Below are 57,671 nucleotides of genomic sequence, written 5' to 3' on the forward strand. Positions count from 1 at the left end.
GCACGAAGACGAACGGCCGGGTCGGCTGCTTTGACAACTTCTTTCAGATCTGGAACGAGTGACTGCTCCAAATATCCCATCAGCACTTTGCCTGCTTCCGTCCGGTCTTCTGGCTTTTTCTCGTAAACATTTCGCTCATCGACCGAAAGTGCCGCGACCTTAGCAGCTTCAGCTTCTTCATAAGCTTTGCCCGTCAACTTGCGAAACTGCGCCAGTTTTTCTTTCCGCATCTCGGCCAGTTCGTCTAGCTGGCCCAGCTTGATTGTGAATCGTTCGGTGACCGCAGGAATACTCCGCTTACCAAATTCAGTCCAGTCTTCCGAAGCAAGTCGCCAAGCTTCCTGGGCATTGGAATCGAGCACACCTTCGCGTTCGATGGCTTCAGCGTGTTTGATTCGCCACTTCGGACCATCAACAAAGTAGTTGATCGGCGTTTGACGTCGAATCTGCACGCCCGAATCGTCGACCAATTGGTAACCACGACGAAGCCACAGACGCCCCACCAACCAATTATCAGGCTTGCCAAACGGACCGCGGGCCTCTGGGCTGTCGACTGCGATGCCTTCGTCCATCAGTGCTTTGTGCTGCACTTCGTCGTCGGAGAACAGACGGCGAAACTGTTCTTTTTCGTCGGACGTGCCGAGTTTTTGGCCGTAGAACCAACCGGTGTACCAAACCAAACGCGTCGCATTTTTGTTTTGACGAACACCGCGTGTCAAAAACTCGGTGCCTTCGCGGACCATTTCGTAGCGTTGGCGATAGTCATCGAATTCGACCGAGACGTTGTACGCCAAGTTGTGAGCCTGGTGCTCCCAAACTTTGTCGTAGTGCGGCTGCAGCAGAGCAATGTTATTGAGCGTCGCTTTCAAACGATCCCATTCGTGCATCACGCGATACTCGTGAGCTTTGTTCCACAGCAATGTCGCCGCGACACCACGGAGGCCCAGCGAAGCGAGCTTCATCGTCTCACTTGCGGGACTAATTTCGCCGAGATCACTCTCGGCCATGTTATAGGTGACGCGCATTTCCGTTAGCCGTCCACCCGCATCGCCACCACCACTAGATGGTTGACCAAGCAAGTACAGCGGCACCAGCATCCCCAAGAGGATAACTAGATAAACGATCTTGCGTCCAAAGACAGACGAACGATTCATGCCGCGATCTCACGCGATTTAAGGAAGAAATAGCTAATCAAAAAAGCGAGAATGCAGTATCCCAGGGTGGCGACAGTGTGCCGCCCAAGCAGTGCACCAAAAATGTCAAATCCACTGGCAGCGTATTCCGCCGTGCCGACCATTTTGGGCAAGTTAGGCAGGGCAGTCGCAATGGCATCCAGCATGTAAACAATGCCAGCGTCCAGTGTTTTGATGACTTTGCCGGCTACCGCTTCGACATCCAATTGCGTCGTCATGGCATCCTGCTGCAAGATGCGAACAAACGCTTCGATCGGACCTCCGCCGTTGGACATATTCGAATCGATCCAGTGACGCGTGTCGTAAATCTGTTCGGCAGAAAAACCAAGCAGAACACAGACCGACGTAGCCACCATCGCGACGGGGCCACTCAAAAACGTACTGAACATTACACCAAACGCGATCACCATCGTCATCTGAAGCCAAATCGACCCGTAGGCTTTGGTCAGGTTCCAAGCAAAAGTCGATTCAGCCGGACGCAGATAAACACTTGATTTGGTGACACCCAAGTACTGTTCACGATCTAAACATTTCAACTGGATCTGCACGTGTCCGTCATCACTGACCAAGTCATCAAAGAGATCCAAATCCATCGCTTCGCCGCTGGCATCCGTCCCTTTACGTGTCAGAGGGATGACTTTTTCGTCAACTTGATATTCGTCGACAACGAAGTCGATTGGGTCAAATTCGGCTTTGGTATCCGGATTGCGGACCGTCAACGTCCCCCGAATCCCCGATTCGATATCGCCTTTGTAAGAACGATAGGCTCGCACCGACAAATCGATTGGGATGCCTTCGGAGTAGCGTGATTGTGTGACGTCTTTGAACTCGAACGTTGCGACGGCAAGTGTCGCTCCTTCGATGTAACCGTGTTCGATTTTGCGAGGGCCCTTGGCGATACCCAGCACTCGCGAAACACCCGCGGTGCCGTAGCCGCGATTGATTTGTTCGGCCCCCACGTCGATGCCAGCTTCTTTGACATTGCCCGAGCGGTCCGTAAAGCTGACTTCGCCGTACGACGGGACCCTGGCACGCAAAGCTCCTTGAGGGGATCCGATGACGAATTTTCCATCCTCGGTTCGCCGCACCACGTGCTTGTGACCACGCTGAATATCGGTCAGCCCCAAGCCGTCTTCGGCATTGATCGTGAACGAGTGTTTGTGGAACTGAACGTAGTCGGTTTCACCAACAAGTTCACCGCGACCATTGTCGACCACTTCGGCGACTTCTAAATGCGTATGCCGGAGTCCACGTTTGACAAAGATGTAACTGGCCAAACCCATCGGGACCAGAATAAGCGTTCCCACGCCGACAAAACCAAGCATTCGGCCCAAAACGATTTCCGTGGGTCGCACGGGTTTGGTCACGATCGTGTAGATCGTTTTGCTTTTAATATCCATCGGCAACGAAAACGCACTGATGAACAACGCCAACGCCAAAACCAGGTAGTTGGTGGCCGTCAAGACAAAACTGATGTAGAGCCGTGCTGGATCGTCGCTTTTGGGATCCAAGTACCATCCGGCCAGCAGTAGGCCGACGACAAAAAGCCCAACAACGAACAGTACTTTGCGGCGAATGGCTTCCTTGAATGCCAAACGTGCCAGCGCCATGATACGTCGCGGCGAGGTTCCGGGCAGATCAAAACGAATCAGATCGCGGACTGTTCGCGCGACCGCATAGAAGCCTTCGACAGGTCCGTAGCGTGCTGCGGAAATGATGTAGCCAACCATCAAGCCCAGTACGATCGACAAGACAATCAGGACGACGCCCTGAAGTAAAGCGCTCTCTAGGAATGCGTCGGGTCGCAAGAGCCATTCGTTGAATGACCAGAAGTCTTCGGGTTGGAGGTTCACTGATCCGAACCCTCCGAATCACTCGCAGCGGAACTTGCCGCCGCATCCTGTGAACCCACTCGGCGAGCACCTGGACGAGCCTCACTTTCGCGAACGATGTTCAAGAACAAGTCTTCCATCGTGGCGGTTGGATTGTCGATCGATTTGAGATCGCCACCGTGACGCTTGATCACTTCGGCAATTTCGTCTTTCGCTTGGTCGCTCAAGCCACTGGCGTGAACTTCGGTGATGTCTTGGACTTTCAACAGGTCGGCAACACGCCCCAGTTCCTTCAATTCGCCTTGGTGCAGAATCGCAACACGATCGCAGACGTCCTGAACGTCGGCCAGTTGGTGACTGCACAGCAGCACGGTTTTGCCTTGGTCGCGAAGTGAAAGAATCAGGTCTTTCATCTCGCGGGTTCCAATCGGGTCCAAACCGGTGGTCGGTTCGTCCAACAGAACGAGGTCGGGATCGTTGATCAACGCTTGGGCCAGACCAACACGCCGAGTCATTCCCTTTGAATACTCACGAAGTTGACGGTGCTTGGCAGCTTCCAGACCGACCAGCTTGATCAGTTCGGAGACACGCTGCTTTCGGTGAGCACCGGACATGTCGAACAGGCGACCGTAAAAATCCAGAGTCTCTTCGGCGGAAAGAAACTTATAGAGATACGACTCCTCGGGCAGGTAACCGATTCGCTCGTTCTTTTTGGTTTCCGTGGCGTCTTTGTCGAATACCAAGACACGGCCACTGGTCGGGAACAAGAGTCCCAAAATCAATTTAATCGTCGTCGACTTGCCGCTACCGTTTGGTCCAAGAAGCCCAAAAATCTCGCCCTTGCGAACCTCGATGTCGAGCGACTTGAGGGCGTGAACTTTCTTTCGCCCCCAAAAGTCACGGTAAATCTTGCTGAGGTTCCGGGTTTCGATCACAACGCCAGAATCGGCGGAGGGTGAGGCGGTAGTCGCGGCCGCAGGGTCGGCGACCGCAGTTGAATCGTTATCCACGAGCAAACGCTTGGGTGAGGGACAATCGGGGGGATCATGTAGTCAGACGAGTTTTTGCGAAAACAAAGACCCAGTCCAAGATTTTTACGCTACGGCACTGCGGCGCGAAGTGTTCGTGTTTTTTGCTTTCCAAGCGTGAAACGTTATCGATTCTCGCTCCAGGGTGCTACTTCCCCACCGCGCAGCCGCAAAAGTGCTCACCACGCGGACGATCGAAAGCTCACCGCGGGCGACTGAAAGCTCACCCTGTGGCATCCCAAGGGAGGATGCCCCAGCAAAAGTCGAAGGTCCACGAATACCGAAAACCGCTCGCTCAGGCTAAAACGATAGCTGCGGCGACCTGGAGGAAAGGACGCAAATTCGATCATTCCCTTTTTCTGACGACCGGAAACGTTCTTGAGCCAATCCGATTCGCAATCACCATCGGATCCACCACGCACCGAAACGCGTGATTTGGACGCGCGTGATCTGAACGCCCGCTACCAGAAAGCGTTGTCGTTTCTGTACGACCGCATCAATTATGAAAAAATGGCCAGCGGGACGGCTCGATACCCGTTTCGTTTACATCGCACCGGCGAACTGCTGCGAGAACTTGGGCTGGATGGATTTCTGGCCGAATGTGTCGATCAGCCCCAAATCCCGATCGTTCACATCGCCGGCACCAAAGGCAAAGGCTCCACGGGTTCGATGGTGGCATCGATCCTGACCGCCTCAGGAATGGTGACGGGACTGTACACGTCGCCCCACTTGAATGACCTGGAAGAACGCTTTCGCATCGACGGCCAACCCTGCTCGCGAGAGCAATTGGCGGATTTGGTCGAGGAAATCGCTCCGGTCGCTCAGAAATTTGCGGACCAGGGCCACGGTGATCCGTCGTTTTTTGAATTGACAACGGCCATTGGTTTGCTGCACTTTCAAAAACAAAAATGCGATGCCATTGTCTTGGAAGTTGGCTTGGGCGGACGACTCGACAGCACCAACGTCTGCATGAGCAGCGTATCCGCGATCACTTCGATTGGCTTGGACCACCAACACGTCCTGGGCAACACCTTGGCCGAAATCGCCGCCGAAAAAGCCGGCATCATCAAACCGGGAGTACCGCTGGTCAGCGGAGTTCGCGGCGGTGAAGCGGCAGAGGTAATCGCTGCGAAGGCGACGAAGGCCAGGGCAAACTTGTTTCAACTGGGCAAGGATTTCGATTTTCAGTGCCAACCCGATTCGCAGTGGGGATCCACCCTGGATTACCGAGTGATTCCGCAAGTAGCCCCGCTAAAGGAAACGACCGACCGACCGCTGGATCCCGATACGAACATGTCGCAAGTTGAACTGGGATTGGACGGCGAACATCAAGCTCACAATGCAGCGGTCGCGATTACGATCGCGCGACAGCTGCAGCTACGAATCTTAAGAGATTCTTCCAAGACGCCCCCCCACACGATCAACGAACAAGCAATTCGCGATGGACTGCAAAATGTCCGATGCCCAGGACGAGTCGAGCGTTTTTGTTTGGCGAACGGCATCACGGCAATCGTCGATGCAGCCCACAACGACGATTCGATTGCGGCTCTGTGCCGATGCATCGAACAACGGCGGGGCGACCAGAAAGTCGCCGTTGTGTTTGGAACTAGCCGAGACAAATCAGCGGATTCGATGCTGAAACTGCTAGCCCCCGCGGCGGATCTGCTGGTACTGACGCAGTTTGAGGGCAACCCGCGATATCGCCCGACCGACGACCTTCTGCCGTTGGTCCCCCCGTCGGCGACGCGAAACACAGTCGTGCAAAGAACACCGATCGAAGCCTGCCAGGCTGGAATCGACTTTCTTGGCTCCGGCGGCACTTTGGTGATCTGTGGTTCGTTTTTCTTGGCCGCGGAAACGCGACCTTGGGTAGAATCGTTGTCCAACGAGACATCCCATTAGGAACGTGAGAACACACGGCCACGTGAGCGATCCCCAGAACACAGTAACGCTTTGGCATGCAACGACGTCGTCGGAAAAACCGGGGCGAATCGAGGCATGTTGCGAATCCTGGCTGGATCAAGACGAGATTGTGCGAGCCGATCGGTTTCGCAAATCGACGTCGCGCAACCAGCATGTGGTGGGCCGAGGAATGGCGCGGCGCCTGCTGGGCGATGAAGCGGTGACGCCAAACGAGATTCAGTTTGCGCACGCTGTTCACGGTAAACCGTACGTGGTCCGACCGGACGCGGCCAAACAACCTTTCAACGTGGCGCATACCGATGGGCTGGTGATGTGCTGCGTTGGCCAGGACCGGCACGAATTGGTAGGCGTCGATGTCGAACGATTGGGACGTCGCACGGATCCTGAATTAGCCCAACGCTATTTTTCGCAACCGGAAATCGATTTTCTGCAGTCAAAACCAGAAGGCGAAGTGCGGCGAGATTCTTTCTTGCGCATCTGGACACTCAAAGAGTCTTTCATCAAAGCGATCGGCACCGGATTGCAAACACCGCTTGCCGACTTTGCTTTTGTCGATATCGATTCGGATCAGCCGCGAATCGAGTTGCTTAATCCAAAGCTGCAGTCGGACATGTCATGGCAGTTCTTTTCCATCGAACCGCGCCAAGGATTCATCGGCGCGGTCGCGGTGGCTTGCCGACAAAACGCCGACGAAGTGCGAGTTGACCTGAGAAGTTTTGACGATTTGGTGGTTTGATTTGCAAGCCAAACTAGTTGCTCAAATCCCGCAAAAACGTCTCAAACACGGTGTTTTCGAGGATTCCACGCTCCTCGCCGAGCGTTTGCTTCGTCGGGACCGGCAAAGTTTTCCTGTTCAGAACGACTGGAATAACCAAATGCTCGCGATCAATTGTGCCGATAACTCCGCCTGAAGCGGTTGTTCTGAACGCATTGATCACAAAAACGATCAGGCCTAAGGACGATCTTGTTTCAGGAGCCACGCCGGGGGGATGGCTCGATGGGACGACCCAGTCGGTTGTCACTCGAGTCTTGGATGTGCAGTCAGCACTGCCGTTCATTCGTTGTCACGACAAAGTTTGTCGCATCAGCGCTCCCCGCAATTGTTAAAACCGGCCCAAGGTAGAAAGCGGCTGCGGCTGCGGAGACGTTTGCAATGCAACGAATGACTCAATCAAACAATTCGACCCGATTCCAACTCGTAGCGGGTCACCCAACTCGACTCCTGATGGCAGCCCTGGTGCTGTCGTTTGGTTCGCTCATGGCGAATACCCAAGCTCAGGCTCAAGTTGTCCAAGCCGACTACGATTTCCAAGCGAGTGGCTTCGTCACGCCAGCCGGTGTCAAACCGCCCGGAAGCTACAACGGCATTGCTCCCGTGGGTTACTACCCATCGGCTGATGCCGCCTCCGCTTGTGATAGCGGTGCCTGCGACAGCGGCGGCTGTGATTCATACGGCGGTGGATCAAGCGGCGACGTCTTCGGTGGCGGAAACGCTAACGCAGGCTGCGGCGGAATGCTTGGTCAACTCGGCGGCGGGGCAATGGCCTGCGGTGGCTGTGGTCGCAATGGCTGTGGTGCCTGCAAAGGCCTGTCAAATCTTCGACACATGTGTTTGTTCTGTCGCGGAGCTGGTTGCAGTGCTTGCCAGCTTTGCCAAGAAAACGGAATCTTGGGCCTAGGTGCTGGCGGACTCCTTGGAGCCCTCTCCAGCCTTCGCCCTTACAGCGAAGCTGGCCTGTGTGCACAACGCTGGTACGACCTTTCGCTAGAAGTGATGATGTTGGGTCACAACACTGGCTCGATGGGCGGACTCGGTGGCGTAACGTCACGCGGAGCCGGTGGTCCAATCGTGCTGGGCAGCGGCGACACGAGCGATGGTGGACTTGAGCCAGGCTTTCGGCTTTCGGGTGCCATCATGATGGGTGCCGGAGCCAACATCGAAGCAACTTGGGTCGGCGGTCATGAATGGGAAGACACCGCATCGGTAACCGATGCTGGATTTGGACTGTTCTCCTTCATCTCCGATTTCGGAAACACTCCCAACAACGGCTTCGACGACACAGACCGTTCGAGCGTCCAGAGCCTAACGACAACTAGCGAGTTTGATTCGGTCGAACTCAACTACCGACGACGCACAGTCTGGCCTTACTGCCGCTTCCAAGGTTCGTGGCTGGTAGGCCTTCGCTATGTCGGCTACGACGATGGCTTGGCCTACACGACTCGCGGCGACGTCAACAACGGCGGTGCAGGACGACTACGATACTTTCAATCGGACGACCAAACTCAGAACAGCATGTTCGGTGCTCAAGCTGGCGGTGACTTTTGGTGGAACATCGTCCCCGGTGTTTCGCTGGGTATCGGCGGCAAACTGGGTGTGCTGAAGAACGATATCGATGCACGAACCAATCTGCGAGCAAACTCACTGGGACTCAATGCCACTCCAGGCACTGCTCGCGGCACGTTTAGCGACAGCGACACGACGGCAATGGGCGAATTCGAGTTCAAGATGGTTTATCGACTATCGCATTCCTGGACCGTTCGCACTTCGTACTACTTGCTAGGCATCGAAGACGTCGCTTTCGGCTCAGTGGATCCGGTTGCCATCAACCAGTTCGTGCAATCCGCCGGCGGCTCAACTCCTGTTGTCATCGGCGAACGAGCGTTCCAGTTCGACTCACTGGTCAATCATGGTTTCTCGGTCGGTGCTGAATACGTTTGGTAAAGCAAACGCCTCGCATCAGAGAACCACAAAAGCCCGCCCGGCTGACCCAGGCGGGCTTTTTTTATGTTTGTCCGGCTGACCCTAGTGGGCTTTTCTTGTGTTCGCCCGGCTGAACGCTGTCTGGCTTTTGCTGATTCGCAGTCAGCGATTTCTACTCGTCAACGGGGACCAGAAAAACCACCGTGGTTGGCCCGCCAATTTGCGACTTGATTTCGACTTGACCGCCGACTAGCTTTGCTCGCCCTCTCATCGACCGGATACCGAAACGGTCCGCACTGACAGCACCAGGGTCAAAACCACTCCCATTGTCGGTAACTTTAACTCGAGTGGCGTCACCGGTGACTTTGATTTGACTGGCGTTTCCATGACGCGATCCGTTGCGAATCGCTTCGATGACAATACGATACGCGGCGCCAGCCACTAAGCTCGGGTAAAGATCACACTCAGGCGAAAGATCCCACTGAAGCTCGACGTCGCCGGACACCAACTGCGAGCACGCATACTTTGCTGCTGCCGTCCAAGTCGCCTGATCCAACTCGGGCGGATGCGTTTGCAACAACAACTGGCGGCCAACCTGAGCTGCCTGATCAAGCCAGTCAAAGGCCTGCTGCAGTTTTCTACGATCCGCATGGTCGGCCAAATCAGAGCCGAGATGGCTTTCCAATGCGGCCTTGGCGCCGACGATCAGCGGGAGCAATGCATCGTGCACCTCGTGTGCAATCTGAGCACGCTCGATTTCAATGGCCTCGATAGCCGACGAATCGCTGGCTGATGGATCGCTGGCGGTCATGAGATACGACTTAGCCGCCGAACCAGCCTTTTTTGTCGAAGCTGGCGATCGCTTTTTCTTCGCCTTCTTGGATGTCGAACAATTTGTTCAGCTTGGTGATCTTAAAGACTTCCAAAACGTTGGGCGAAACTTCGCAAAACTTCAGAGCGACTCCCTGAGCCTTGCAACTCTTATTGAGCATGACCAGCTTGGTGATCATCGCCGACGACATAAAAGAAACGCCACGGAAGTTCAGCAGGTACTTCTTGTGAATAGCTTGAGGCGTGATTTCTTGTAGTTCACGCCCAACCTGCTCAATTCGCTGGCTATCCAAAATCTTGCTGTCAGTGAATCCAACGATCAAAACTTCGCCGTTGGTTTGGGAGGTGGTAGCCGCCATGAGCGATGACTTTTTAAAAAAATAGACGATGAACGGGTTGGCAGAAAACAGAAGACGCCGGACATCTCTCAGCCCTTCGTCAACCCGAAACAGGTTATCAACACTGCGGCCGATTAGCAATTCTTGCATCGTCCCAAACCCGGATTTAATGGGCTTCGGCAAGGCTTAGGGATCCAGCAGGTCCAACTGATCCACGAGATCGTCCAAGTCCACGGGTGGCTTTCCGCTGGATTTTCCCCGCCGATCGTTCGGCGAATCCGGCGCAATGCCGTGATCCTTTGGCTCAATCGGCACGCCAGCCTGATGGCCATTCTGGTCGCCAGATACTTGCTCCGGAACGCTGGTTGCGGGACTTGCCGCAGACTGCCTGACCGAAACGGACTCTGGCGTGTCACCGGCCGATTGGCCCGAAGAAACCAACGCTGTTCCCAAGCCGCCGATCGAAACCGTTTTTATTTGCCGCGTGGCCAACAGACTTTGCAATGAAGTGCAGAGAAGCTTGGCATCGGAGAACCGTCTGAGGTCAAACGCATAGATTTTTCGACTGCCCGGACGCGACGGTGCCGCCTCCTGGTCTTCGGCATGGCGACAGCGATCTCCCCCAAATTCGATCTTCGCCAGCGTCTCCATCAGCTGCTCGGGCGATCTCCAATCCAGCACTGCCACGTCACTGCTGATCGACTCCATCGTCAGCATGTCCGTCGAAGTGGCCGCAGCCTGATCCAGCGAACCGACCAAAGTAACGTCGATGCCGGGCCGGCCGATTAGCTCGCCCACGACATCCTCTGCCAACTGCTGAGCCCCGGCTTTTGCCGGCGGCGAATGGACCATGATGACGTTTAGGCGAACAGCCATGAATTTTCGTCGACAACGCTGAGGAGAATTGATGTGAGTGAGCGACACACTCTAATCGAAGGATTGCGAACCTGCATCGACGTGTGAATCGTCCCCGCCAAGGCTCTCTTCGACTTCGGCAGCCCGATCATACATTTCAAACCAAAACTCCCGAACGTTTTGGACGCTGGAAAAATCTCGCTGCTGAATTTCAGACTTCAGGATCGACCTTTGCGATTCGGAAGCCCGGTCCAACAAGTCGTCTGTCAGCTGTTGCAAAATCCGCTGTTGAATCTTGGTGCGAAACACCGTTTCAAACGATCTAAGTTTTGCATGAGTCGTCACTAACAAAGCTTGCTGAGTGCCCTGGGCAACACGGAGAATTTTGCGGCGTGCAAACACCGAAAGCTGCTCGAATCCATCGACGATTAACAAGCGGGATTCGTTGCTGCTACCGCGACTTGCGAGGCCCTGCTGGGCATCATCAACAACACGGCGATTGTGAATATGTCGTCTTCGACGAACTTGCCAACGACTGCTCGATGGCGAATGCAATTGGACAAACTCAAGATGCGAATACGCTTCGCCGAGTCTCGGACGCAGCGATTCAAGCAAGGTCGATTTCCCCGTGCCATGCGGGCCGACGATTGCCGCGTATGGGGTTCGCACGATCGCCGCGACCAACACTTCTAGTGGGCGATCATTGGAATCAAGACCACGTGTCACATCGAATCGATACTCGATCGCGCCAGGTCGCACAAACCGAGTGCAAAAAGGGTTCGCTGCGAAAGACTGCGGCACCGGACGGGTCTTCGGAGTGCTCATCGATCGCTTAAAAGAGCAGCGACTTGATCACGGACTTGCGAGGTGTTTCGCCGGATGCCTGCTCGTTGACCACCGGCTGACTATCGTCCGAAATCTCGCTTTGGTCTGCATTTTCAGCCATCTCGCGACGACGTTCGGCGGCGACCTCTTCCGTCACCAAATGAAACGGTTGCTCCGAAACCACTTCACGGCCATCGGTCAAAAACAGTCGCAAGCGAGCACACCATCGCACACTGATCAGTCGACCGTGGTAGCTCAGCGGCGTAGCGGGCAAGCGGCACTGCAGGGATTGTTCGTCGATCAAGCCCGCGCGTCGGATCTGGTTTTCGTCCAACCGCAAAAAGTGGTGCACCTTCAGATCTTCGTCACCCTTGCCCTCGGTGTGCCAGAGAACGGACACTTCCATCGCCTGAACCTGATCCAGAGTCACGCGGCTTACGCGCCATTTGGCCGTCAGCGATTCGTTTCCCACATACGTAGCGTCTTCACGACACAACGTAACGTTCACCGCGGGCTGCGTTTCAGCGGAACGCCCGGTGGGTGAACGACGACGGGAAAACTTTGGCAGAACGATGGCCACGGACGGGCTTCTCCAGAAACAACAATCTTCCAACGGATCGCATTGTGTGATCCGACGAAGGAATGCATTGCGTTGGGGGGCAAATCAATCACCAATTGTTGCTCCCAGGGTGCCTGCGGGTCAACGCGAACATTTCCTTCTGTAAGGATTTCCTGCGTAAATGCCTCGTGGCGCTCGACTCTGACGTCTGTGCCTTGCCGATAAAATGTTTCTTCTTCGCAGGTTAGGCAAACCGACACCTTGCGTAATCGTAGCCGCCCGGCCTGTGAAACGAATAATCGATACTGTTGTCCAGGGATCAGTGGATGGTTACTGATTTCGACAATCGTTGGGCCAATGCCAGCAGTCTGACGAAGCTGCCGAACAAAACTGCGGAACGACCAAATCCCGATTCCGGCAAACGGAAATAATAACCCCATCAAAACCAGACGCGGTCGACCAAACCAAAACCCCGAAACAACCACCGCCAGCAAAACAAACCAGACGCTGTTCCAAAGCAACGCCAACACCGCCGGTCCCGCAATGTCACTGCCGTGGGGACGCTCTGGTGCCAAGCGATAAGTTTGTCGTTCACCTGGACTATCGGTCAACGATTGACCGCGCGGAACGGTCGGTAACTTCGGCAATCGATCGGGATTGGGGCCAATGATTTCGATTGCTTCGGCACGCCCCGCAATGGCGGATCGCCGTTCGCTACTGGTGCGCAATTGGCTTAGGCGATAGATCAATCCGCCAACTCCGCTACCGATCGCAGCGAGCGACAGCACGCCAAAAATCCAAAAGTTCCAACTGCCCGAAAGTGCTTGAGGCGAAACACTGACCACTCGGTCAGGCGCGAACCGGTTGATCAACACCAATGAGAGCAGGAAAACACCCGACAAGAAAAGTCCCGTGTAGAAAACGACTTCACCAGCGACTCCTCGCAGAGCCGTGCTTGCAAAACGCTTGCCCCGCTTTTTGCTCCAAGGTCGAGGGAAACGGGGCATGAATCGATGTCAGTTACAGCGGGAAGCGCAAACGGAAAGCCAGCAGGTATCTTACCAGCCCCAGGCGACCAAGGCATTGTGACCGACCGAGCGGAGCAGGACGAATCACTTTTGAAGATACGAGGCTAGTTTTTAGCGGAATGGCGCGAGCCATCCGATCTATGATGCGCCGGACGGCTCGCGCCGTTCCGCTAACCGTCGCACCGGTTTCAAAAGTGACTTAACCTGCAAACCTACTTGGGTGCCTTACGGCTGGGTCGATAAAAACCCAACTCTTCCAAAGCCGCATAGACTTCTTCCAAAGTCTTCTCGCCAAAGTTGCTGATCGCCAGCAGTCGGCGCGGCGTTGCGTGCAACAAATCACGCACTGTTAGAATGCCTGTTTCTTCCAAGCAATTGGTCGTACGAACCGACAGCCCCATTTCAGCGATACTCAGCTCAAGACGTTCCTGTTTCAAGCGAGCTTCTTCTTCGACGCGGCTAAGAGGGATCCGAGTTGACATGTGAAAATCCTTTTCGCGAGTTGGACCTGGAAGCGGGCGAGTTGGCCGCCGGCCATGATCGTGCCTAACGTCGAATCGTCCCTAAAACAACAGGGCAAAACTTAGGCGATCGGTCGCCAATTGCAACTAGCCAACCGTGACTTTTTCGCGGCAATTAGCGGCTTGCTAGCATTCCATCGTCGCAATTCCAAAGCCGCTCCAAGCGGAGACCGGACGCCCACAAACTGCTTCATTTGCTGCCCGCTGCCCCGTTGGTTGATCGCACTGCCGTGGACTGGCTTGCTCCGTATTACAAGCTTTGCGAAAGTGGATGGGACAAACGCAATCACGGCGACAACGCCCTCTGAGGCTTACTCGCTAACGCTCAATCAGCGAAATTACCGCCAAGTCTCTAGCATCCAATCGACGATCCGTTTGGACGCCAAACCGTCGCCGTAGGGATTGCTGGCGATCGATTGGTCGTCGGCTCGTCTGGCCGCCAAGGCTTCGCTGACTTTTTGGACGATCAACTCTCGATTCGTGCCGACCAACTCCGCCAGCCCCGCTTCGACAGCCTCGGGCCGTTCGGTTTTCTCGCGAGTCACCAATACGGCGCAGCCGAGCGACGGGGCTTCTTCTTGCACGCCACCGCTGTCGGTCAGCACCACCTTTGCGCGGTCCATCAGCCAAACAAATTCGGGATAGTCTGCCGGTGGAACCAAATGAATGTTAGGCAGATTCCCAAGTCGATCGTGTACAGGGCCCTTCACGTTGGGATTTAGGTGCACGGGATAAATGAACTGGGTATCGGGATGCGATTTGGCCAAATCGGCGATCGCGTCACAAGTATTGGCCAATCCGTCGCCAAAATTTTCGCGGCGATGACCGGTGATTAGCACAACACTATCGCCGGTCGCGGCAGGGTACTTCGCTCGCCACTTACTGTCGTCGGCGCGTTCTTGCTCGACTGTGTGTAGCAGCGCGTCGATCACCGTGTTTCCGGTGACTCGAATCTGCGAGTCCTGGACGTGTTCGCGGCGTAGAGCGTCAGCGGATTTTTCGGTAGGTGCACAATGCAGCTGCGTCACGATGCCTGCAACGCGGCGGTTAAATTCCTCGGGCCACGGCGCGCTAAGATCACCGGTTCGCAAACCAGCTTCGACGTGCACAATCGGAATCCGGTGATAAAAAGCCGCCATCGCGCTGGTCATCACCGTGGTCGTATCGCCTTGAACAACCATGCAGTCGGGTTTTTGGTCAACAATGACTTGGTCGACGGCTTGCAAGCAAGCCGAAGTCAGACCGGACAGAGTTTGCCCCGGTTTCATTAGTCCCAAGTCCATGTCGGGCACGATCGAAAAGTAGCCCAGCACCTGATCCAACATCTCCCGATGCTGTCCAGTGCTGCAAATAATGGGCGAAACCTGGCTCGGACGACGCTGGCATTCCAGGATCAACGGGCACAGCTTGATCGCTTCGGGACGTGTCCCAAAGACGATCAGGGGACGAAGAGGGATGTTTTGGTGGCTCGTCGAGCCGCCAGCGGAACCAGATTGGTCAGAATTGGTCATCAAAACGGGGATTTAGAGGCTTCGCCCTTGGGCGATAAATCGTCGAAGGCTATACATATAGTCCAACAAAGTACACATAAAACCCGTCAGGGCCATTTCCAACCCACCGTTGACCCAAATAGAGAACCCGGCAGCGGTCATGACTGGCCAAACTCTCCGCTCGCGAATCGAGCAGACTCACAGCAGCGACCCTGTTTTGTCCCTTTTTTACGGACGAACCCGACGCTCCCGTCAACGAGACGGTTTCGGTGAGTTGTGTTTTCAATTTTCCACTTAATGATCGAATGACCCTTTTATGAGCTCCGATAACTGGAACATCCTCGCCAAATTACTTGGCACCCCCGGCCCACCTCCAGCACCTAAGAAGAAACCTGCCGAAAAGCCCGCCGAAACAGTTTCCGAAAAATCAGATTCTGGCTCGCCCGATTCAAAGAATCCTGATTCACGGAACTCCGGCAAGCGAACCGCAGAACCAGCCTTGGAGATCGAATCGCCCAGGCAATCCACGGACGATGTGATCGAAGCGCTAACGACTGCCGTTCCCAAATCAACGCTGCCAGGATTTGGGGTCAGCGAATCGGATCCTGAACTAAGCGATTTGACCGCCGATGCGAACGCTCCCGCACCAGCTGCCGACAAAATCGATTTCGATCCTGTGGAATCGGAACCAGCCGAAACCGAATCAGCAGCCGCGGCCACGGTCACAGACGATGCCGAAGTCGAAGTCAAAGATGCGGCTTGGAATGAACTAGCGGGTGAACTGGGCGTTGACGCCAACTCCGGTCCGCCTCCACGGCCTGCAATGGATACGACAACACCAGAACGCTCCAGCCGCACAAAGGCCAAACGTTCGCCTCGTCAAAAAGACTCCGGCGATTTTGGCACCGGCCTGGGAATCGACTTGGGTCCCGAACCCGAAACGAGTTCGGACAGTCCTGCCGCAGAAACTTCGCGCGAACCAGCCGCTAAACGGGAATCCAAACCAGCGCGTTCGGAAACCCGCTCCAGCAGTCGTTCGACCAAGGTTGATGCAATCGTCACCGACCTGGACGACGACGATATTTTTGCTGGGTTTGCCAGTCATGATGATGACGACGAGGAAAAAGACGACGTTCAGCCAGCGTCTAAAAAAGAATCGGACGAAGATCGCGACGACCGTCCTCAACGTGGCCGAGGTCGAAATCGAAACGATCGATCCAAACGTGATGAGAGCCCGCGTGGACGCGACAAAGATTCGCAAGCTCGTGGCCGAGACGACGACTCGAGCGTCGCCGAAGCAAAAGAGTCTTCCAGCAGTCGAAGCCGGGCGCCCCGATCGGATTCCGATGATGAACGCCCGACCTCGCCTCGCCGTCGAGGACGACGAGGCGCTCGCCAGCGCATGACAGAAGAAGAACTCGATCGCGACGAAACAAGCGCTGAAGCGAAACCTAGCCGCGATGATTCGGATCGGGACAAAAAGGTCCGCAGTGACGAAGATGATTCGGCGGACGAAAGCTCCAGCTCGCGACCGCGACGAGGCCGTGGAGGACGCAATCGTGGCCGAGGAGGTCGCGGACGTGACCAAGATTCGGCGGACCAAAATCGCGACGTAGCCCGCAGTGATTCAAGCCGGGACGATTCGGACCGCAGCGAATCAGGACGCAGCGAATCAGGACGCGGCGAATCAGGACGCGGCGATTCAGGACGCAGCCGGTCGAGTCGCGGAGAGTCCAGCAAACGAGGCGCCCAAGACAACGAAGTTCGCTCCAAAGGTCGTGGCAGAGAAGATCGCGATCAGGACGCATTCGACGATGATGATGATGACATCGGATTCGCCGCCGGCTTGGATGATTCGGACAACGAATCCGAAGACTCCGATACCGAAGAAGCTCCACGCAGTCGACGACGCCGAGGACGACGCGGTGGTCGTGGCCGAGGACGCTCGCGTTCGGAGACCAACGAGAGCCGTGACGATAGTGATCGCCCAGCAAAGCCAGACGATGATGACGATCCACTCGCCCGTGAATCCGCTTTCGATGATGACCACGAAGACGATCAAGAAGTCGAAGTGATTCGGCGCGGTCGTCAGCGCGGCCGAGGTCGTGGCAGAGGACGAGACGAAAACGACCGAGACGAATCGGCGAATCGTGACGATGACTCCGCAGAAGGCTCATCACGCAGTCGCGGTGGTCGTTCGGATTCCGACGATGACGGTGACGACGGCGGACGTTCGCGTGGAAGAGGTGGACGCGACCGTGACGACGATTCTCGCCGAGACGCGCCCAAACGAAAGGTCGTTCCGACTTGGCAAGAAACCGTTGATATCTTTGTCGACGCCAACATCGAAAACCACAAGAAACCTGGTGGCGGCGGACGACGTGGCCGAGGTGGTGGTGGCGGTGGTCGCAAACGCGGCAACAACCGAAGCTAAACGGCTATCTCTGGACATTTGACACTCACTCCTGTTTCACGCATCTGACCGCGTGAAACAGGATGCCTTCTCGTCAATCTTTTCCTAATCGTTAGAGCCTACCTGGCCGATACAATCCAATATGATTCATTGGATCCTCCTGCGCGCAAGCTAGGTGTTCGTCTTTGTCGGCTTCCACGTCTTCCATCTCCAAGTCACCCGCCAACAACGGTGGCTTGCCCAACAATTCCCAGAGCAATGCGTCCGAGAGCGCATTGGTAGGGTGGATTACGGAATGGGGATCGGCGGTTGTCGATGGAATCACGACGATTGGCGACATGTCCGTTTTTGCTTGGCGGATGTTCACATGGATGTTCACGCGTCTGCCAAGACCCGGCACCGTTTTGATCAATTTTTATCAAATTGGCGTCCTTAGCCTGCCCGTCGTCGCACTCACAGGCACGTTTATTGGGATGGTTCTGGCCAACCAAAGCTATCGCCAATTCCAAGCGATTGGGCTGGAAAGCCACTTGGGTGTCATCATCAACACCTCGCTGGTCCGTGAACTTGGGCCGGTGCTAGCCGCAACAATGCTGGCCGGTCGCGTAGGCAGTGCGATGGCAGCAGTCTTGGGCACCATGCGAGTGACCGAACAAATTGACGCGTTAACAGCGATGGGCGCCGATCCGATTCACTACTTGGTCGTACCTCGCTTTCTTGCGTGCATATTGCTGATTCCCGCTTTGACGATCATGGCTGATTTCATGGGTATCGTTGGCGGCTATTTTTACAGCGTGATCATCTGGGACATCGACCACGCGGCTTACCTAAACCATTCGCGCGAAGGCGTTGTGGGATTTGATCTCTTCGGAGGAATTTTCAAAAGCTTCTTCTTCGGAGCGATCATCGCACTGGTCAGTTGCTACCAAGGATTCAATTGCGAACCGGGTGCCGAAGGTGTCGGCAAAGCCGCAACGTCCTCCTTTGTACTGTCGTTCGTGTTGATCTTGGCGATTGATCTGTTGCTCAACATCCTCCTAGACCAAGTCTACGTGGCGCTCTATCCGTCCGGTGGAGGATCGCTGATATGAATGCAACCGCAACACAAACGCCGCTGGAAGACGATGCAGCAGGTAGCAAACCGTCGATCGAAGTTCGAGATCTGACCGTCGCCTTTGGCGGCCAACCTATCTTGAAGGACATCAATCTGACAATCGCTCGCGGTCAAACGCTGGCGATTATCGGTGAAAGCGGCTGCGGAAAAACCGTGTTCATGAAAACACTGGTCGGACTGATCGCACCGACGATCGGCAGCGTGTCGTTCTGTGGCAAGGATCTGGCCAAGGTCAGCCAAGTGGAACTACCAAGTATCCGGCGACGTTTTGGATTTGTGTTTCAAAATGCAGCCCTGTTCGACAGCATGTCCATTTTTGACAATGTGGCGTTTCCATTGACTCAGAACGAACGCATCTCTGATGACGAACTAGACGAACGTGTTTTCAAGCACTTGCATGAAGTCGGCCTACCTTCGGCGGTGGCTCATAAACGCCCCAGCGAAATTTCGGGTGGAATGCGTAAACGCGTCGGACTGGCGCGGGCACTGATTTTGAAACCAGACCTGATCGTTTACGACGAACCGACTACCGGGCTGGACCCAATCATGAGCGACGTCATCAACGAACTGATCCTCGATACTCGTCGGCGCTATCCGGTGACCAGTGTCGTGGTGACGCACGACATGCACACGGCTCGCAAAGTCTCTGACCGAGTCTTGATGTTCTTTCCGCGAGCACGGATCGGCGAAGACGACTCACAGATTTTGTTCGACGGATCACCCAGCGACTTGGAACACGCCGATGATCGCCGTGTTCGACAATTCGTTCGCGGCGAAGCAGGCGACAGATTAAATGAACTAACTCGTGAGGCGGGGTCGTGATCGCAGCGAAGTGATCTTTGCGATGCTCGACAGCATCGTTTTCTCTTTCGCTCGCATGGATGCGAGAACAAATCATGGACGACAATAAACTACGATTCGGCGTCGGCGTGCTCGTCATCGCCGCCATCGGCATCGGCATCATCCTGACATTCCTCTTTGGCGCCTTTCCAGCTGTGCTAAGCGATGAATATCAGGTCACGGTACGATTCGACTCCGCAGCCGGTGTCAGCACCAACACCAAAGTGCTGCGCGACGGCGTAGAGATTGGCCGCGTGACCAACGTCAAACTTGTCGAAGACGACTCCGAAGGAGGCGTGCAGCTTCAGCTTGCAATCGACGGCACCTACCGGCTTTCTCACGAATACATTCCCCGGATCGGGATTGGTTCGGTGATCACCGGTGATGCCAAACTGGAGTTCGTAAAGGGCGACGCCCGCACGCTGGCAAGAATTGCCGCCGAGGTCGACGACCCGGACTTTATTCGCAGCAAGTTCACCGACGGCGAACTGTATCAGTTTGGTGACAACGCCGAAGATCCCTTCAACATGCTCTTCGGTCTCGAGGACCAAGTTCGCTTAACGATGGAATCGATTCGCGGGGCCAGCGATTCGATCGGACAAACTGGCCAGAACGTCAATCAACTTGTAGGCGACGCGCGTGGAACCGTCGACGAAACACAAAAGAAAATCGATGCGGTTGCCGACGAAGCAGTCGCGACGCTCAAGCGTTTTCAAGAAGCCATTATCGAAGTCAAAGATTTGGTCGGAGACCCCCAACTCAAGGACAGCTTGCAAGCTTCGCTGGACCGAATCCCTGACGTGTTGAAAGAGGCCCAGGGAACGTTCGAGAGCTTTAACAAAGTCGGCACTCAGTTTGAAAGCGTTGGGCGTGAGGCAGAGGGCCTTATCAAGGAAGCCAAGCCCATTGTGGACAACCTAAACAGGACCGTCGACGGTGCTCGTTCAACCGTCGAAGGGGCAGGGGAGACGCTCAGTACGATCGACGATGCGTTCAAGACGGCAGGACGCACTTTCCAAAGTGCCGAACGCACTATCAAGAACATTGAACGTGTCAGCGAACCACTCGCGCAGAACGCTGATCAACTTGTCGCTCAAGTCATGCAGAGCCTCAGGAGCGTTGACCGGGCACTCGCTCAAGTCGAAACGTTCGGGTCATCGCTGAACAACAGCAACGGAACCGTCAAACGCCTGCTAGAAGACGACGAGATTTATTGGCAAATTCGCCGCACGATTGAAAATGTTGAACAAGCATCTGCAAGGATCAAACCGATCTTGGACGATGCCAGAATTTTCAGCGACAAGATCGCTCGCGACCCAAGACAACTGGGCATCCGCGGTGCAGTGACACGGCGTCCCAACGGAATGGGCCTGAAGTAACAGAGGTCGTCGCAACGCGCTCAGACGCGGCGCTCCCTGCAAATAGAAGGTTGATCACTTCGCAACGTCCCGCCAAGGCTTGGCGGGACAAGGTGCTTAGCTGCCCGATTCCAGCTGCCAGTTACTTCGCTGCCAACTATTTTGCAGCCCGTACCTGACCGCGAGCGCGGCGGACGGCTGTTTCCTTGAGCTGCATTTGCTCTGGATTCTTCGATGGCAGTTCCTGCGCATCAGCAAGTGCTTTGTGCGCTTCATCACTGTCCAGCAGATCAACAGCAATCGATCGCGCTGTCAGGATGTTAACCACGTCGCCTTCGACTTGGGCAAAGCCTCCGTCGACATAGTAACGCTCGGGGCCGGCTGCGGTTTGCAACTGCAGCGTTCCAAAACCGAGTCGCCCGATCATGGGCGCGCGGCCTTTCATGACACCCAGCGCACCGTCGAACATCGGCAGGACCACCGATTCGGCTTCTCGGTCCAACTCAGTTCGTTCGGGTGTAACGACGACACATCGAATGGTCATGCTTAGTTACCTTTCTTCTTGGCTTCTGCTTCAGCCAATTTTTTGTCCTGCTCTTCGGCTTGCTCGATGGCACCGACGTACATGAACGCTTGCTCGCGAAGGTGATCGTACTTGCCGTCACAGATACCTTCAAAACTACGGATCGTGTCTTCCAACGATGTGATCTCACCGGGTTTGCCGATAAAGACTTCCGCGACTAAGAACGGCTGTGACAAGAATCGTTCGATACGACGTGCACGGTGAACAACCGTCTTGTCATCTTCGCTCAATTCGTCGACACCCAGAATCGCGATGATGTCTTGCAATTCACGGTACCGCTGCAGAATCGTCTGCACGCGGCGAGCAATGTCGTAGTGACGATCACCCACGTACTGTGGATCTAAAATTCGCGAGTTCGATGCCAACGGATCGATCGCGGGATAAATCCCTTTTTCGGAAATCGATCGTTCCAGATAGATAAACGCATCCAGCTGACCAAACGCCGTTGCCGGTGCAGGGTCGGTCGGGTCATCCGCAGGCACGTAAACGGCTTGCACCGATGTGATCGCACCCTTTTTGGTCGATGTAATTCGCTCTTGCAGAGCTCCCATTTCGGTCGCCAAGGTTGGCTGGTAACCCACAGCCGACGGCATCCGCCCCAGCAGAGCAGACACTTCCGAACCAGCTTGCGAGAAGCGGAAAATATTGTCGACGAACAACAGGGTGTCAGCACCAGTTGTGTCGCGGAAGTACTCGGCCATTGTCAGTGCCGACAGAGCAACACGCAAACGAGACCCAGGTGGCTCGTTCATTTGACCGAACACCATGCAGGTCTGTTCGATGACTTTGCGACCAGTCGAACCGATCTCAGTCTCTTGCATTTCCAACCAAAGGTCAGTTCCTTCACGTGTTCGTTCGCCCACACCAGCGAACACGGAGTAACCACCGTGGCTTGATGCGATACGAGCGATCAATTCGGTCAGAATAACTGTCTTGCCCAGACCAGCACCACCGAATAGACCGGCTTTACCACCACGGACAAACGGAGTCAGGAGATCGACCACCTTGATACCTGTCTCGAACAATTCAGTGTTCGTCGACAGTTCGCTCAGGGGTGGAGCTTGGCGGTGAATCGCCCAGCGGTCATCTGCTTCCACGTCGCCACGCTTGTCGATCGGGTCGCCCAACACGTTGAACACGCGGCCCAGTGTTGCTTGACCGACAGGTACCGACACTGGCCCGCCAGTGTCAACCACCTCCAAGCCACGCATCATGCCTTCGGTCGAACCCAATGCAATCGCACGGATACGGCCGCCGCCAAGGTGCTGCTGAACTTCACCGACCAAGTTAAGCGAGACACCTTTGTGCTCACTCTTGATAGTCAGAGCGTTGTAGATCTTCGGCAGCGAGCCTTCGGGGAATTGAGCGTCAAACGTCGAACCAATGACTTGAGTGACTTTACCGATCGCGGTTGCGGTGGACATGGCCGGGTCTTTGTGAAATTACGGGTGGAGGTATTTGTCTGTTGTCGTTCGCTCCGCGAACGAAATTATTCGTGCAATCGTCCGCGAAGCGAACGACTACTTTGCTTAGCCTTCCAAGGCTTCGACTCCGCCGATGATCTCCATGATCTCGCCAGTAATCTGGCTTTGGCGGGCTCGGTTGTACGTCATGGAAAGTTGTTTGATCATGTCGCCGGCACTCTCGGTCGCACCCTTCATGGCGATCATTCGCGCGACTTGCTCGCTAACGGCGGCGTCCAAGAAACACTTGAACAAACGCACTTTGAAACTGGTCGGCACGACCTCTTCCAAAATGCTCTCTGCCGATGGCAAAAATTCATACTCGGTTTTGGATTGCTCATCATCAGCATCAGTCGCTGGCTCGTCGGCAAGTGAACCGAGCGGCAGCATGGTTTCGATCGTGGCGATCTGCTTACCAGTGCTGATAAATCGGGTATAGACAACGTCCAAACGATCGATCTCGCCAGTGATATACCTGGAAAGATAGCTCTCAGCGATCTTTTCGACTTCGTCGTAGGCCGGCTGATCTTCAAAGCCCAAGTGCTGCTCATCGGTTTCGACGCCGCGGAACTTCAATCCATTGACGCCGCGTTTTCCCGCCACGTCGATGGTGACATTGGGGATTGAAGCTTGCAGTTCTTTGATGCGAGGAAGTGCGGTTCGCAAAACGCTACCGTTGTAGCCACCGCAAAGTCCACGGTTACTGGTCAGCACCAGGACGCGTGCGGAATTGGTTTTTTCACGCTGTTCCAACAACGGGTGAGCCACATCCAAACCCGCGGCAGCCAAGCGACCGACGATCTTCGTGATCTGGTCGGTGTAAGCCGTCGCTGCGGCAGCACGATCCATCGCTTTCTTGTAGCGCGCTGTTGCGATCAATTCCATCGTCCGCGTGATTTTGCGGATATTCTTGATCGACTTGCGTCGTTTATCGAGTGCTCGTGCGTTGGCCATTTTGTAAAACGGACTTCAGTCCGTTAGCTGCGTGAAGTTTCGGTGGTTGGTCGTTTCTAATGGAGCCGATAGTGCTAGCCACGGGCCCTTGCGGATTAGTCGTACTTGATAAAGGCCCTTGGCTATCGCCAAGGGCTCACACACTTACGCCTCGGTTGGTGGCTTGTATCCAGCTTTGAAATCGTTGATGCATTTTTCGATTGCTTCAACCATGTCGTCGCCCAAGTCACCTTTTTCGTTCAGGTCGTTTAGGACGCTCGCGTGCTTGTCGTTGGCGAACTGCAGGAAGTCGGTTTCCCACTGCTGAACTTGTTTAATTTCGACATCATCCAAGAACCCTTTGGTACCTGCGTAGATACTGAGAACTTGTTCGCCCACGGATAGCGGCTGGTATTGAGGCTGCTTGAGCAATTCCACCATGCGGTAACCGCGATCGAGTTGCGACTGAGTGGCATCGTCCAAGTCGGTTCCCAGTTGCGCGAACGCTTCCAAAGCACGGAAAGCCGCGAGGTCCAATCGAAGACCACCGGAAACTTTCTTCATCGCCTTGATCTGAGCTGCACCGCCCACGCGAGACACCGAAATACCGGCATTCATCGCAGGTCGAACGCCTGAGAAGAACAAGTCGGGCTGAACGTAGATCTGACCGTCGGTGATCGAAATCACGTTGGTTGGAATGTAAGCGGAAACTTCGCCTTCGAGGGTTTCGATGATTGGCAGCGAAGTGATCGATCCCCCGCCAAGGTCGTCGGACAATTTTGACGATCGCTCCAGCAGACGACTGTGACAGTAAAACACGTCACCGGGATAAGCTTCACGACCAGGTGGACGACGCATCAGCAAACTCATCTGACGGTAAGCCGTCGCTTGCTTGGACAAGTCATCGTAAACCACCAACGCGTGGCCGCCGTTGAACATAAAGTGTTCGGCCATCGCTGTGCCCGCGTAAGGAGCGACGTACTGCATCGGAGCAGGAGCGGAAGCTCCCGCAGCAATCACAGTCGTGTATTCCATTGCACCGTATTTGCGAAGCGTTTCGACGACGGTTGCAACCGCCGAGTCCTTTTGACCGATGGCAACGTAGAAGCATTTCACTCCCTTGCCTTTCTGGTTCAAAATTGCGTCGATGGCGATCGCCGTCTTACCGGTCTTACGGTCACCAATGATCAGTTCACGTTGGCCGCGTCCAATCGGTGTCATCGCGTCGATACACTTGATGCCCGTTTGCATCGGCTCGGTCACAGGCTGACGTTCGGCAACACCCGTCGCGATGATTTCGACCGGGCGAGTCACGTCGGTTTGGACTGGGCCTTTGCCGTCCAGTGGATTACCCAGCGGGTCAAGCACGCGGCCGATGACGGCGTCGCCAGCTGGCACCGAAAGCAGCGTCCCAAGAGCCTTGACTTCGTCGCCTTCTTGGATCGTCAGGTAGTCACCCAGAATGATGATACCGACGGAATTTTCTTCCAAGTTAAAGGCAAGGCCGATCGCACCGTTGGGGAATTCGACCATCTCGCCAGCCATGACGCCGGAAAGACCGTAGACGCGGGCAATGCCGTCACTGACTTCCAGCACGGTACCGACTTCGCGAACATCAATTTTGCTGTCGAACTGCTCGATCTCTTGTTGCAAGACCGATGCGATTTCGTCGCTGCTAAATTTCATAGGAAAGCTACGAGGCTAAAGTTTTTATTCTGATATGAGCTGATTGAATTTCTGAAGCAACTGGTTGGAAAACCCGTCGCGTGTTTTGCGTGCCATCTTGTCCAGTCGATTCGCAACGCTGTTGTCAAACACTGTGTCGCCAACGCGAATGATCATGCCGCCAATCAAATCCGCATCGACCTCTTCCTGCAAACGAACTTCGCGCTGCATGGCTTGGCCCAGCTTTTGCGAAATCTGTTGACGCAAGCTGTCATCCAGCGGCACCGCAGTGCGGACTTTCGCCAGCACGCGACCGCGTTGTTCGTCGTAGATCGTCAACGCTGCTTTGCGAACAGCTCCGACATGACCGAGCCGATCACGATCAGCCATCACCTTGAGGAATTTGACCAACACTGGATCGAAATCACTACCGAACAACCGATCAATAACGCGAGTCTTTTCAACGTTATCGATTCGTGGCGAGTTAAAAGCGGCGGCCAACTGCGGGCTGCTGCCAAGGTAGTCGTCCACGATGCTGTTGAGCTGGCTGATCACCTGATCGGTGGTCCCCGCTTTCTCAGCAGCAGCGATCAACGCATGGGCATAGGTTTTGCCCAGTTGTTCGGCTCCGGTGTCGAGCACCGATTCGTGTTGGGAGGATTCCGATTCAGACATAGCTTTTAAAGTCGTGGGTAACGAGACTCGTCAAGAGTTTCGATCCGCAATGTAAGTCACGAAAGCCTTGACGACGTTCGCAACGAGTGGAAAACCTACTAGTTATTGCTGGGAAGGCTCTCGAGTGATTGACGGATCAGTTCGGCGTGATCGCCAGCCTGCAGTTCGCGGCCGACGACTTGCTTAGCAACTTTGATTGCCATGTCCGACGTTTGACCAGCGATATCTGACAGAGCAACTTTCTTAGCCGTTTCGATATCGGCCACTGCCCGCTCGCTTTGACGCTGAGCTTCTGCCTTGGCTTCTTCGACGATTCGAGCACCACTGGCTTCGGCGTCACGACGGGATTCGGCCAACATGCCCTGAACTTGCGCGGACGCGTCGTCCAGTTTTGACTGATACTCCGTCAACAAACCCTTGGCTTCTAGGTTTGCCTTCTGAGCACCTTCCAAGTCGGCATTGATTTTATCTTCACGAGCTTTCAAACCGCCAAGAATGGCAGGCCAAACGAACTTCGACAAAATCGCCAAAACACCCAAGAAGATCGCCAGGTTGCAAACCGCCGAACCAACATCAAACGACAACAATGGTGGCATTTCGGCGTGATCGCCGTGCCCATCGTCGCCGTGCGCGTCATGTCCAGCAGCACCTTCGGCGTGGTCGCCTTCAGCATGCTCGCCATCTTTGTGGTCGTGATCACCATCTTCATGATCATGTTCAGCGTCGTGGTCGCCATCAGCGTGCTCTTTTTCAGCGGCAACGCCTTTGTCCTGCGCAAACGCAGGCATGACGGGACCAAAAACGAACATCGTTAAAGCCACAGCAATCATGCTGCGAATGAGCATGGTGCGGGAGATGGAATGCATCATCGATTCACCTTTGCGGATCATCATGGGTAAACGTCAGTGGAATGATTCGCACAGATAACTGAGCGAACAAAACCAACAACTAGAGGATCAACATCAGGATCAACGCGATAACGGTTGCACCTTCGATCAGAGCAGCCGAGATCAACATTTGCGTGCTGATCGTTCCGCTGGCTTCTGGCTGACGTGCAATTGCGTCGACAGCAGCGCTACCGATACGGCCGATACCAAGACCTGCACCCAGGATGACGAGACCCATGCCGACACCAACGCCCATTTTGTAAAGGGTAGGGTCGGCGGCTTGAGCCAAAATCATTGCGAATTCAAACATCTTCGGTAAGCTCCAGGAAAATCTCGTTTGCGCCGAACCGCTTTCGTGACGGCACCGACATTGGGAAAGGTAAAATTAAAGTGACTGGTTATTAGGGCGACGTTGCCATCGGCCCCATGCGTGACGGTTCGATCAACTTGTCCAAATCCATTTGGTCTTCGTCGCCTAAGTAATCGTGGTGCTCATCGTCGTGATCGCCATGGTGATGGGCAACCATCGAAATGAACAACACCGTCAAGAAAGTAAAAATGAACGCCTGCAAGAAGCAGATGAACAGTTCAAGCAAAGTTAGCAGGATGCCGCCAAAGATCACGGACAACTGGACGCCGTAACCGAGTCCTTTGGAATATTCAGCAGCCATAAAGACCAAACCGATGAACGCAGCGATCACAAGGTGACCGGCCATCATGGTTCCGAAAAGTCGCATGGCAAGCACGACACACTTAATGATCAGCCCCACCCACTCCAACACATAGAGCGGAATTCCGATCAATAACATCGCTGGGTCGTCCCAGCCGATCGGATTGAAGTGAGAGAAGAACGCCTTGGCTCCGGTTTCTTTGATCCCGATGTAAATGATCGCGATGAAACTACCAATCGCCAGGACAACATTCAGCGACAAGTTCCCCGTCGCGGTGCCGCCCCAATGCGAAAGATGCGAATCGCCGGTCGCTGAATAAAGCAGCGATCCGATCGGCAGCAAACCCATCACGTTGGAGAACAGAATGAAAAAGAAAATCGTCCAGATGTAGTAAATGTATTTGTCAGTCAGATGGCCCAAGTTCGGGCGAACGACTTCGTCGCGAATGAACCAGCACATGGTTTCAAACAACTGTGCGATGCGGCCTTTAGTTTTGAATGCCGACAGCCCTTCGCCTTTTGTTTTCACACGACTGGCAACATAAAAGAAAACCAGCAGCACCGAGATTCCCGCAACCGCACTCATCATCAAGTGGTTGGTGATGAAAAAATCGTAGACACCATCTTTGATGAATAGAGCTGGCACGCTTCCATCGCCCGGCACGTCCACGCTGAAGATAGGCTCTTCATGGAGATTGTGCGGCACCACGTGGGAAACCGGATCAGCGGCACCCAGCAACAGATTGGTCGGCAGCAAATTCATCGGCAGGAGGTTCATCGGAAGCAGTGTTTCCGGCCAGGGTGATATTAGGTGGTGGTTCAATCAGGCAGCGTAACTTAAGCAACGTCTAACGTGTTGGGCACAAGCCCTGACACAATCAGCGGAGCGACCGTCGAAGTCGCATCCAATTGGGGCAATTTCCGGGCGAGCCAAGTGACTTCGACACACGTCAAAACCACATACCAGCCGATCGTCAGCGCCGCGATCCAGTTGACCGATTCGGCAAATTGATAACGGCACATCACGAACAGTGCAACGGTGGCAACCATGCGTAAAATGATTCCGCCGAAAACCGGCCCCAAGTAGTTCTGTTTTTTTGTACTCGCCGACACCGTTCGGTTAGACGCCAGCTGAGGTGTCCATTCGCTGACTAGCCCAGGCATCAACGAAACCGCCGCAACAATCCCGCTCAGGACCGTCACCAAAACCGTCTGCCGCACAAATTCCACTGCGAACACAGTCACAGCCAAAATCAGAATCAGCGATAACGCGACCCAAACCATTCCCGACACGACCAGCGCGCCGGTAAACACGCGAGCCGGTTTGGCTGCGGATGAATTGCGGGCGATGCGAACGGGTGAAATCACGTTGGGTCGTCTGCCGAGCAGCCTTTACTGGCCAACTCTTCGGGGGAGTAGTTATTGGGGTGTCTGCGAAACGCGTTGAATGAAGCGAAACATACCGAACGCAAAACCAACCAGCGTTCCCGCAGCGGCACCGTAAGGTTTGTCGTGACCTCGCTGCAAATCGATCACGTATCCGATTGCAGCCAGACCAAGCGAGTAACTGGCCAACTCCATTCCCAAGCCGGCGAATTTCATCCACGGCTTGGACGGGGAAGACGAATCAGTCGAATCCGCCTCTAAATCGTCGTCTTGCGTCATGGATCGTTCCTCAAACGTGCAGCAGTCTGACTCTTTTGAACCAAATCGCCAGTAGAAGCGACGGATCGCCGCACCAAAAATGTCGTTTTTTTCATCGATGAAAGCCAACTCGCTTTGCTGCGACGATTCTCGTTTTGCGTCGGTTCGGCCGTCGTGCCAGCGTTTTCGGTTGAATCCTTCATTCCATGCCAGTCGCTCATTCGCTCCAGGCAATGATTCAGCCAGACGTTGATCCCCCCGGATTCGACTGGTCGCTGATCGAACTTGGTCAGTCAAAGGTCTTGGTTAGCCAGGGTAGCGCCATCGACCGAGTCCTTGTTCGCCTGAGATCCACAGAGACCTACTTCCCCTCCTTAGTTGGCGTGCTTGTGGCAATCACTAACGCCGGGTTGACAGCCAAAAGCACCGCAAAATGAACAAAAAGCCACTATCCTTTGACCTGTTAGGCGAAATGCACAGCGAAGAAAAACTATCTCTTTTCTAACGATCGAACCGGCGAAAAACGGGTTTTATTCCTCCAGCGGGTGAATTTCTCCCATTACGTGTCTAGAAGAATCTGGAACCCGTGACATAATGATTCCGGTGATGATTATGCCATTACTGACAGTTGAGCGGCCTGGAAATCCCCGCCAAATCCCTTGCTGGGATCGATTCTCCAGGTTGAAACAACAGGTCAGCGAAGCACGAGCACTCGTGGCATTTTCACAGCGATTAGTCGATCCAACCCACCACTTGGGGGCACCGACTGGCTGCTTTCACCAAACGCTGGGACGCAGTGACAGGGAAGCGGCGATTTGCTGATCCGACCCGTTGGGCCGAGTGATATCGCCATGGATGACATCAAAACACAACAGGCTTTCGGTGATTCGCAATGGATCGCTGACCCCTTTGCAGCTGGGAGAATTCAAAGTGATCAAAACCGCAGACTTAAAAGCACAGACTCGTCGGGAACTGGCTGATCTAGCCAAAAACTACGGGGTGCCCAAATGGCACGCGATGAAGAAAGACGAACTGGTCGACGCTGTCACCAAAGCGCAACGCCGACTCCGCCGGCAAGCAGGCTCCAGCAAAACGAGCACTGCCAAGTCCAGCCCGACCGCGAAAAAGTCCTCGCGAAAAACCCCCGCCTCCAAAGCTTCCCGACCTGCCGCGACTGCATCATCTAGCTCCAAAACCAACGGCACCCTCCGGGCATCCAAATCGTCCTCTGCTAAAAACAAAGCCAGCTCTTCCAAAACAACTTCGCTCAACGATCGCCCCATCCCTGAGCCTCGCCCGCCTCGCGTCTCACCTAAGACCGCTCGAATCCGAGCTCAAATGAAAAAGCGGCGCGAAGCCATCCAGAAGAACAAAGACATCTCAACCGGCACGCTTGTCGGCGGCGCAGCAGTCAAAACGGGTTCGGATCGCTCACGCGGCAGCGAGCCTCACAAAGACCGCGTCATCTTGTTGGTTCGCGATTCATTCTGGCTTCAAGCCAGCTGGGAAATCACGCAAGCCAGCGTCCAGCGTGCCCAAGCCTCCATGGCCGAAAAGTGGCACACCGCCAAACCTTGCGTGCGAGTTCTAGCGGTCGGTAGCGTCGCGGAGAATCGCGCCGAAACCGTCGAACGCGACATCATGATTCATGGTGGCGTGGATACTTGGTACATCGATGTTCAGGATCCACCATCGCGCTACCGAGTGTTGGTCGGTTACTTGGCCGACAATGATCAGTTCTACACAATCTGCCGCAGCAACACGGTCGAAACTCCCCAACCCGGCGAGTGCGAGCGATTGGACGAACACTGGCGTGACATTGCCGAAGACTACGAACGTGTCTTCTCCCTGAGCGGTGGCTACGACAGTGACTCGGGCGATCTGCGTGATGTCTTCGAAGAACGCCTGCGTCGCGCCATGCCTTGCCGTGGCGACAAAGGGCAAACCGTCGCTGAGCCGTCATTGCTGCGTCAGACTCACTTGCCATTCAATGTCGATGCCGAACTGATTGTCTTCGGCAAAACCGCACCAAACTCGTCGGTGACGGTCGCGCAAAAACCCGTCAAGCTTCAGCCCGACGGATCGTTTACCGTCCGAATGCAGCTTCCCGACAAACGACAAGTGCTGCCAATCACAGCTGAAAGTCGCGACGGTCTGCGTCAGCGAACAACCGTCATTGCTGTCGAACGCAACACGAAAGTGATGGAAGCAGTCGAGCTAGACGATCGACTGTAATGCAAATGGTTGAGTCCTAAAAAACAAAGAGCCCAGTCGTGAACCGGCTGGGCTTTTTCGTGGGCCTGCGACTTATAATCTCAAAATCATATCCCCAGCTTACACCCCAAAGACTTTGCTCATGCTATCTGCACTTTGCCGATCCACCCTCGCGTTTACCGCCACCGTTTGCCTGCTAACAGGATTCGCTGCCGCCGACAAACCGGCCGGCGACCAATCCGATTCCATCAACATTCTGCTGATCACCAGCGGATGCTGCCACGACTACGATTTCCAAGCCAAAGCGATGCAACTAGCGTTTGAAGAACGCGGCGTCAAAGCAAACTGGACCGTCGTCAACGAAGGCGGCAAGGGCACCGAAGCGGAAATCGATTTCTACAAAAAAGATGACTGGGCCAAAGGGTTTGACGTCGTCATTCACAACGAGTGTTTCGCCAAGACGACCAACGCCGATTACATCCGTGGGATCACGTCGCAACACCACACCGGTATCAACGCGGTTGTCATTCACTGCGCGATGCACACTTATCGCGACGCAACGATCGATGACTGGCGAGAATTCTTGGGCGTGACCAGTCGCCGCCACGATCACCAAAGCCACTACGCTGTCAATGTCCAAACCGCCGACCATGCCATCATGAAAGGCTACCCGGACGGCGAAAAATCCGCGAAGGACGAACTTTACATCATCGAAAAAGCCTGGCCCAACACGACCGTGCTCGCCACATCCAAGAGCGAACGAGACGGCAAGGAACACCCTGTCTTCTGGACCAACACGTACGGCAAAGCACGCGTGTTCGGCACCACCTACGGTCACTCCAACGAAACGTTCGAGAACAAAACGTTTCTCGACACGCTGACCAAGGGAACCCTCTGGGCCGCCGGCAAGCTGGCGGCAAAAAAAGCAGAGTAGTCCCGCCAGCCCCCAGTCGTACTGCGAGGCCCCACTCGGCCGATCCTGCGAGGCCTCGCTCGGCCCATCGCGAAGCAAAGAAACACATCCCCTCATCTCGCCAGAGCCTGACGGGGATGACTGGCAGCAGCTTACTCTTGCAGCTTCGCGGCCATCAGCGCTGGAGCTTTGCCGCCATCAGAGTGTTGTGCAGCAACATCGCGATCGTGAGCGGACCAACGCCACCTGGCACAGGCGTGATGGCTCCCGCGACTTCTTTCGCAGCTTCAAAATCCACGTCGCCGACCAACTTGCTGCCCACTCGGTTGATGCCAACATCAACCACGATCGCTCCTGGCTTGATCATGTCGGCCTTGATCATTTGGGGAATGCCCACCGCCGCGATCAAACAATCCGCCGTTCGGCAAACTGCCCCCAGGTCCGCGGTCCGGCTATGAGCCAGCGTGACTGTCGCGTTCGCAACGTCGCGTCCACAACTGCCGTCTTTCTGGGCCAGCATCATCGCCATCGGTTTGCCGACAATATCGCTTCGGCCCACCACAACGACGTTTTTCCCCGCGACGCTGTGCCCCGTTCGATGCAACAATTGAACGATCCCGTGCGGCGTGCACGGCAAAAATCGCGGCCGACCTTGCATCAACAGACCAACATTGACGGGCGAAAAAGCATCGACGTCTTTAAGCGGATCCACCGTGTCGAGAACTTCCCGTTCATCAAAACCAGCACCGCCGTTGCCGTCTTTTGGAAGCGGCAATTGCACCAAAATCCCATTCACAGTCGCGTCATCATTCAACTGGCCGACCAAATCGATCAACTCGCCCTGGCTAGTCGACGCATCCAATCGGTGGGTGCGACCTTCGATGCCGGCTTTCTCGCAAGCGCGGTTTTTATTGCGAACATAGACCTGGCTGGCAGGATCTTCGCCGACCAACACAGCGGCCAAACACGGTTTTGCACCGCCATCTGCGACAAAAGACGCCACATCGGCTGCGACATCGGCCCGAATCTCTCCGGCGATCTTTTTTCCATCCAATAGCTCTGCTGACATCTGAATCCTCGCTACCGTGTTGTTAATATCTGAATTTTGATCGCCATAGTGACATTTTGCGGCGATCGTTATAGTTAGCCTGACCGCCCAAGTCGCGGATCACCCTAGGAGAGTCTGGCAAAACCGCCGCTCTCGCCTCACAGCTGCAAACGAAATCACACAGGATTTGTGCCTCGATGTCTACCGACGCGCCAAAGTTAAGCCCCGTAGAGAAGATTAAGCAGGCTAGTAATTTCCTCGAAGGCTCAATTCCAGAGGAACTGGCGGAATCGACGGATCACTTCAACAAGGACAATCTGCAACTGTTGAAATTCCACGGGACGTATCAGCAGGACGACCGTGATGTGCGCGCCGAACTGAAGAAAACCGGCGGCGGCAAAGCCTACACCATGATGATTCGCTGCCGGATTCCTGGCGGTCGGATCACTAGCGATCAGATGCTGGATCAATTGAATCTCTGCGAAGAGCTTGCCAATTCCACTCTGAAAATCACAACGCGGCAAACGCTGCAATTTCACGGTGTATTAAAAGACAATCTGCGTGAGACAATCAATCGCATCAACAAGGCTCAACTGTCAACGTTGGCGGCCTGCGGCGACGTCAATCGAAACGTCATGTGCTGCCCAGCCAAACGCAACGACGGCATCCGATCTGAGATGGTCGAAATGACGGACAAACTGGTCGTCGCACTTGCTCCCCAAACGTCTGCGTATCACGAGCTATGGCTGACGGATCCCGAGACAGGCGAAAAATCGCTGGAAGGCGGTGGAGAGGGCGACGTCATCGAACCACTGTATGGGCCAACGTATCTGCCGCGAAAATTCAAAGTCGGTATCGCGCTGCCCGATGACAACTGCATCGATATCTACACACAAGACCTTGGATTTTTGGCGGTCGTCCGCGACGGAAAAATCATCGGCTACAACGTTTCGGTCGGTGGCGGCATGGGCACGACACCGTCAGCAAAGAAAACGTTTCCAGCGTTGGCGATGCGGATGGCATTCTGCAAACCCGATCAAGTTGTCGAAGTCGCCAAAGCCGTCGTCGGCGTCCAACGTGACAACGGCAATCGCGCCGACCGCAAAGTCGCAAGACTGAAGTACTTGGTCGCCGACTGGGGCATCGAAAGGTTCCGAGCCGAAGTTGAAAAGTATTTCGGCGAACCGTTGGAAGATTGCACCGAAGACGATGTCACCGAAGTAGACGACCACATGGGCTGGCAAGACCAGGGTGATGGCAAGTGGTCTTACGGTTGGAACATCGAAAACGGCCGTTTGTACGACAACGAAAAGCACCAGCTCAAAGCAGCACTACGTGCCGTCTGCAACGAATTCAAAACCAATCTTCGCATGACTGCGCACCAGAGCATCATCTTTTGCGATATCGATGAAGCAGACAAAGACAAACTGATCGGATTGCTAAAGGAAAACAACGTTCCGGTGACCGAAGAAACGAGCACGGTCCGTCGCTGGTCGATGACTTGTGTCGCGCTACCGACCTGCGGATTGGCGATCACCGAAAGCGAGCGTCGCTTGCCCAGCATCATCGACGGACTCGAAGAGCCTCTGGCGAAACTCGGTTTGGCGGCAGAGCGTTTCACGATCCGAATGACGGGATGCCCCAATGGTTGTGCACGTCCTTACAACGCGGACCTAGCGTTGGTTGGCAAAGCCAAAGGCAAGTACACGCTATTCGCCGGCGGCGGCTGGCTGGGCGACCGACTGAACTACATCTACAAAGATCTGGTACCCGATGACATCGTCGTCGACGAACTGATCGGCATCTTCGCCGCCTTCAAAGCCAATCGAAAAGACGGTGAATCGCTCGGTGCATTTTGCACCCGTGTCGGTGGCGAGGACTTGGCCGTCATGGCCGATGCTGCCCCGCGGCCGTAGCCCATCGTTGGATTTGAAAGTCCCACGGCGAATCGGCCGCTTGCTAACTAGCAGGTTCGATAGCACGCTCAACCTCTCGCCTACGAGAGGTTTTGAGTAGCGTGGCGCAATACTTGCCTTGGCGCACACGGTAAGATAAGTGAGTTCTCCACCACCACTCACTTATGCTGAAGGCAAACGATGGCCGCTAAACCGACTGATTTTTCTCGTCGCGAATTGTTGCAACGCGGACTAGGTGTTGCAGCGGTCGCAGGACTTGGCGGCTCGATGCTGCAGAACACTTTGGCCGACGAGAACCATGACGCCACACCGTCGCGGGCAAAGTCATCGAATCCGATTGCCGTGTCGACGTATTCTTACTGGCGATATCGCGACGACAGCAAGCTGACGATCCTGGAGTGCATCGATCTTGCCGACAAAGCAGGCTTCGACGGCGTGGAAATTCTGCACGTGCAAATGGAAGACACTTCCAATGCGATGTTGCAGCAAATCAAACAGCGGGCATTCAAATATGGCCTGGACCTTTGTGGTTTTTCCACTCACCAGTCGTTTGTAAATCCGGATGCCGACAAACGCCAAGAAAACGTTGATCACACGATCAAGTGCATCGAACTGGCGTACGCGATGGGCATTCCAACGATCCGCGTCAACACCGGCCGCTGGGGAACATCCGGCAGCTTCGATGAACTGATGGCCAACAAAGGCATCGAACCGAACTTGGAAGGCTACACCGACGACCAAGGATTCGACTGGGTCTACGAAGGTTTGGAAAAGTGTTTGCCAACGGCCGAAAAGTGCGGCGTTGTGCTAGGCCTGGAAAACCACTGGGGCTTGGGGCGGACGGCCAAGGGTGTTCTGCGATGCATTAACCACATCAATTCGCCTTGGCTGCGTGCGACCTTGGACACCGGCAACTTCTTGGAAAATCAGTACCAGCAGTACACCGAACTTGCACCCGAAGCGGTCTTTGTTCAGGCCAAGACCTATTTCGGCGGTGGAACTTGGTACACGCTGGACATCGACTACGACCGAGTTGCAAAAACGCTTCGCGATGTCGACTACCGTGGCTACATCTCGCTTGAGTTCGAGGGCGAAGAAAAGCATGAAATCGCGATCCCCAAAAGCCTAGCGATGCTCCGCAAAGCATTTGCCTAATCGAATGATCACATGTAAGTCAGCGTGTTCTGCTAGCAACTCACACGCACAATCCTTACAGACGGCACGGCCCTAACAGCGCTTGGTTGGTAGGGTTGTCACGGGCGTTTTTCATGCGACATAGTCCCTTTGGCTGGTCGAAAGAAAGTGGCAAGACGGAATGGATTCGGTCTGACCACGTAAAATGAACGCGCCTAAGGATTGGGCAACAATGCTGGATTTCTCATCGCTCGATAGTCTCTCGCGATCATTCTTTGCCAAAGACGACACACTCGTTGATCGTCGCAATTTCCTGCGCGGAGCTACCGCCGCAGGATTGCTACCGTTTGGCCTCGGCGGACAACCCAGGGTCAACGATGGCGGACTGATGATCCCAGTGAACCCGCTGAAGATCGTGCGTGAAAAACGATTCGACACCCTCGTCGCGATCGTTCACGCTCAGATTGACGCACTGTGGTGTGGCCGACAAGGCGACAACGCTTGCCAAGTCGCCAACGACATTCTGTGCTATGCGTCCTATCTTCCGCGGCGAATCCAACACGGCACCAATGTCGCTCTACTGTGGCTGGATACCTATTCGCTAAAACACATGCACCGCCGACTGCATAAGCTTTCGCCGCAAAAGATCCGTCAGGTACTCAACCAAGGCGAATATCCACGCACACGCTTTTCGCCGCCATTGATTTTGTGGGAAGAAGATCATCTGCTGCATTTGGCCGCCAGCGGACTGATGATGCTGGGGCGAATGGTCATCCATTCGCGCACGCCTGCGAGAAACTACATCGGGATGGGATGGTCCGAAACTTGCTCTCAGCCCAAGCATATCGTCACCGCACCCAAGCCACCGCTGGCCGATCTTTCCCAGCACTACGACGTTTGCATCATTGGTAGCGGCGCAGGCGGAGCAACTGCGGCGAACCGTTTGACCGCGGAGGGCAAACGTGTCTTGGTCGTTGACCTTGGTGATTTTGTTTCGCCGGATGCGTTGATTCAAAAAATCCCGCAAGCCGACGGTTCGGTAAAACTTGCGCCGCCGCGGAGCGACCAAGTTCTCTACACGCTGTACAAAGACGCGGCAGGACAGATCGCTGGCGGTTTGAGCAAAGTCGACTCCAAACTAGACTTGGCGACCAAGTCGCGTCGCAGCAAGATCCCAGTCAAACAGTCGATTAACATTTGCCAAGCACGTGTTTTTGGCGGCGGACCTTACGTCAACAACGCGATTCACTTGGCGATCCCCGAGACCGTTTACAACGAGAAATGGATTGGTCGGCAGCCCACCAATGTTCCGTTTGAACAGCTCGACGAGCTGATGACTTCGATCACGCACGAACTGGGTGTTAACACCGAAGTCACCGACACGCAGATCAGCGATCGTAGCCAGCGGTTCCGTGACGGCTGCGAGGCCTTGGGCGAAGAAGTCCAGCCGCTTCCCGTCGCCATGCGAAAGAAATGCCTCGGCTGCGGCAGTGACAACTCGGTCGATCCGTTTGGTGATCACATTGGCGGCATTCACGAATACGTTCCGGGCGGGCCAAACAGTTTCTTGGTCCAAGCGATGAACAACGTTCAGCCGCTAGAGGTTTCTTACCGGACGACCGCCAATCGACTGCGGATTGGCCGCGATGAGGACGGGGCACTCCGCGTCAAAGGCGTCGATGTGCATCGCGTCGAAGAGTCCGGTTGCCACACAAATACCACCATCAACGCCAACGAATACGTTGTTGCAGGCGGCGTCGGCGCGACGACAAAACTGCTCAGCCAAAGCCTGGGCGCAGCCGGTCTGCGTAATCAACACATCGGCAAACGACTGACGGCCAACGTCGGCACGGCCGTGTACGCGATGTACGACAAACCCATCTGGCCTGCGGGCAGCGGTCGCCCCGAACCGGGCGTGACGCAGTGCTTCTTGGTTGATCGCCGCATGGTGGAACACAATGGCAAGGTCGTCGAAGAACCAGCCCTGGAAAACTGGTTCCACTTCCCCGGCACAGTCGCTTTGGCGCTGACCGGTTGGTTCAGAGAATTTGCCTGCGTGATGAAGAAATTCAATCACCTTTCCATGTCCGGCATCGTCGTGCCGACGGAAGTCCGGTGCGGAAACTATGTCGATTCCTGCGGCAAATTCCACCTCGAATTGGACTGCAACGAATTCGAGACACTGCTCCTGGGCATGCGTCGAATCGCCCGAATCTACTTTGCCGCGGCTAAACCTGACGACGGAGTCACACTGCACTTGCCGACCAAATCGCTGCTGATGCGAGGCGGTTGCCCACTGCGAATTCGCACGATGGAAGATTTTGAATGGGCGCTGTGTGTGATTCGCAAGCGTGGCCCCGCCTACATCAACTTGCTCAGCACGCACCCGCAGGGCGGTTCGGCATTGGGCGATGTGGTGGACACCGAGACCTTCCAAGTCAAAACCGACTGTGGCGAACGAATCGAAAACTTGGGCGTCTCGGATGCGTCGCTGTTCCCCGCCGGCTGCGAAATCAATCCTCAGTTGACCGTGAAAGCACTTTCAACGCTTTCGGCTTACCAAGTCAGCCAGCGGTGCAGCGCCGCCTAAAAACAGCGAAGTCGTAAAACCGATTACCAGCCGCTGGCGCTAGCCACAGGCCTCGCTCACAAGCCCACAAAGATCAGCTCGCGAGCTGCTGTTGCTCGCCCGCGCTGCAAACGTTTGACACTACAGCGTGTCAAAAATCCGATCGCCTGCATCGCCCAGTCCGGGCACAATGTACGACTGATCGTTCAGGACGTCATCAATCGCAGCGACGTACACTTTCACATCCGGATAGTCACGTCCAACGCGATCGACGCCGAATTGTGATGCGATGATGCTTAGCACGCGAATGTCGCTGACGCCCCATTTTTTCAGACGCTCGACGACCATTTCGATCGAACCGCCGGTGGCAAGCATTGGATCTAACACCAAAGCGACATTCGGCGCGTTTTCGCGGGGTAGTTTGTCGTAGTAACCCACTGGTTCGGCCGTCTCTTCGTTGCGATACAAGCCAAGGTGCCAAACGGCGGCGTCGGGCAGCAAATCTTGCAGGGGATCGACCATTCCTAGTCCGGCTCGCAGGATCGGAACCAGCCCCACGTTGACGGACAACGATTGGCAATTGGCATCCGCGATCGGCGTCGTCACTTTTAAAGCGTCAGTTGCCAGGTCAGCGGTCGCGTAGACCCCCAAGAGCATCGCCAGACGCTTGATTGCCAGACGAAATTCGCTGGGACGCGTCTTGGCATCGCGCACCGTGCAAAGATGATGTTCAACCAGCGGATGGTCGATTTTTGTCAATTGGCTCATGGTGACTTCTCGCCGGGACCGGCTTGGGCGATCAAGCATTGGCCCGATCGATCACCAGCCTGACAATTCACAGACGGTTAAATCGTCGTTCCGACGCCTGAGAAGCCCGGGGCCAATGTAAAAAGAAGCGGATGGGGTGGGATTCGAACCCACGGTACGCGTGAACGTACGCCAGTTTTCAAGACTGGTGCAATCGACCGAACTCTGCCACCCATCCTGCGCTCGAAAACACTTTAGCAAACGTTTGCCAATCAAGAAACCTCGCAATGTCGAAGCAGCGTCGACCACGTTTAAAAACAGAGTCCTCCTGGCCAAGCATGACGTTTTTCGTCGCGTTTAAACGCCTTACAGGATTTGGCCGGCATTCACCCGCAACCGCCGCCGACCAGCAGTTCCTGCAACGCATTTCGCTGCGTCTGCGGATCGTTCGCCGCTTGAATCTGTTTCAGACACTGAACTTGCCGCAAAGTTGTCGGCACCGCAGCTCTTGAGGCCGGGAATTCAGGCACCAGAGCGTGGCAGATGGCCGCCATCAGTTCGGGCACCCCTTGGCCCAACGTGGCGACGGTGTGGATGTCGAAGCTGTTCGCATCAAGATCCGGATTGGCGAACTGTTCGAGCAAGTCGGCTTTATTGAGCACGTCAATCTTGGATCTGGCTGAATCGATGCAGCCAGGAGCGATTCCCGCTGCCTCGAATTGCAAGGGAGTTGCCACCCAAACAACCAAATCCGCGTCGGCAATAGCCTGATTCGCCCGGCGGATTCCCTCTTGTTCGATTTCACCGTCGCCGTCGCGAATACCAGCGGTGTCACTGAGCCGAATCGCCAAGCCATCGATCACGGTATTGGCCTGCAATACATCGCGCGTCGTGCCTGGCTGGTCCATGGTGATACTCCGGTCGTAGCCCACGATCGCATTGATCAGACTGCTTTTACCAACATTGGGCGGACCTGCCAGAACCACTCCAAACCGATCCGGCAGACGAAGGCCCAGTTCGGCGAAACGCAAGATTTCGTGGGCTTCACGCTGAATCGCGTCCACCGACGCGTTGGCCTGAAGCGATTGGCGACACCAGTTCAACAAAGCCCCCCGAACTTGGTCCAAGGCGATCGCGGCGCTGCGTGCCGTTGTGCAGCGACAGAGCACTTCTTTTGACTCGCGAATCAAAAGCGGAGTCGCGGCTTGCCAATGCTCGCTTTGCCAATCGACGACATGGACACCATTTTGCCGCAAGTCATCCAAGATGCGACTGGTCGCGGCGATGCCCCCGTGGCAGTGAATCTCAAATTCTTGTTGCTCAATCGGCAAGACTACAACCGACTCAGACGCTTGGCCGATGCTTGTGCTATCCGCTGAATCGCCGTGCGAAACGGCATCGCCGCACCAATTGCCGTAGCGAATTTGTCCCTGACGGAAGGGCCTCTTTGTCGCTGGAGCAAAACACTGCTCGATGGTCTCAGCAGCCAAAGGCCCGGTGATTCCAATCACTGCGATCGCAGAGCGACCGACTCCGGTCAACAGCGATGCGGTTGTTGTGGTCGGGACGACGACATTCGAATCGTTTTGCGAATCAGACAAAGAGGCGATCGAGTTTCGAGTTGAAGGACAACATTTCAGTGAAGACAAATCCAGATTGTTGGATAGACTATTGCGACTGCACTTGATTGACTTCCTTGATATTCATCCGTGAAACCCCGCGTGGTTATGGCCAAAAGAAAGCCGGATCTTTCTTCGATGCGCGACGAGCGGTTGCTCGACATGCGGATGTGCGATTTGAAATTATCAATCGACCAATCCAATCTTGGTCGACGCATCAATCAACTTCATCGCGAACTAGCCGGTCGCGAACTGAATTTCAAACCGCACTGCTGGCTCAGCGAAGAGTGGTTTTCTCCTGACGACGTGCCCGGAATCGCGATTCCATTTTATCTGGCTCATCCACGCCTGACGCGTCTCGAGCGTAAACAGCTTCTGGAAGTCGAAGGTGGTACGCACGAAGGTTGCATGAAAATCCTGCGACACGAAGCCGGACATGCGATTGATACCGCGTTTCGCCTGCGACGCAAAGCACGCTACCGCGAGTTGTTTGGTAAACCGTCGCAAAATTACCCAGAATACTATCAGCCCAACCCGTCCAGCCACGATTACGTTCTGCATTTGGAAATGTGGTACGCTCAGTCCCACCCGCTGGAGGATTTTGCGGAGACGTTTGCCGTATGGCTACGTCCGGGATCACGTTGGCGAAAACGATACTCCGATTGGCCGGCAATCGAGAAACTGCATTACGTCGATGAAATCATGAAGTCGATTCGAGGAAAAAAGCCGCTCGTTACGACCCGCCAACAGGTCGATCCACTGTCGCGCATCCGAAAATCGCTGCGTACCCACTACCAGCGAAAGCGTTTGCATTACGGAGTCGATTTTCCCAGCATCTACGACAAAGACTTGCGCAAACTGTTTTCCAATAGCGACGAACACCGACGCAATATGACCGGTGCGGCGTTTCTCAGTCGCATTCGCAACGAACTTCGCCGGACCGTTGCCCACTGGACGGGCGAGTACAGCTACACCATCGATCAAGTGATTCAAGAAATGATCGAACGCTGCCGAGAACTCAATCTCCGATTGGGCAGTCCAGCGGACGAAGCCAAGCGAAATGCCATGATTCTGGTCGCCGTTCGCACGACGCACTTCTTGCACGAAGGACGCCATCGAGTCGCCATATGAGCAAACTGAAAGTGCTGGTGTTAGTACGCGACGGACACGTGCCACCCGAGACGCTCGAAGGAGTGTCTGAAAAAGAACTGGATGCGTGGAAAGCCGAATTTGACGTCTGCGAAACCCTGCGCCGTTTGGGACACGAAATTTTGCCGATCGGAGTCTATGACGACCTGGCGCCGATTCGGCAAGCATTGCGTGATTTCAAACCAGACATCACTTTCATGATGCTGGAAGAATTTCACGGGGTCGCCACGTACGACTTCGCGATCATCAGCTATCTGGAACTGAAACAACAGCCTTACACGGGCTGTAATCCTCGCGGTCTGTTGCTCAGCAAAGACAAAGGGTTGAGCAAAAAAGTTCTGACCTACCACCGGATTCCCACGCCTCGTTTCGCTGTTTTTCCGCGAGACAAAACGGTTCATCGGCCCAAGAAGCTTGAGTTTCCGCTGTTCGTCAAATCGACCGTCGAGGACGCTTCGTTTGGGATTTCGCAGGCATCAATTGTATACAACGACGAACAACTGATCGAGCGAGTCGCGTTCATCCACGAAAAAACCGATGACGACGCGATTGCGGAACAGTACATCGAAGGCCGCGAACTTTACGTCGGCGTCTTGGGCAACAATCGGCTACGAACCTTTCCCGCATGGGAGATGGATTTTGGCAAGATGCCCGATGACATCGCCAAAATTGCGACCAGCGAAGTGAAATGGAATCACAAGTATCAAGACAAACACGGGATCACGACTCACGAAGCGGCTGATCTAGATGATGCGATGAAGGACAAAATCTCCAAGATCTGTAAACGGGTTTATCGCGCACTGAACATGAGCGGCTACGGGCGAATGGACTTGCGGCTGACCGACAGCGGCCAAGTCTATGTGATCGAAGCGAATGCAAATCCCAATATCGAATACGGAGAAGACTTCGCCGAATCAGCCGAAACCGTTGGGTTGACTTACGAAGCACTCCTGCAACGCATTTTGAATTTGGGGCTTCGCTACAAGGCCGCTTGGATGACGGGATAGGGAACTGATGAAGAACCCCGCGAAGGTTGTTGGATCGATTGCCATTGGGTTCTTTGGCATGCTGTGCGTTTGCCTGGCTTCGCCCGTCGTGGCTCAAAACACGGCGCCCGCGAACCAGAAAATCACGCCCGCGGCCCAAAACATGGCGCCCAAAGCCCAAAAAACGGCGCCCTCGGAAAAGCTTGACTGGACTCAGCTCCCGCCACTTCCCAATTCGCTTGGCGTCGCAGGCCCGTTCGCCGGTGTTCACAATGATGCGTTGATTATCGCCGGCGGAGCCAATTTTCCCCAGCCGATTTGGGAAAGCGAAAAACAGTGGCTCGATCAAATTCACGTCCTTACCCGAGACGGCGATCAGTACCAATGGCATGACGGCGGCAAACTGGAACGCAACATTGCCTACGGCGCATCAGTGTCGACGCCCTACGGTCTGCTGTGCATCGGCGGCAATGATTCGGCCGAGACATTTGACGAAGTGTTCTTTCTGCAGTGGGACAACCAATCGAATCAGATCGTTCGAAAGGAAGGCCCCCGTCTTCCCAAGCCCTGCGCCTTCACCGCCGCGGCGATGGTCGGCACGACCGTTTATGTCGCAGGCGGACAGACCGACGCTTCGCTCGATTCGGCGATGCAGAACTTCTGGTCGTATGACATCACCCATCGCGGCAAGGACAACTGGACCTGGACCGAACTGCCTCCGATCCCCGGTCCAACACGCGCCTTGAACCTCACGGTTTCTCAGCACAACGGCTACGACGATTGCGTCTACGTCATCAGTGGCCGCCGACAACAAGGCAACCAAACGGATTTCCTGACAGACACATGGCAATACAACACGCGGACAAAAATCTGGAAGCAGCGCGCGAACGCACCGCAATGCGTGATGGCAGGCACGGCGATCAATGTCGGACAAAGTCACGTGTTTGTGCTCGGCGGTGCCGATGGATCAAATTTTCATCATGGCGCTGCATTGCAAGATCGCCATCCGGGATTTCCAAAATCAGCTCTCGCCTACCACACGATCACCGACACGTGGATCGAAGCAGGAACGCTTCCGGCCAATCAAGTCACCACGACGGCGGTTCGCTGGGATGACAAGATCATCATTCCCAGCGGTGAAATCCGTCCTAAAGTACGTTCGCCAAAAATCTGGAGCGTGGTGTTTTCAAAAAACCAACGTGGCTTCGGTGCGGTCAATTACTTAGTGCTCGTTTGCTACCTGCTGGGCATGGTCGGCGTCGGCGTCTTTCTGGCCAAACGCAACAAGAACACAGAGCAGTTCTTTCGAGGTGGAAAACACATTCCTTGGTGGGCGGCTGGCTGCAGCATTTTTGCGACCATGCTTAGCTCGCTAACATTCACGGGCGTTCCTTCCAAAGCGTTCGCGCAGGACTGGGTATACGCAATTGGCAACCTGATGATCCCGCTGGTCGCCGTGATTGCCGTGTTCGTCGCACTGCCGTTCTTCCGTCGCATCGATGCAACCAGCGCGTACGAATATCTAGAGCTACGATTCAGTCGACCAGTTCGATGGTTTGGCAGCATCAGTTTTACGTTGTTCCATGTCTTTCGGATGGCAGTCGTCATGTCGCTAACCGGGTTAGCGCTGGCTGCCGCGACTCCGCTTTCGCCGGCGCAGTGCGTCATCGCGATGGGCGTGCTGAGCATGATCTACTGCACATTGGGCGGAATCGAAGCGGTGATCTGGACCGACACGATCCAAACCGTTGTCCTACTCGGTGGCGCCCTGTTGGCGATCGCATTGTTGATCAGCGGCGTCGACGGCGGATTCGATGGGTTCCTGTCAATCGGAAAAGACGCTGACAAGTTTCGACTGGCGAACTGGCACGGCGATGCAACCAATGTCCAGTTGGCGTTCTGGGTGATCGTCGTGGGCGCAATCGGCCAAAACATTTCGTCATACACCGCCGACCAAGCGGTCGTCCAGCGTTACATGACCACGTCAACGCAAAAGTTGGCTGCTCGATCGATCTGGGTCAATGCGTTGCTAACGATACCAGCGACGTTGCTATTCTTTGGGATTGGTTCGGCGCTCTTTGCGTACTACCACACGCACCCCGAAAAGTTGGATCCGACTGCAACGACCGACCAGATTTTCCCGCTGTTCATCGCCCAAGAAATGCCGATCGGGATCGCAGGGCTACTGGTCGCGGGGATATTTGCTGCAGCACAGTCAACCGTTTCGACCAGCATGAACTCAACAGCGACATCGATCGTGAGCGATTTTCTGCAACCACTCCAACTATGCAAATCCGACCAAGGCTATCTTCGCGCCGCGAAAGCACTAACGCTAACGATTGGCATCCTGGGCACGGTGCTGGCGTTGTTTTTTGTCGCCCCTGACATCAAGTCGCTTTTCGACCAGTTCATCAAAGTCATCGGGCTGTTCATGGGTGTTCTGGGCGGCCTGTTTGTTCTGGGCGCGACGACCAAACGAGCAAACGGTCCTGGTGCGATGATCGGCGCGATCGCTGGGGCAACGGTCATGTTCTGGCTTTGGAAGTTTTCGAATATCCAAGCCTATTTGTTTACGACCGTCGGGATTACTTCGTGTGTCGTGATTGGCTATTTGGCAAGTTTGCCGTTTGCCGCTCCCACTTCCATCCAAGGGCTAACGATTCATACGCTGTCATCGAGTGACTCGCACGATGACGAATAGGTCGGATATTGCATCACCGACTGGACGGTCGGACCTGCTGCAAATTTACCGCGACGGCTTGCTCGGCGACACGCTGCCGTTTTGGGTCAAACATTCCGTTGATCGCGAATGCGGCGGATTCATGACGGCAATGGACCAAGACGGAGCCATCGTCGACACGGACAAAGGAGTCTGGCAGCAAACTCGATTCACCTGGCTGCTGGGCGAACTCTACAACCGAGTCGCTCAACGCAGTGAATGGCTGGACCTAGCGATTCATGGAATCCAATTCATCGAACAACATTGCTTCGATCCAACCGACGGTCGAATGTGGTTCCAGGTCACGCGACAGGGGCAACCGATTCGCAAACGACGCTATTCTTTTTCAGAAAGCTTTGCAGCGATCGCCTACGGGGAACTGGCATTGGCGACCGACAATGCCCAGTACAAACAACTCGCGAAAGAGTTGTTCCAAAACTTCATCGATCAAAACAACCGCCCCACGTTCCCGGCGAAGTTTACGGACACTCGGCAAACTCGAGCCATTGGTTTTCCGATGATCGGAATCGCGACGGCGCAGCAACTGCGGGACACGATCGATCTTGATGCGGCCGATGACCTGATCGATGGTTTCATTCAAACGATACGAGACTATCACTTCAAACCTGAACTTCGGTGCGTGATGGAGACAGTCGGACTGCACGGCGAGGTCATCGATCATTTCGACGGACGTACTTTGAATCCCGGCCACGCAATCGAAGGCGCCTGGTTCATCATGAAAGAAGGCAAACGTCGCGCCGACGCTTCCTTGATCAAACTAGGCTGCCAAATGCTTGATTGGATGTGGCAGCGCGGCTGGGATGAACAACACGGCGGAATCCTCTATTTCGTTGACTTACATGGCGGGCCTGTTCAAGAGTATTGGCACGACATGAAATTCTGGTGGCCGCAAAACGAAACCATCATCGCAACGCTGATGGCGTATCAACTGACCGGCGACGAAAAATATGCCCGCTGGCACCAACAGATTCATGATTGGGCCTACAGCCATTTTCCAGATCAAGACAACGGAGAATGGTTCGGCTACTTGCATCGTGATGGTTCGCGCAGCTCAACACTGAAAGGCAATCTTTGGAAAGGCCCGTTTCATCTGCCCAGGATGCAACTGGAATGCTGGCAGTCGCTCCAAGAAAGCGATTTAACCACAGTGTCCAGAGATTCTTGAGAAGTCAGTGTCGAAGCGATCGTCCGGGCAAATAGCGGTTTCTGCGACGCTTTCTGCGAAATCGCCGACTTTGCCCTGGGCTTTTAGCTGGGTTGGCTGTAGGCTTCGTTTAACGAACCAGCCGATTTGTGTGGCTGACTTGTTGATTTGGAATTAGCAAAACGAGAAGCGGAGCCATTTTGGACTCCTGTTTGCTAACCCAGCGAGACCTTTATGACCGAGTTGGATTCTTGGTGTCTCGCCCCGCGAACGACGTCTGTGAACAGACGTTCTCGCGATTTGCTGCCGACAGTGCATCCCGTTGATCGCCCTGGAAAAGCTGCTTGTGTCTCAAACGACACGCCCTATCTGTGACTTTCTTGTTTGTCCAGATTCCCAGGAAGTAGCACTTCGATTATGCCTTTGCATAACCGAAACCACGCGTCAATTTTTTTAAATAGCACAGCGGTTGGATGTTTCCATTGAACTGGCATCACCGATTTCGCAGCCCTTAGATCCCCGCTAGAGATACACGAGAACGAACTTGAAGACTTTTGAAGAAATGGATTTGTTTGGGCCAATTAAACGCGCCCTGGCCGACCAAAACTACGAAACACCCACTCCTATTCAGGCGGAAACCATTCCGCCCGCGATTGCTGGACAAGACATCCTTGGATGTGCCCAAACTGGAACCGGCAAAACCGCTGCATTTGCTTTGCCAATCCTGGACTACTTGGGCCAAGACAAACCAGCCGCGTTGAAAAACCGCCCCGCTGCTTTGATCCTTGCTCCCACTCGTGAACTAGCCATTCAAATCGGCGACAGTTTCAAAACGTACGGCAAACATGTGCGTTTCCAACAGGCACTCGTCTACGGCGGTGTCGGGCAAGGCCAACAAGTTTCTGCACTGCGTGGCGGCGTGCATGTACTGATCGCTACGCCAGGTCGTTTGATCGACTTGATGGATCAGGGCCATATCAATCTGAGCCAGATCGAAATGTTTGTTCTGGACGAAGCGGACCGAATGATGGACATGGGCTTTCTGCCCGCGTTGAAAAAGATCATCGCCAAATTGCCCGAGGAACGTCAGTCTCTGTTTTTCTCGGCGACACTGCCACCAAAAATCCAAGAGCTTGCCTCCAGCTTGCTGTTCAATCCCGTCCATGTGGATGTCACGCCCAAAACGACTAGCGTCAAGCAAATCGACCAGTGCATTCGTTTGGTTCAACGTAGCGAAAAGGTCGACAACCTTCACAAAATCTTGACCAAGAGTGGCACCGGCCAAACGATTGTCTTCACGCGAACCAAGCATGGCGCGAACGGACTGGTCAAGAAACTCGATCGTCTGGGCGTAACAGCGTCAGCGATCCATGGCAACAAAACACAAGGTGCTCGCCAACGAGCCCTCAAGGCGTTTCGCGATTTCAACATTCAAGTACTGGTCGCAACCGATGTCGCAGCTCGTGGAATCGACATCGACGGCGTGACACACGTCGTCAACTACGACATGCCCGTTGAACCAGAAAGCTACGTTCACCGCGTTGGCCGGACCGGTCGAGCAGGCGCTGAAGGGATCGCGATCTCGTTTTGCACCAACGAAGAAGTTGAAGAACTGCGTGCGATCGAACGTTTGATCGGCCAGAGCCTCAAGGTGGAAAACCCCAACCTATTCGACCTCAATCGACCTGCCAAGAAACAACCCAAGAAGTCAGGCGGTCGGTCCAATGGCGGTCAAGATTCCGGCGGCAACGGAAGATCTCGCCGTCGCAAGACAAAGCAATCCGGCTCAACGAGCGGCAATTCACAGCAACCCGCTTCTGGAAATCGATCGTTTCGATTCCGCAAAGCAAAGAAAAAGTCCAACGGATCGACAGGGCGCTCAACATCTAGTGTTTGAGCCAGCGACACAAGTCGTCTCGCCTGTCCTACCCACATAAGGAAGTAATCATCGCTAAGAATCAAAACACATTTGCTAAACGCCAGCGTGAAATGGAAAAAAAACGCAAGCAAGACGAAAAACGTCAGCGCAAGAACGATCGCAAAGCTGCCGAAATTGCCGCCGCTAACGCTCCACCGCCAGAGCCGAAGCTAGATGAAGACGGTAACCCAATCGTCGATGACGATGACACAAATGACGACGACGCGAGGGCGGATGAATCATCCGCGCTAACCTCGTAGTTTTTACAATCCAACGTGCCAACCAACGACGCGAACGTATCGTGTCACTTGGACGGTACAGAGTTTTTTGAAGTGAGCTAAGAAGAAGTAAGATGGAACAAGGTACAATCAAGCGTTTGACCGATCGCGGTTTCGGATTTATCGCCACCAACTCGAACGAAGACATGTTCTTCCACAGTTCGAATGTTGAAGGCGTTCAGTTCAACGACCTGCGTGAAGGCCAAGAAGTAACTTACAACGTCGGTAGCGGACCTAAAGGTCCACGAGCTGAAAACGTTCAAGTCGCTGGCTAGTCGTTCGATCGACTGAGACAAAACGCACAACGTTGGTGACCGATGGTCACCAACGTTTTTTCGTGCCTTTTCGTAACGACGGTTCTGGGGCGATTACCTGTCCGGCTTTGCCGGCGTCGTTCACTTGACGCGATCTATTTCACATAGATCGCAAGCGTCTTTTCGGAATAGCTTTTCGCGTTGCCCACAAAAGTCCAATCCTTGTTGTCACCGCTGCTGTTCCCAATGCCAATGTCAGCGGTTTGGGCATTGCCCCAGTGGTTGATCGCAAAGATCGTCTGTTTGGCGCCAAAGTTATGAATCTGCATGGAGCCGTAACCATCTTTTGGCGGCCCTTTCTGGTCGCCAAAGTCAAACTGCCGACCGGACGCTCCTTTGACCTTGGCACCGTTGTCTGGCCCGTAGTTGTTGGGCCAGAATTCGATGTTGCCTGTGGTGATGTCGTTGCCCAAGACAATCCCCGACACGGTCGATTCGACTTTCATGCTGGAGAGATTGGTTTGAAAATCGGCTCCCGAACTGGCCGTGGGAATACCAATCTTTTTCACATCGTCTGTAAACGCATCCATCGTTACCTTTACAACTTGATCGCCGTAAGCATCTGACCGTAGCCCAAGCACATAGGTAATCTGACCAAACGTTTCGATGGAATCGCTATTGTCGACGTCATACCGAACCGTCTTTCCCAATTTGCTCAAATCCAGGCGATAGACCAAGCGAAATCCTTCGTCGACCGAAAGCTGGCTCATCGGGTCCGGTTCGTCGCCACCTCGGAATGCTCCGACAGGCAACCCTGTGCCGCCCGTCAGATTCGGCTCGGCCAATTTGCCCCATGCAAAACGAAACGCCGTCGGCTTCGTTACCTGATCGGATGTCAGCACGACGGTGTTACCTTGGATCTTGGCGACGGCGTCTTGGTAGCCATTGGAACCGACACCAATCAGCTCAAAATGCGTGGGTGACTTTCCGTCTCGCGTCTTCAAACCGCCACCAGCATTTTTAAACGTAATCGTCAGCGAATCGCCTGCGATGGACACAGATTCCATTTCTGGCGACTGCGCGACCACGTCTTTGCCATAGTCATTCTTTAGCGCCAACAACGCCAAACGCTTTCCAACATCCTGCTTGTTTGGTGGATGAATATTACCAAGCGTCGCAATGTCGTTGATCACCACCATGTCGGTATTGGCAACCACATCTTTGACAGCGGCTTGCGCCTCCCAAAACTGTGCCAAGATTTCCGCGTCCTCTTGCCCATACTGATACGGAGCGATCTGAACGTAGTAAAAGGAAAAGTCACCTTGCCCCCACAGCTCGCGCCATCCATTGATCAACGCCTTTTTCTTTTCCGTGTACAGCATGCCCTCGGCGTGATTCGATTCGCCTTGGTACCAAATCGCTCCACGAATGGGAAAACCGACCAACGCGTGGATCATGCCGTTGTAAAGCATGGTCGGATCTTGGTGCGTTTTGAACGGAGCCAATTGGCTTGGAAACGCAGGACTGGGCGACACCATTTTATCGTCGGCAATCGCAACCTTGGCCGCCGCAAGCCAAGCTTGGATATCAGCGATGTGCTTGCTTGCGAGTTTTTGGTTTCGTTCGGTCCCCGGTGTTCGTGCCATCACCGATTCGTGAATTCCCTGCAAAGCATCGACTTTCTGAAACCCGATCGGCGGCGTCCAAGGCTCGACTCGTGTGCCGCCCCATGATGAATTGACCAGGCCGATCGGCACATCCAGTTCCTTGACAAGCTGTCGAGCCATGAAGTAACCGCAAGCCGTGAAGCTGCCTGCGGTGGCCGGCGAGCACACTTGCCAAGTCGATTTGATGTCGTCCAAGGGAACGGGCGACGGTCGTTTTCCGATCTTAATGTGGCGGATCATCGGATAGTCAGCCGCAGCGATTTCGTCCGCTGCGTTGCTGCTGCTGCGAACCGTCCACTCCATGTTAGATTGCCCGCTGCACAGCCACACTTCGCCAATCAAAATGTCCTTCAGCTCGATCGTGTTAGTGCCGCGTACTGAAAGCACAACAGGCTGGTGACTGGCATTTCTCGCTGCCAAGACGACCCTCCATTTCCCCTGATCATCGGCCGTCGTCGTTCCGGTTTCATCCCCAAGCGACACTGTCACCTTTTCTCCTGAATCCGCCCATCCCCAAATCGGTAACTCCTTCTGTTGCTGCAGTACCATCGAGTCGCCGAAAAATCCGGGCAACCGAACCTCGGCTTGCGATGTGGTCGTCGAAAACGCGCCTATCAGAAAGAACAGGGCGCAACGCAAAGACGGCATATTTTTCATGGCGGGGATTAACTCGTTGGGAGGTAAAAAACGCGGAGGGGCCAACACGACACAGGCGAGAAATAAGTCGGTGGCAACCGCGAACACTCTAGCGCGGTTGGCCTATACTCTAAACCGATCCCAACGGCGGTGTTTCATTCCATCAGCGAAAAACGATGAGCGAAAACGAAATTTCAAGCGACGCGATCTACCAACGCAGCCTCAGCGAGCTCAAGTGGATTTTGATCGCATGGGCAATCAGTTGCACCTGGGTGGTCGGGTATTGCTTTGTGTTTGGGTACGAAGTCGACCCGGCCAACTTGGACTTAGTAATCGGAATGCCCGCATGGGTTTTTTGGGGCGTCTTGTTGCCGTGGTGCCTATCGACCGCGTTTACTATTTGGTTTTCGCTCTTTCAAATGACGGACCAGCCTTTGCCGCAAGAGCCCGACACGATCCATCGACGCAGCGAGTCCGATCACCACGTTTCCACCGACATTGATCGCACTCATGAATAATGCATCATCCGGCGCTCTGATTGCATTCGCGATTTATACGATCGCTGTCTTTGGCATTGCTGTGCTATCGAATCGATTCGCCAAGGGCAAAGAATTTGCGGGCGAGTACTTTTTGGGCAGCCGCAGTTTCGGAGTCTGGGCATTTGCGCTGACCTTTGCCGCGACCAACGCGTCGGGAGGCACTTTCGTCGGGTTTCCGGCATTGATCTATACCCACGGCTGGACACTGGCGCTGTGGATCGCTGGATTCATGATCATGCCGCTGGTCAGCATGGCGATGATTGGCAAACGGCTCAACCAAATCGCTCGCAAGACAGATGCGATTACGATTCCCGAAGTCCTGCGGCATCGCTTTGCCAGTCCAGCCGTTGGCTTGACCGCGACAGGGTTCCTGGTTTTCTTCATGTTCTTTTATCTGGCCGCGCAGTTCAAAGCGGGCGGAAAGATCCTATCGACACTCTTGTCCGACGATCCCTTTTTTCGTCGCTGCTCAACCGGACTGGGGCATTTGATCATCGATGTCCCGTGGGTTGGCCAAGCGGATCCCGACTACTTGCTGTGCCTGCTGGTTTTCTCCGTCGCAGTGATTGTGTACGTCGTTTACGGCGGATTTCGAGCGGTGGTCTGGACCGATGTAATGCAAGGCATCGTGATGTTTGCGGGCGTGCTGATCATGCTGGCGATGTCGCTCTATCAGGTGGGCGGATTATCCAACGCTACGCGGCAACTGGCAAAAATGACGCCTCCGGAAAACGGCACGGCCGTTCTGGTGATCGACCGCGACGCGGCCAGCGACCAGCTATTCAACAAAGCAGCTTGGATCAAACAAGACGGGCAAGCCTACCGATTGGCGGCCCATGGATTGATCGCCGCCGGTTCACGTCGCAGCGAACCAATCGCAATTCTAAAAATCACGACGCCCGAAGAAATCGAGCGAATTTCGACGACCGATTCGCTGGCCACTGTTCGATTGGAATCGATTACAACGCAGCCGTACGCGTATGGAGCCGGCAAAGCAGGGGTCTACATTTCCAATCCCGGACCGGATACCAAAAGTGAAATCGGGTTCCTGGCCATTGGCACTGCGTTTAGCTTTTTTGTTTTCTGGCCGTTCGCCGCAACCGGGCAACCCAGCAATATGCTGCGCTTGATGAGTTTCAAAGACACACGCACGTTGCGATACTCCGTCATGACGGTCGCAATCTATTATTCCGTGATCTACTTTTGTCTGGTGATCGTGTTTTGTTGTGCTCGTGTGCTAATGCCTGGCATGGAAGTCGACCCTGATCGCACGATGCCAGATTTGGCAACTCACTTGGCGACCAATGCCGGCACGCCGTGGCTGTCGGGTTTGCTAGTCGCAGCTCCGTTTGCTGCCGTAATGTCCAGCGTCGATAGTTTGCTGCTGATGATGTCATCGTCCGTCGTGCGAGACATCTATCATGGACACATCAATCCCAAGGCCACGGACAATCGCATCCGCCGATTGAGCTACCTAGTCACGGTCGTCGCAGGATTGTTCACCGTCCTGGCAGTGCTGAACCCGCCGACGTATTTGCAAGACGTAATCGTATTTGCCACAGCCGGTTTGGCAGCCTGCTTCCTGGTTCCGATGGTATTGGCTCTGTACTGGAAAGGCATGACTTCGGGCGGCGTGATCGCCGGAATGGTGGCAGGAACGCTGATGCATGTCATCCTGACTTCCTGGGGATACGCGGCTGAAGGAAAGTTTCGGGCATACGAATTTTTGACGCTCAGTCCATTTATTTGGGACCTGGGGGCATCGGCCATCGCGGCCGTGGTGGTTGCGAAATGTCAAACGCCCGATGAAGATCTTAGGCGACGATTCTTTTAATTGAACAAGCGGCCGAGCGGCTGTTTTTTGGGAGAGCAACGCATTGCGGCTGTTAGTTATCTATCTGTTTACGGTTGCCCTCAGCGCGTGCCTGCTATTTGCTGTTCAGCCGCTGGTCGGTCGACTGGTATTGCCGCTGTACGGTGGGTCTCCCGCGGTTTGGAATACCTGCATGATGTTCTTCCAAGCCGTGTTGCTGCTGGGGTACCTCTACGCTCACCTGTCGGATCGCTGGCTGTCGGTTCGTGGGCAAATGTATTTGCACATTGGGGTTATGATTGCCGCCGGTTTTTTGCTTCCGATCTCGGTGCCCGATGGCTGGACGATTGATGATCCGCAGCACCCGGCATGGTCGCTGCTAAAACTATTGGCGTTGACCGTTGGCGGACCATTTTTTGCTATGTCTGCCAATGCGACGTTGCTGCAGCGATGGTTTTCAGCGACGAACCATCCCTCCGCACCTGACCCTTACTTTTTGTACGCGGTCAGCAATGCGGGCAGCATGGTCGGATTGTTGTCCTATCCGTTCTTAATCGAACCCAACTTTGGACTCTCTGACCAAACAACCTACTGGGCGATTGGTTTTGGCGGACTGCTCATCGGAGTGGTCGCCTCCGTGATTTTGACGGCACAAAACAGGGGAAATGGATCCGACGCAACAATCACTCTCGCCTCAGCCCAGCCGGCTCACATTGATTGGTCACACCGAGCAATGTGGGTGCTTCTGGCCTTTGTTCCTTCAAGCTGGCTGCTCTCGGTCACAACGCGACTGACCACCGACATCGCCCCGATTCCCTTGCTGTGGGTCGTGCCCCTGGCGATCTATTTGCTGACCTTTGTCTTGGCGTTTGCTTCGCGGGTTTGGATTCCGCATCTCTGGAACAAACACGCTTTGGCCGCAACCGCGATTGTCTTGGTAGCGGCAACGGTCGCATCACGATCGATGGGGCTGGCAGCTTTGCACCTGTTTGCGTTTTTCCTTGGTGCGATGGTGTGCCATGGTGAACTGGTACGACGACGCCCCAACGCCAGCGGTCTCACCGAGTTCTACCTTTGGCTGTCTGTGGGCGGTGTCTTGGGCGGTTTTTTCAATGCCATCGTTGCCCCCAATCTGTTCTCGGTTCTGTTGGAATTTGGAATCGTCGTTGCCGCCGCTTGTTTGTTCACAGGAACCAAAGAGAAGAAGACGGACGCCAACGATGAAACCGTCGAAGCCAAATTGCTTCGCCCAACATCGTCGGCAAAAAAGCGGAAACGCCGCAAAGCCAGCCCTGTGGTCCAGCCGAACGAGGAGCCCACCGGTCGTTCGCTGTTAAACCTACAGATGATCAAGCAGCACTGGCCGTTGTCGATCGCGGCCGTGCTGGCGGTTGTATTGCTACGGGGTGTGTCCAGCGACAATGCCAGTAGCTCGATGTGGATGACGCTGGTGGTCGTCTTGCTCATTCCCACGCTGATCGGTTTAAGAGTCGCGGGACAGACGATTGCATTTTCCTTCTTAGTGGGCGCAGCGCTGATGGTCGACGAATTCGATGCCGGGCCGCAGTACGAGGTTGTCCACCGCGCGAGATCGTTTTTTGGCCGGCACCTCGTCGTCGATGATCGCGCGACTGTCGGCATGGGCCAACAGCCGCGATACCGTCGCTTGTTGCACGGCACGACTCAGCATGGATTCCAAAGCCTGGATCCGCTGCAAACCTGTGAGCCGCTCGCGTACTATCACCGCACCGGTCCTCTGGGCGATCTGTTTTCTACGTACATTACCAATCGCAAATCCGCGGTCAGCGAACCGACGAAAGCTGCCGCAAAGCGAGTCGCGGCGATTGGACTCGGAACGGGCGCGGTCGCTTGCTACGCCAATCCAAATTGCGACATCAGCTTTATCGAAGTCGACCCGACCGTCCGTGATATCGCAAAGGCAGACGGTTATTTCAGTTACCTATCAAATTGCGGCGGCGAAAACTGCGACATCATCATGGCCGACGGACGGCAAGCCATGTCAGCCAGCGAAGACGGTCAGTACGACATGGTGTTGCTGGATGCGTTTAGCAGCGATGCCGTACCAACACACTTGATGACCCGAGAAGCAATCCAGATGTATATCGACAAACTCGGTCCCGGTGGTGTGCTGGCGTTTCATATCTCCAACAAATACTTGCGTCTGGACCATGTTTTGACAGCCGCCGCCGCTGAATTAAATCTGGCCTACCGCGCCAAACACGATCGGTTTCTGTCAGCTAAAGATCGAGAAGAATCGATTCGCAAAGGCAAGGCAGACGCTTGGTACTTTGTAATTGCCAAACAAGATGACACTCTGCAAAAACTGACCAGCGACTGGCAGAAGCCGGACTTGGCAGACGACGTCCGTGTTTGGACGGACGACTACTGCAACATTCTCAGTGTGATGCAAATTGGACGATAATCGGCACTAACCAAGCTTGGTTTCCACTGCATCAATGGAAACCCGGCGAATTTGCACTCAGCGACAACTTCCAGCGTGTGCCTATTTGGAAAAGATGGGCCCGGCTGCATCGACTTCGACCGAACCGGCTTCGACACCGGGCTGAATGCGATGACGCCAACCAGCGTGTTTTTTGCCGCGAGCGGTCTGGCGATCGGGGGTTGGGTCCGACGAAATCGAATCTTTGGTTTGAGTGGACCAGTCATCAAGCACTTTGCTTAGTTCGCTGACCTGCGATGCGAAGGCCGCTTCGTTGGCAAGGTTCTTCAGCTGATCCGGATCCGCCGTCACATCGTACAGCTCGTGTGCAGGTCGTGGCACCAGAAAGATATCGCCCTGATCTTTGGTCAACGTTCCCGCCGCATGCGCGTCCCACAAATCACGCCCGGCAGGAAAAGCGGGTGCCGATTCAACGCACATCGACTGCAGCGACGGATAGTTGTTTTTGATGAACAGGTACTTTCCTTGACGCACCATACGCTCATTGGCTTGCATCACGTGCCAGTTGTGTTCCGAAAAAACGTAGTCGCGAACAT

General features: G+C 54.7%; 50 protein-coding genes and 1 tRNA gene (2 of these 51 running past the window's edge). 22 read left to right on the forward strand and 29 right to left on the reverse strand.

The annotated features are described in order from the left end of the window. The 3 genes in view from K239x_RS24695 to K239x_RS24705 are tightly spaced (each overlapping or abutting the next) and all read right to left on the reverse strand, a layout consistent with a single transcriptional unit that may run on beyond the window. Nucleotides 1-1,154, reverse strand: the 5' portion of a protein-coding gene (locus tag K239x_RS24695) for an ICP22 family protein (protein ID WP_145420988.1). It extends 790 nt beyond the left edge of the window; only the first 1,154 of its 1,944 coding nucleotides appear in the window; it begins with the start codon at nucleotides 1,152-1,154; the stop codon falls past the left edge of the window. After that, entirely contained in the window at nucleotides 1,151-3,046 is a 1,896-nt protein-coding gene (locus K239x_RS24700; RefSeq protein WP_145420989.1) for an ABC transporter permease, read from the reverse strand. Before K239x_RS24700 ends, K239x_RS24695 begins: the two co-directional genes overlap by 4 nt. Continuing rightward, on the reverse strand, nucleotides 3,043-4,035 hold the full coding sequence (locus K239x_RS24705; RefSeq protein ID WP_145420990.1) for an ABC transporter ATP-binding protein: 993 nt from the start codon (nucleotides 4,033-4,035) through the stop codon (nucleotides 3,043-3,045). Before K239x_RS24705 ends, K239x_RS24700 begins: the two co-directional genes overlap by 4 nt. Before the next feature lie 396 nt (nucleotides 4,036-4,431). Between K239x_RS24705 and K239x_RS24710 the strand changes: the two genes are divergently transcribed. Together K239x_RS24710 and K239x_RS24715 are read left to right on the forward strand one after the other, a co-directional pair. Next, a complete protein-coding gene (locus K239x_RS24710) occupies nucleotides 4,432-5,955 on the forward strand; it encodes a bifunctional folylpolyglutamate synthase/dihydrofolate synthase (protein ID WP_145420991.1) in 1,524 nt (507 codons plus the stop codon). 22 nt (nucleotides 5,956-5,977) lie between these two features. Beyond that, nucleotides 5,978-6,712, forward strand: a complete 735-nt coding sequence (locus K239x_RS24715; protein ID WP_145420992.1) for a 4'-phosphopantetheinyl transferase family protein — start codon at nucleotides 5,978-5,980, stop codon at nucleotides 6,710-6,712. A gap of 13 nt (nucleotides 6,713-6,725) precedes the next feature. Here the strand turns inward: K239x_RS24715 and K239x_RS24720 are convergent, their stop codons facing one another. After that, nucleotides 6,726-6,998 carry a hypothetical protein gene (locus K239x_RS24720; RefSeq protein WP_145420993.1) on the reverse strand — a complete coding sequence of 91 codons (273 nt, stop codon included), beginning with the start codon at nucleotides 6,996-6,998 and terminating at the stop codon, nucleotides 6,726-6,728. Between the two features lie 203 nt (nucleotides 6,999-7,201). Here K239x_RS24720 and K239x_RS24725 point away from each other — a divergent pair, with 203 nt between their 5' ends. Beyond that, entirely contained in the window at nucleotides 7,202-8,698 is a 1,497-nt protein-coding gene (locus tag K239x_RS24725) for a BBP7 family outer membrane beta-barrel protein (RefSeq protein ID WP_419189359.1), read from the forward strand. 151 nt (nucleotides 8,699-8,849) lie between these two features. On the opposite strand, the gene K239x_RS24730 is transcribed toward K239x_RS24725, so the two are convergent. The 8 genes from K239x_RS24730 to wecB all read right to left on the reverse strand — a co-directional run bounded on the left by K239x_RS24730 (nucleotide 8,850) and on the right by wecB (nucleotide 15,145). Beyond that, nucleotides 8,850-9,488 (reverse strand): sensor histidine kinase, encoded by a 639-nt coding sequence (locus K239x_RS24730; protein WP_145420995.1) that lies wholly within the window; start codon nucleotides 9,486-9,488, stop codon nucleotides 8,850-8,852. Between the two features lie 10 nt (nucleotides 9,489-9,498). Continuing rightward, nucleotides 9,499-10,029 (reverse strand): STAS domain-containing protein, encoded by a 531-nt coding sequence (locus tag K239x_RS24735; protein WP_419189360.1) that lies wholly within the window; start codon nucleotides 10,027-10,029, stop codon nucleotides 9,499-9,501. A 3-nt stretch (nucleotides 10,030-10,032) separates the two neighbouring features. After that, a complete protein-coding gene (locus K239x_RS24740; RefSeq protein WP_145420996.1) occupies nucleotides 10,033-10,722 on the reverse strand; it encodes a hypothetical protein in 690 nt (229 codons plus the stop codon). A gap of 51 nt (nucleotides 10,723-10,773) precedes the next feature. Beyond that, nucleotides 10,774-11,526: a P-loop NTPase family protein gene (locus K239x_RS24745; protein ID WP_145420997.1), complete on the reverse strand. Its 753-nt coding sequence runs from the start codon at nucleotides 11,524-11,526 to the stop codon at nucleotides 10,774-10,776. Between the two features lie 7 nt (nucleotides 11,527-11,533). Next, nucleotides 11,534-12,034: a hypothetical protein gene (locus K239x_RS24750; RefSeq protein WP_145420998.1), complete on the reverse strand. Its 501-nt coding sequence runs from the start codon at nucleotides 12,032-12,034 to the stop codon at nucleotides 11,534-11,536. Next, nucleotides 12,031-13,092, reverse strand: a complete 1,062-nt coding sequence (locus K239x_RS24755) for a hypothetical protein (RefSeq protein ID WP_419189361.1) — start codon at nucleotides 13,090-13,092, stop codon at nucleotides 12,031-12,033. Before K239x_RS24755 ends, K239x_RS24750 begins: the two co-directional genes overlap by 4 nt. A gap of 233 nt (nucleotides 13,093-13,325) precedes the next feature. Continuing rightward, a complete protein-coding gene (locus tag K239x_RS24760) occupies nucleotides 13,326-13,595 on the reverse strand; it encodes a DNA-directed RNA polymerase subunit alpha C-terminal domain-containing protein (protein ID WP_145420999.1) in 270 nt (89 codons plus the stop codon). A gap of 377 nt (nucleotides 13,596-13,972) precedes the next feature. Continuing rightward, a complete protein-coding gene (gene wecB / locus K239x_RS24765; protein WP_145421000.1) occupies nucleotides 13,973-15,145 on the reverse strand; it encodes a non-hydrolyzing UDP-N-acetylglucosamine 2-epimerase in 1,173 nt (390 codons plus the stop codon). Nucleotides 15,146-15,440: 295 nt separating this feature from the next. Between wecB and K239x_RS24770 the strand changes: the two genes are divergently transcribed. Beyond that, nucleotides 15,441-17,558, forward strand: a complete 2,118-nt coding sequence (locus K239x_RS24770) for a hypothetical protein (RefSeq protein ID WP_145421001.1) — start codon at nucleotides 15,441-15,443, stop codon at nucleotides 17,556-17,558. A 91-nt stretch (nucleotides 17,559-17,649) separates the two neighbouring features. On the opposite strand, the gene K239x_RS28945 is transcribed toward K239x_RS24770, so the two are convergent. Beyond that, nucleotides 17,650-17,877 carry a hypothetical protein gene (locus K239x_RS28945; protein ID WP_419189362.1) on the reverse strand — a complete coding sequence of 76 codons (228 nt, stop codon included), beginning with the start codon at nucleotides 17,875-17,877 and terminating at the stop codon, nucleotides 17,650-17,652. Here K239x_RS28945 and K239x_RS24775 point away from each other — a divergent pair. From K239x_RS24775 to K239x_RS24785, 3 genes are all read left to right on the forward strand, one after another. Continuing rightward, entirely contained in the window at nucleotides 17,876-18,628 is a 753-nt protein-coding gene (locus K239x_RS24775; protein ID WP_419189363.1) for an MlaE family ABC transporter permease, read from the forward strand. The genes K239x_RS28945 and K239x_RS24775 overlap by 2 nt on opposite strands. Continuing rightward, a complete protein-coding gene (locus K239x_RS24780; protein ID WP_145421002.1) occupies nucleotides 18,625-19,473 on the forward strand; it encodes an ABC transporter ATP-binding protein in 849 nt (282 codons plus the stop codon). The genes K239x_RS24775 and K239x_RS24780 overlap by 4 nt, the downstream gene beginning before the upstream one ends. Before the next feature lie 74 nt (nucleotides 19,474-19,547). Next, the gene (locus tag K239x_RS24785) at nucleotides 19,548-20,870 is read left to right on the forward strand and encodes an MlaD family protein (protein ID WP_145421003.1); all 1,323 of its coding nucleotides are present in this window, start codon (nucleotides 19,548-19,550) and stop codon (nucleotides 20,868-20,870) included. Nucleotides 20,871-21,006: 136 nt separating this feature from the next. On the opposite strand, the gene atpC is transcribed toward K239x_RS24785, so the two are convergent. The 10 genes from atpC to K239x_RS24835 form a co-directional block, all read right to left on the reverse strand. After that, nucleotides 21,007-21,393, reverse strand: a complete 387-nt coding sequence (gene atpC, locus K239x_RS24790) for an ATP synthase F1 subunit epsilon (protein WP_145421004.1) — start codon at nucleotides 21,391-21,393, stop codon at nucleotides 21,007-21,009. 2 nt (nucleotides 21,394-21,395) lie between these two features. Further along, entirely contained in the window at nucleotides 21,396-22,856 is a 1,461-nt protein-coding gene (atpD, locus tag K239x_RS24795; protein ID WP_145421005.1) for a F0F1 ATP synthase subunit beta, read from the reverse strand. Nucleotides 22,857-22,961: 105 nt separating this feature from the next. Continuing rightward, a complete protein-coding gene (gene atpG / locus K239x_RS24800) occupies nucleotides 22,962-23,849 on the reverse strand; it encodes an ATP synthase F1 subunit gamma (RefSeq protein WP_145421006.1) in 888 nt (295 codons plus the stop codon). 144 nt (nucleotides 23,850-23,993) lie between these two features. Continuing rightward, complete coding sequence (atpA, locus tag K239x_RS24805) at nucleotides 23,994-25,514, reverse strand: F0F1 ATP synthase subunit alpha (protein WP_145421007.1); 1,521 nt, start codon at nucleotides 25,512-25,514, stop codon at nucleotides 23,994-23,996. A 24-nt stretch (nucleotides 25,515-25,538) separates the two neighbouring features. Further along, the gene (gene atpH, locus K239x_RS24810) at nucleotides 25,539-26,168 is read right to left on the reverse strand and encodes an ATP synthase F1 subunit delta (RefSeq protein ID WP_145421008.1); all 630 of its coding nucleotides are present in this window, start codon (nucleotides 26,166-26,168) and stop codon (nucleotides 25,539-25,541) included. A gap of 98 nt (nucleotides 26,169-26,266) precedes the next feature. Beyond that, nucleotides 26,267-27,061 (reverse strand): F0F1 ATP synthase subunit B, encoded by a 795-nt coding sequence (gene atpF / locus K239x_RS24815; protein WP_419189364.1) that lies wholly within the window; start codon nucleotides 27,059-27,061, stop codon nucleotides 26,267-26,269. Between the two features lie 55 nt (nucleotides 27,062-27,116). Next, a complete protein-coding gene (gene atpE, locus K239x_RS24820; RefSeq protein ID WP_145421009.1) occupies nucleotides 27,117-27,365 on the reverse strand; it encodes an ATP synthase F0 subunit C in 249 nt (82 codons plus the stop codon). Between the two features lie 91 nt (nucleotides 27,366-27,456). Then, nucleotides 27,457-28,503, reverse strand: a complete 1,047-nt coding sequence (gene atpB / locus K239x_RS24825; RefSeq protein WP_419189365.1) for a F0F1 ATP synthase subunit A — start codon at nucleotides 28,501-28,503, stop codon at nucleotides 27,457-27,459. 59 nt (nucleotides 28,504-28,562) lie between these two features. Next, nucleotides 28,563-29,093 (reverse strand): hypothetical protein, encoded by a 531-nt coding sequence (locus tag K239x_RS24830; RefSeq protein WP_145421010.1) that lies wholly within the window; start codon nucleotides 29,091-29,093, stop codon nucleotides 28,563-28,565. A gap of 51 nt (nucleotides 29,094-29,144) precedes the next feature. Further along, nucleotides 29,145-29,666 carry an AtpZ/AtpI family protein gene (locus tag K239x_RS24835; RefSeq protein WP_145421011.1) on the reverse strand — a complete coding sequence of 174 codons (522 nt, stop codon included), beginning with the start codon at nucleotides 29,664-29,666 and terminating at the stop codon, nucleotides 29,145-29,147. A gap of 633 nt (nucleotides 29,667-30,299) precedes the next feature. Here K239x_RS24835 and K239x_RS24840 point away from each other — a divergent pair. Beyond that, on the forward strand, nucleotides 30,300-31,604 hold the full coding sequence (locus tag K239x_RS24840) for a DUF4912 domain-containing protein (protein ID WP_145422562.1): 1,305 nt from the start codon (nucleotides 30,300-30,302) through the stop codon (nucleotides 31,602-31,604). A 121-nt stretch (nucleotides 31,605-31,725) separates the two neighbouring features. Further along, on the forward strand, nucleotides 31,726-32,517 hold the full coding sequence (locus tag K239x_RS24845) for a ThuA domain-containing protein (protein WP_145421012.1): 792 nt from the start codon (nucleotides 31,726-31,728) through the stop codon (nucleotides 32,515-32,517). Nucleotides 32,518-32,671: 154 nt separating this feature from the next. On the opposite strand, the gene K239x_RS24850 is transcribed toward K239x_RS24845, so the two are convergent. Then, nucleotides 32,672-33,565: a bifunctional 5,10-methylenetetrahydrofolate dehydrogenase/5,10-methenyltetrahydrofolate cyclohydrolase gene (locus tag K239x_RS24850; RefSeq protein WP_145421013.1), complete on the reverse strand. Its 894-nt coding sequence runs from the start codon at nucleotides 33,563-33,565 to the stop codon at nucleotides 32,672-32,674. A 176-nt stretch (nucleotides 33,566-33,741) separates the two neighbouring features. Here K239x_RS24850 and K239x_RS24855 point away from each other — a divergent pair, with 176 nt between their 5' ends. From K239x_RS24855 to K239x_RS24865, 3 genes are all read left to right on the forward strand, one after another. Beyond that, entirely contained in the window at nucleotides 33,742-35,460 is a 1,719-nt protein-coding gene (locus K239x_RS24855; RefSeq protein WP_145421014.1) for an NADPH-dependent assimilatory sulfite reductase hemoprotein subunit, read from the forward strand. Between the two features lie 267 nt (nucleotides 35,461-35,727). Then, nucleotides 35,728-36,615, forward strand: coding sequence for a sugar phosphate isomerase/epimerase family protein (locus K239x_RS24860; RefSeq protein ID WP_145422563.1), 888 nt, complete (start codon nucleotides 35,728-35,730; stop codon nucleotides 36,613-36,615). Nucleotides 36,616-36,826: 211 nt separating this feature from the next. Then, the gene (locus K239x_RS24865; protein ID WP_419189366.1) at nucleotides 36,827-39,184 is read left to right on the forward strand and encodes a GMC family oxidoreductase N-terminal domain-containing protein; all 2,358 of its coding nucleotides are present in this window, start codon (nucleotides 36,827-36,829) and stop codon (nucleotides 39,182-39,184) included. 120 nt (nucleotides 39,185-39,304) lie between these two features. Here the strand turns inward: K239x_RS24865 and upp are convergent, their stop codons facing one another. From upp to K239x_RS24880, 3 genes are all read right to left on the reverse strand, one after another. Beyond that, nucleotides 39,305-39,931: a uracil phosphoribosyltransferase gene (gene upp, locus K239x_RS24870; protein ID WP_145421016.1), complete on the reverse strand. Its 627-nt coding sequence runs from the start codon at nucleotides 39,929-39,931 to the stop codon at nucleotides 39,305-39,307. A 128-nt stretch (nucleotides 39,932-40,059) separates the two neighbouring features. Further along, a tRNA-Ser gene (locus tag K239x_RS24875) sits at nucleotides 40,060-40,148 on the reverse strand. A gap of 148 nt (nucleotides 40,149-40,296) precedes the next feature. After that, the gene (locus K239x_RS24880; RefSeq protein WP_145421017.1) at nucleotides 40,297-41,511 is read right to left on the reverse strand and encodes a GTPase; all 1,215 of its coding nucleotides are present in this window, start codon (nucleotides 41,509-41,511) and stop codon (nucleotides 40,297-40,299) included. 186 nt (nucleotides 41,512-41,697) lie between these two features. On the opposite strand from K239x_RS24880, the gene K239x_RS24885 reads away from it, so the two are divergent. From K239x_RS24885 to K239x_RS24915, 7 genes are all read left to right on the forward strand, one after another. Further along, nucleotides 41,698-42,660 (forward strand): putative zinc-binding metallopeptidase, encoded by a 963-nt coding sequence (locus K239x_RS24885; RefSeq protein WP_473163595.1) that lies wholly within the window; start codon nucleotides 41,698-41,700, stop codon nucleotides 42,658-42,660. Beyond that, nucleotides 42,657-43,685: a D-alanine--D-alanine ligase family protein gene (locus K239x_RS24890; RefSeq protein ID WP_145421019.1), complete on the forward strand. Its 1,029-nt coding sequence runs from the start codon at nucleotides 42,657-42,659 to the stop codon at nucleotides 43,683-43,685. Before K239x_RS24885 ends, K239x_RS24890 begins: the two co-directional genes overlap by 4 nt. A 7-nt stretch (nucleotides 43,686-43,692) precedes the next feature. After that, nucleotides 43,693-46,365, forward strand: a complete 2,673-nt coding sequence (locus tag K239x_RS24895) for a sodium:solute symporter family protein (RefSeq protein WP_473163551.1) — start codon at nucleotides 43,693-43,695, stop codon at nucleotides 46,363-46,365. Beyond that, nucleotides 46,355-47,569 carry an AGE family epimerase/isomerase gene (locus tag K239x_RS24900; RefSeq protein ID WP_145421020.1) on the forward strand — a complete coding sequence of 405 codons (1,215 nt, stop codon included), beginning with the start codon at nucleotides 46,355-46,357 and terminating at the stop codon, nucleotides 47,567-47,569. The genes K239x_RS24895 and K239x_RS24900 overlap by 11 nt, the downstream gene beginning before the upstream one ends. 523 nt (nucleotides 47,570-48,092) lie before the next feature. Beyond that, a complete protein-coding gene (locus tag K239x_RS24905; RefSeq protein ID WP_419189367.1) occupies nucleotides 48,093-49,445 on the forward strand; it encodes a DEAD/DEAH box helicase in 1,353 nt (450 codons plus the stop codon). A gap of 92 nt (nucleotides 49,446-49,537) precedes the next feature. Next, nucleotides 49,538-49,726 carry a hypothetical protein gene (locus tag K239x_RS24910; RefSeq protein ID WP_145421021.1) on the forward strand — a complete coding sequence of 63 codons (189 nt, stop codon included), beginning with the start codon at nucleotides 49,538-49,540 and terminating at the stop codon, nucleotides 49,724-49,726. A 92-nt stretch (nucleotides 49,727-49,818) separates the two neighbouring features. Next, a complete protein-coding gene (locus tag K239x_RS24915) occupies nucleotides 49,819-50,019 on the forward strand; it encodes a cold-shock protein (protein ID WP_145421022.1) in 201 nt (66 codons plus the stop codon). 134 nt (nucleotides 50,020-50,153) lie between these two features. Here K239x_RS24915 and K239x_RS24920 read toward each other — a convergent pair whose 3' ends face one another. Continuing rightward, a complete protein-coding gene (locus K239x_RS24920; RefSeq protein WP_145421023.1) occupies nucleotides 50,154-52,322 on the reverse strand; it encodes a sialate O-acetylesterase in 2,169 nt (722 codons plus the stop codon). A gap of 155 nt (nucleotides 52,323-52,477) precedes the next feature. Here K239x_RS24920 and K239x_RS24925 point away from each other — a divergent pair, with 155 nt between their 5' ends. The 3 genes from K239x_RS24925 to K239x_RS24935 are packed head-to-tail and all read left to right on the forward strand — an operon-like array spanning nucleotide 52,478 to nucleotide 57,096. After that, a complete protein-coding gene (locus tag K239x_RS24925) occupies nucleotides 52,478-52,819 on the forward strand; it encodes a YhdT family protein (RefSeq protein WP_145421024.1) in 342 nt (113 codons plus the stop codon). Further along, nucleotides 52,812-54,674, forward strand: a complete 1,863-nt coding sequence (locus K239x_RS24930; RefSeq protein ID WP_145421025.1) for a sodium:solute symporter family transporter — start codon at nucleotides 52,812-52,814, stop codon at nucleotides 54,672-54,674. Before K239x_RS24925 ends, K239x_RS24930 begins: the two co-directional genes overlap by 8 nt. A 43-nt stretch (nucleotides 54,675-54,717) precedes the next feature. Beyond that, nucleotides 54,718-57,096 (forward strand): fused MFS/spermidine synthase, encoded by a 2,379-nt coding sequence (locus tag K239x_RS24935; protein ID WP_145421026.1) that lies wholly within the window; start codon nucleotides 54,718-54,720, stop codon nucleotides 57,094-57,096. Between the two features lie 81 nt (nucleotides 57,097-57,177). On the opposite strand, the gene K239x_RS24940 is transcribed toward K239x_RS24935, so the two are convergent. Continuing rightward, nucleotides 57,178-57,671, reverse strand: the 3' end of a protein-coding gene (locus K239x_RS24940) for a sulfatase family protein (RefSeq protein WP_145421027.1). It continues 958 nt past the right edge of the window; 494 of the gene's 1,452 nt are visible here — the last part of the coding sequence; its start codon lies off the right edge, out of view; it ends in the stop codon at nucleotides 57,178-57,180.

It is taken from the genome of Stieleria marina (genome assembly GCA_007741555.1).
Classification (GTDB): Bacteria; Planctomycetota; Planctomycetia; order Pirellulales; family Pirellulaceae; genus K23-9.

Excerpts from the sequence above, each read along its gene's own strand:
- atpG (WP_145421006.1), bottom strand. The coding sequence starts at position 23,849 with ATGGCCAACGCACGAGCACTCGATAAACGACGCAAGTCGATCAAGAAT.
- upp (WP_145421016.1), bottom strand. The coding sequence starts at position 39,931 with ATGAGCCAATTGACAAAAATCGACCATCCGCTGGTTGAACATCATCTT.
- K239x_RS24775 (WP_419189363.1), top strand. The coding sequence starts at position 17,876 with ATGTCCGTTTTTGCTTGGCGGATGTTCACATGGATGTTCACGCGTCTG.
- wecB (WP_145421000.1), bottom strand. The coding sequence starts at position 15,145 with ATGACCAATTCTGACCAATCTGGTTCCGCTGGCGGCTCGACGAGCCAC.
- K239x_RS24785 (WP_145421003.1), top strand. The coding sequence starts at position 19,548 with ATGGACGACAATAAACTACGATTCGGCGTCGGCGTGCTCGTCATCGCC.
- atpF (WP_419189364.1), bottom strand. The coding sequence starts at position 27,061 with ATGATGATCCGCAAAGGTGAATCGATGATGCATTCCATCTCCCGCACC.
- K239x_RS24855 (WP_145421014.1), top strand. The coding sequence starts at position 33,742 with ATGTCTACCGACGCGCCAAAGTTAAGCCCCGTAGAGAAGATTAAGCAG.
- K239x_RS24740 (WP_145420996.1), bottom strand. The coding sequence starts at position 10,722 with ATGGCTGTTCGCCTAAACGTCATCATGGTCCATTCGCCGCCGGCAAAA.
- K239x_RS24915 (WP_145421022.1), top strand. The coding sequence starts at position 49,819 with ATGGAACAAGGTACAATCAAGCGTTTGACCGATCGCGGTTTCGGATTT.
- K239x_RS24850 (WP_145421013.1), bottom strand. The coding sequence starts at position 33,565 with ATGTCAGCAGAGCTATTGGATGGAAAAAAGATCGCCGGAGAGATTCGG.
- atpB (WP_419189365.1), bottom strand. The coding sequence starts at position 28,503 with ATGAACCTCCTGCCGATGAATTTGCTGCCGACCAATCTGTTGCTGGGT.
- K239x_RS24725 (WP_419189359.1), top strand. The coding sequence starts at position 7,202 with ATGGCAGCCCTGGTGCTGTCGTTTGGTTCGCTCATGGCGAATACCCAA.
- K239x_RS24920 (WP_145421023.1), bottom strand. The coding sequence starts at position 52,322 with ATGAAAAATATGCCGTCTTTGCGTTGCGCCCTGTTCTTTCTGATAGGC.
- K239x_RS24890 (WP_145421019.1), top strand. The coding sequence starts at position 42,657 with ATGAGCAAACTGAAAGTGCTGGTGTTAGTACGCGACGGACACGTGCCA.
- K239x_RS24755 (WP_419189361.1), bottom strand. The coding sequence starts at position 13,092 with ATGCCCCGTTTCCCTCGACCTTGGAGCAAAAAGCGGGGCAAGCGTTTT.
- atpA (WP_145421007.1), bottom strand. The coding sequence starts at position 25,514 with ATGAAATTTAGCAGCGACGAAATCGCATCGGTCTTGCAACAAGAGATC.
- K239x_RS24910 (WP_145421021.1), top strand. The coding sequence starts at position 49,538 with ATGGAAAAAAAACGCAAGCAAGACGAAAAACGTCAGCGCAAGAACGAT.
- K239x_RS24770 (WP_145421001.1), top strand. The coding sequence starts at position 15,441 with ATGAGCTCCGATAACTGGAACATCCTCGCCAAATTACTTGGCACCCCC.
- K239x_RS24925 (WP_145421024.1), top strand. The coding sequence starts at position 52,478 with ATGAGCGAAAACGAAATTTCAAGCGACGCGATCTACCAACGCAGCCTC.
- K239x_RS28945 (WP_419189362.1), bottom strand. The coding sequence starts at position 17,877 with ATGTCGCCAATCGTCGTGATTCCATCGACAACCGCCGATCCCCATTCC.
- K239x_RS24860 (WP_145422563.1), top strand. The coding sequence starts at position 35,728 with ATGCTGCAGAACACTTTGGCCGACGAGAACCATGACGCCACACCGTCG.
- K239x_RS24865 (WP_419189366.1), top strand. The coding sequence starts at position 36,827 with ATGCTGGATTTCTCATCGCTCGATAGTCTCTCGCGATCATTCTTTGCC.
- K239x_RS24900 (WP_145421020.1), top strand. The coding sequence starts at position 46,355 with ATGACGAATAGGTCGGATATTGCATCACCGACTGGACGGTCGGACCTG.
- atpE (WP_145421009.1), bottom strand. The coding sequence starts at position 27,365 with ATGTTTGAATTCGCAATGATTTTGGCTCAAGCCGCCGACCCTACCCTT.
- atpD (WP_145421005.1), bottom strand. The coding sequence starts at position 22,856 with ATGTCCACCGCAACCGCGATCGGTAAAGTCACTCAAGTCATTGGTTCG.
- K239x_RS24745 (WP_145420997.1), bottom strand. The coding sequence starts at position 11,526 with ATGAGCACTCCGAAGACCCGTCCGGTGCCGCAGTCTTTCGCAGCGAAC.
- atpC (WP_145421004.1), bottom strand. The coding sequence starts at position 21,393 with ATGACCATTCGATGTGTCGTCGTTACACCCGAACGAACTGAGTTGGAC.
- K239x_RS24780 (WP_145421002.1), top strand. The coding sequence starts at position 18,625 with ATGAATGCAACCGCAACACAAACGCCGCTGGAAGACGATGCAGCAGGT.
- K239x_RS24895 (WP_473163551.1), top strand. The coding sequence starts at position 43,693 with ATGAAGAACCCCGCGAAGGTTGTTGGATCGATTGCCATTGGGTTCTTT.
- K239x_RS24885 (WP_473163595.1), top strand. The coding sequence starts at position 41,698 with ATGTGCGATTTGAAATTATCAATCGACCAATCCAATCTTGGTCGACGC.
- K239x_RS24930 (WP_145421025.1), top strand. The coding sequence starts at position 52,812 with ATGAATAATGCATCATCCGGCGCTCTGATTGCATTCGCGATTTATACG.
- K239x_RS24730 (WP_145420995.1), bottom strand. The coding sequence starts at position 9,488 with ATGACCGCCAGCGATCCATCAGCCAGCGATTCGTCGGCTATCGAGGCC.
- K239x_RS24760 (WP_145420999.1), bottom strand. The coding sequence starts at position 13,595 with ATGTCAACTCGGATCCCTCTTAGCCGCGTCGAAGAAGAAGCTCGCTTG.
- K239x_RS24845 (WP_145421012.1), top strand. The coding sequence starts at position 31,726 with ATGCTATCTGCACTTTGCCGATCCACCCTCGCGTTTACCGCCACCGTT.
- atpH (WP_145421008.1), bottom strand. The coding sequence starts at position 26,168 with ATGTCTGAATCGGAATCCTCCCAACACGAATCGGTGCTCGACACCGGA.